The organism is Larkinella insperata (genome assembly GCF_026248825.1).
In the GTDB taxonomy this organism is placed as follows: Bacteria; Bacteroidota; Bacteroidia; order Cytophagales; family Spirosomataceae; genus Larkinella; species Larkinella insperata.
On the sequence record NZ_CP110973.1, the window covers coordinates 1787473 to 1845143 of the forward strand.

The 57671-nt window shown below is 53.4% G+C and carries 56 protein-coding genes (2 of these 56 only partly in view); 30 read left to right on the forward strand and 26 right to left on the reverse strand.

Features of this window, described 5'->3' with window-relative positions; all coding sequences use genetic code 11:
- On the forward strand, positions 1–415 hold the 3' portion of the coding sequence (locus OQ371_RS07250) for an NUDIX domain-containing protein (protein WP_265993125.1). Its footprint begins 23 nt before the window's first position; only the last 415 of its 438 coding nucleotides appear in the window; its start codon lies off the left edge, out of view; its stop codon occupies positions 413–415.
- A gap of 5 nt (positions 416–420) precedes the next feature.
- On the opposite strand, the gene OQ371_RS07255 is transcribed toward OQ371_RS07250, so the two are convergent.
- The 8 genes from OQ371_RS07255 to OQ371_RS07290 all read right to left on the reverse strand — a co-directional run bounded on the left by OQ371_RS07255 (position 421) and on the right by OQ371_RS07290 (position 8787).
- Complete coding sequence (locus OQ371_RS07255) at positions 421–1803, reverse strand: high affinity choline transporter 1 (protein WP_265994277.1); 1383 nt, start codon at positions 1801–1803, stop codon at positions 421–423.
- A 91-nt stretch (positions 1804–1894) separates the two neighbouring features.
- Entirely contained in the window at positions 1895–2758 is an 864-nt protein-coding gene (locus OQ371_RS07260) for an inositol oxygenase family protein (protein WP_265993126.1), read from the reverse strand.
- A 90-nt stretch (positions 2759–2848) separates the two neighbouring features.
- Positions 2849–3949 carry a serine hydrolase domain-containing protein gene (locus OQ371_RS07265; RefSeq protein WP_265993127.1) on the reverse strand — a complete coding sequence of 367 codons (1101 nt, stop codon included), beginning with the start codon at positions 3947–3949 and terminating at the stop codon, positions 2849–2851.
- 33 nt (positions 3950–3982) lie between these two features.
- On the reverse strand, positions 3983–4576 hold the full coding sequence (locus OQ371_RS07270; protein WP_265993128.1) for a 5-formyltetrahydrofolate cyclo-ligase: 594 nt from the start codon (positions 4574–4576) through the stop codon (positions 3983–3985).
- A 4-nt stretch (positions 4577–4580) separates the two neighbouring features.
- The gene (gene bshC, locus OQ371_RS07275) at positions 4581–6140 is read right to left on the reverse strand and encodes a bacillithiol biosynthesis cysteine-adding enzyme BshC (protein WP_265993129.1); all 1560 of its coding nucleotides are present in this window, start codon (positions 6138–6140) and stop codon (positions 4581–4583) included.
- Positions 6141–6269: 129 nt separating this feature from the next.
- The gene (locus OQ371_RS07280) at positions 6270–6596 is read right to left on the reverse strand and encodes a PadR family transcriptional regulator (protein WP_265993130.1); all 327 of its coding nucleotides are present in this window, start codon (positions 6594–6596) and stop codon (positions 6270–6272) included.
- Positions 6597–6748: 152 nt separating this feature from the next.
- Positions 6749–8098, reverse strand: coding sequence for a Gfo/Idh/MocA family protein (locus tag OQ371_RS07285; protein ID WP_265993131.1), 1350 nt, complete (start codon positions 8096–8098; stop codon positions 6749–6751).
- Positions 8099–8196: 98 nt separating this feature from the next.
- Positions 8197–8787 (reverse strand): hypothetical protein, encoded by a 591-nt coding sequence (locus OQ371_RS07290; protein WP_265993132.1) that lies wholly within the window; start codon positions 8785–8787, stop codon positions 8197–8199.
- Between the two features lie 172 nt (positions 8788–8959).
- On the opposite strand from OQ371_RS07290, the gene prfA reads away from it, so the two are divergent.
- Entirely contained in the window at positions 8960–10033 is a 1074-nt protein-coding gene (prfA, locus tag OQ371_RS07295) for a peptide chain release factor 1 (RefSeq protein ID WP_265993133.1), read from the forward strand.
- A gap of 50 nt (positions 10034–10083) precedes the next feature.
- Here the strand turns inward: prfA and uvrB are convergent, their stop codons facing one another.
- Positions 10084–12111 carry an excinuclease ABC subunit UvrB gene (gene uvrB, locus OQ371_RS07300; RefSeq protein WP_265993134.1) on the reverse strand — a complete coding sequence of 676 codons (2028 nt, stop codon included), beginning with the start codon at positions 12109–12111 and terminating at the stop codon, positions 10084–10086.
- A 157-nt stretch (positions 12112–12268) separates the two neighbouring features.
- On the opposite strand from uvrB, the gene OQ371_RS07305 reads away from it, so the two are divergent.
- A complete protein-coding gene (locus tag OQ371_RS07305) occupies positions 12269–12529 on the forward strand; it encodes a hypothetical protein (RefSeq protein WP_265993135.1) in 261 nt (86 codons plus the stop codon).
- Positions 12530–12582: 53 nt separating this feature from the next.
- On the opposite strand, the gene OQ371_RS07310 is transcribed toward OQ371_RS07305, so the two are convergent.
- A complete protein-coding gene (locus OQ371_RS07310; protein ID WP_265993136.1) occupies positions 12583–14046 on the reverse strand; it encodes a M61 family metallopeptidase in 1464 nt (487 codons plus the stop codon).
- A gap of 124 nt (positions 14047–14170) precedes the next feature.
- Here OQ371_RS07310 and rpmH point away from each other — a divergent pair, with 124 nt between their 5' ends.
- The 5 genes from rpmH to OQ371_RS07335 all read left to right on the forward strand — a co-directional run bounded on the left by rpmH (position 14171) and on the right by OQ371_RS07335 (position 17929).
- Positions 14171–14338: a 50S ribosomal protein L34 gene (gene rpmH / locus OQ371_RS07315; RefSeq protein ID WP_134024552.1), complete on the forward strand. Its 168-nt coding sequence runs from the start codon at positions 14171–14173 to the stop codon at positions 14336–14338.
- 83 nt (positions 14339–14421) lie between these two features.
- Positions 14422–14847 (forward strand): ribonuclease P protein component, encoded by a 426-nt coding sequence (gene rnpA, locus OQ371_RS07320; protein WP_265993137.1) that lies wholly within the window; start codon positions 14422–14424, stop codon positions 14845–14847.
- A gap of 87 nt (positions 14848–14934) precedes the next feature.
- The gene (locus OQ371_RS07325; protein WP_265993138.1) at positions 14935–16596 is read left to right on the forward strand and encodes a S41 family peptidase; all 1662 of its coding nucleotides are present in this window, start codon (positions 14935–14937) and stop codon (positions 16594–16596) included.
- Positions 16597–16671: 75 nt separating this feature from the next.
- Complete coding sequence (gene tsaB / locus OQ371_RS07330; protein ID WP_265993139.1) at positions 16672–17364, forward strand: tRNA (adenosine(37)-N6)-threonylcarbamoyltransferase complex dimerization subunit type 1 TsaB; 693 nt, start codon at positions 16672–16674, stop codon at positions 17362–17364.
- Positions 17365–17413: 49 nt separating this feature from the next.
- Positions 17414–17929, forward strand: a complete 516-nt coding sequence (locus OQ371_RS07335) for a DUF2480 family protein (RefSeq protein WP_265993140.1) — start codon at positions 17414–17416, stop codon at positions 17927–17929.
- Here the strand turns inward: OQ371_RS07335 and OQ371_RS07340 are convergent, their stop codons facing one another.
- The 5 genes from OQ371_RS07340 to OQ371_RS07360 form a co-directional block, all read right to left on the reverse strand.
- Complete coding sequence (locus tag OQ371_RS07340; protein ID WP_265993141.1) at positions 17930–18715, reverse strand: hypothetical protein; 786 nt, start codon at positions 18713–18715, stop codon at positions 17930–17932. It lies immediately after the preceding gene.
- A gap of 76 nt (positions 18716–18791) precedes the next feature.
- Positions 18792–19382, reverse strand: coding sequence for a ribonuclease HII (gene rnhB / locus OQ371_RS07345; protein WP_265993142.1), 591 nt, complete (start codon positions 19380–19382; stop codon positions 18792–18794).
- Positions 19383–19487: 105 nt separating this feature from the next.
- Positions 19488–20498 (reverse strand): vWA domain-containing protein, encoded by a 1011-nt coding sequence (locus OQ371_RS07350; protein WP_265993143.1) that lies wholly within the window; start codon positions 20496–20498, stop codon positions 19488–19490.
- Positions 20499–20504: 6 nt separating this feature from the next.
- Positions 20505–21497, reverse strand: coding sequence for a hypothetical protein (locus tag OQ371_RS07355; protein ID WP_265993144.1), 993 nt, complete (start codon positions 21495–21497; stop codon positions 20505–20507).
- Entirely contained in the window at positions 21494–22360 is an 867-nt protein-coding gene (locus tag OQ371_RS07360; RefSeq protein WP_265993145.1) for a DUF58 domain-containing protein, read from the reverse strand. Before OQ371_RS07360 ends, OQ371_RS07355 begins: the two co-directional genes overlap by 4 nt.
- Before the next feature lie 140 nt (positions 22361–22500).
- Between OQ371_RS07360 and OQ371_RS07365 the strand changes: the two genes are divergently transcribed.
- The 7 genes from OQ371_RS07365 to OQ371_RS07395 all read left to right on the forward strand — a co-directional run bounded on the left by OQ371_RS07365 (position 22501) and on the right by OQ371_RS07395 (position 31635).
- Positions 22501–22935 (forward strand): DUF4296 domain-containing protein, encoded by a 435-nt coding sequence (locus tag OQ371_RS07365; RefSeq protein ID WP_265993146.1) that lies wholly within the window; start codon positions 22501–22503, stop codon positions 22933–22935.
- Positions 22932–24257, forward strand: a complete 1326-nt coding sequence (hemG, locus tag OQ371_RS07370; protein ID WP_265993147.1) for a protoporphyrinogen oxidase — start codon at positions 22932–22934, stop codon at positions 24255–24257. The genes OQ371_RS07365 and hemG overlap by 4 nt, the downstream gene beginning before the upstream one ends.
- Positions 24258–24347: 90 nt before the next feature.
- Positions 24348–25151 carry a polyprenol monophosphomannose synthase gene (locus OQ371_RS07375; protein ID WP_265993148.1) on the forward strand — a complete coding sequence of 268 codons (804 nt, stop codon included), beginning with the start codon at positions 24348–24350 and terminating at the stop codon, positions 25149–25151.
- 421 nt (positions 25152–25572) lie between these two features.
- Positions 25573–25917 (forward strand): T9SS type A sorting domain-containing protein, encoded by a 345-nt coding sequence (locus tag OQ371_RS07380; RefSeq protein ID WP_265993149.1) that lies wholly within the window; start codon positions 25573–25575, stop codon positions 25915–25917.
- 78 nt (positions 25918–25995) lie between these two features.
- Positions 25996–30006, forward strand: coding sequence for a S8 family serine peptidase (locus tag OQ371_RS07385; protein ID WP_265993150.1), 4011 nt, complete (start codon positions 25996–25998; stop codon positions 30004–30006).
- A gap of 150 nt (positions 30007–30156) precedes the next feature.
- Positions 30157–30819 carry a DinB family protein gene (locus tag OQ371_RS07390; protein WP_265993151.1) on the forward strand — a complete coding sequence of 221 codons (663 nt, stop codon included), beginning with the start codon at positions 30157–30159 and terminating at the stop codon, positions 30817–30819.
- Positions 30820–31251: 432 nt separating this feature from the next.
- On the forward strand, positions 31252–31635 hold the full coding sequence (locus tag OQ371_RS07395; protein ID WP_265993152.1) for a hypothetical protein: 384 nt from the start codon (positions 31252–31254) through the stop codon (positions 31633–31635).
- A gap of 89 nt (positions 31636–31724) precedes the next feature.
- On the opposite strand, the gene OQ371_RS07400 is transcribed toward OQ371_RS07395, so the two are convergent.
- Positions 31725–32132 (reverse strand): VOC family protein, encoded by a 408-nt coding sequence (locus OQ371_RS07400; protein WP_265993153.1) that lies wholly within the window; start codon positions 32130–32132, stop codon positions 31725–31727.
- 202 nt (positions 32133–32334) lie between these two features.
- Between OQ371_RS07400 and OQ371_RS07405 the strand changes: the two genes are divergently transcribed.
- The gene (locus OQ371_RS07405) at positions 32335–32844 is read left to right on the forward strand and encodes a cupin domain-containing protein (RefSeq protein WP_265993154.1); all 510 of its coding nucleotides are present in this window, start codon (positions 32335–32337) and stop codon (positions 32842–32844) included.
- 6 nt (positions 32845–32850) lie between these two features.
- Here the strand turns inward: OQ371_RS07405 and OQ371_RS07410 are convergent, their stop codons facing one another.
- The 3 genes from OQ371_RS07410 to OQ371_RS07420 form a co-directional block, all read right to left on the reverse strand.
- A complete protein-coding gene (locus tag OQ371_RS07410; protein WP_265993155.1) occupies positions 32851–33903 on the reverse strand; it encodes a hypothetical protein in 1053 nt (350 codons plus the stop codon).
- Positions 33878–34450 (reverse strand): hypothetical protein, encoded by a 573-nt coding sequence (locus tag OQ371_RS07415; protein ID WP_265993156.1) that lies wholly within the window; start codon positions 34448–34450, stop codon positions 33878–33880. The genes OQ371_RS07410 and OQ371_RS07415 overlap by 26 nt, the downstream gene beginning before the upstream one ends.
- A gap of 122 nt (positions 34451–34572) precedes the next feature.
- Complete coding sequence (locus OQ371_RS07420) at positions 34573–35145, reverse strand: RNA polymerase sigma factor (protein ID WP_265993157.1); 573 nt, start codon at positions 35143–35145, stop codon at positions 34573–34575.
- Between the two features lie 212 nt (positions 35146–35357).
- Here OQ371_RS07420 and OQ371_RS07425 point away from each other — a divergent pair, with 212 nt between their 5' ends.
- From OQ371_RS07425 to OQ371_RS07435, 3 genes are read left to right on the forward strand one after another with little or no spacing between them, the layout of a single operon-like run.
- Complete coding sequence (locus OQ371_RS07425) at positions 35358–35900, forward strand: RNA polymerase sigma factor (RefSeq protein ID WP_265993158.1); 543 nt, start codon at positions 35358–35360, stop codon at positions 35898–35900.
- A complete protein-coding gene (locus tag OQ371_RS07430) occupies positions 35897–36616 on the forward strand; it encodes a hypothetical protein (protein WP_265993159.1) in 720 nt (239 codons plus the stop codon). The genes OQ371_RS07425 and OQ371_RS07430 overlap by 4 nt, the downstream gene beginning before the upstream one ends.
- Before the next feature lie 9 nt (positions 36617–36625).
- Positions 36626–37453, forward strand: coding sequence for a hypothetical protein (locus tag OQ371_RS07435; RefSeq protein WP_265993160.1), 828 nt, complete (start codon positions 36626–36628; stop codon positions 37451–37453).
- Between the two features lie 57 nt (positions 37454–37510).
- Here OQ371_RS07435 and rocD read toward each other — a convergent pair whose 3' ends face one another.
- Positions 37511–38758, reverse strand: coding sequence for an ornithine--oxo-acid transaminase (gene rocD / locus OQ371_RS07440; RefSeq protein WP_265993161.1), 1248 nt, complete (start codon positions 38756–38758; stop codon positions 37511–37513).
- Between the two features lie 109 nt (positions 38759–38867).
- On the opposite strand from rocD, the gene OQ371_RS07445 reads away from it, so the two are divergent.
- A complete protein-coding gene (locus OQ371_RS07445; protein ID WP_265993162.1) occupies positions 38868–39035 on the forward strand; it encodes a C1orf53 family protein in 168 nt (55 codons plus the stop codon).
- Between the two features lie 172 nt (positions 39036–39207).
- Positions 39208–39447: a 50S ribosomal protein L28 gene (gene rpmB / locus OQ371_RS07450; RefSeq protein WP_111629217.1), complete on the forward strand. Its 240-nt coding sequence runs from the start codon at positions 39208–39210 to the stop codon at positions 39445–39447.
- Positions 39448–39572: 125 nt separating this feature from the next.
- Here rpmB and OQ371_RS07455 read toward each other — a convergent pair whose 3' ends face one another.
- Complete coding sequence (locus tag OQ371_RS07455) at positions 39573–40832, reverse strand: aspartyl protease family protein (protein WP_265993163.1); 1260 nt, start codon at positions 40830–40832, stop codon at positions 39573–39575.
- Positions 40833–41068: 236 nt separating this feature from the next.
- Here OQ371_RS07455 and tpiA point away from each other — a divergent pair, with 236 nt between their 5' ends.
- On the forward strand, positions 41069–41833 hold the full coding sequence (gene tpiA, locus OQ371_RS07460; RefSeq protein WP_265993164.1) for a triose-phosphate isomerase: 765 nt from the start codon (positions 41069–41071) through the stop codon (positions 41831–41833).
- Between the two features lie 110 nt (positions 41834–41943).
- On the opposite strand, the gene OQ371_RS07465 is transcribed toward tpiA, so the two are convergent.
- Complete coding sequence (locus OQ371_RS07465) at positions 41944–43338, reverse strand: DUF5723 family protein (RefSeq protein ID WP_265993165.1); 1395 nt, start codon at positions 43336–43338, stop codon at positions 41944–41946.
- 8 nt (positions 43339–43346) lie between these two features.
- Positions 43347–45266: a RecQ family ATP-dependent DNA helicase gene (locus OQ371_RS07470; protein WP_265993166.1), complete on the reverse strand. Its 1920-nt coding sequence runs from the start codon at positions 45264–45266 to the stop codon at positions 43347–43349.
- A gap of 114 nt (positions 45267–45380) precedes the next feature.
- On the opposite strand from OQ371_RS07470, the gene msrB reads away from it, so the two are divergent.
- From msrB to OQ371_RS07485, 3 genes are all read left to right on the forward strand, one after another.
- Positions 45381–45776, forward strand: coding sequence for a peptide-methionine (R)-S-oxide reductase MsrB (msrB, locus tag OQ371_RS07475; RefSeq protein WP_265993167.1), 396 nt, complete (start codon positions 45381–45383; stop codon positions 45774–45776).
- 82 nt (positions 45777–45858) lie between these two features.
- Entirely contained in the window at positions 45859–47139 is a 1281-nt protein-coding gene (locus tag OQ371_RS07480; protein ID WP_265993168.1) for a D-alanyl-D-alanine carboxypeptidase/D-alanyl-D-alanine-endopeptidase, read from the forward strand.
- 118 nt (positions 47140–47257) lie between these two features.
- Complete coding sequence (locus OQ371_RS07485) at positions 47258–47704, forward strand: hypothetical protein (RefSeq protein ID WP_265993169.1); 447 nt, start codon at positions 47258–47260, stop codon at positions 47702–47704.
- A gap of 12 nt (positions 47705–47716) precedes the next feature.
- On the opposite strand, the gene OQ371_RS07490 is transcribed toward OQ371_RS07485, so the two are convergent.
- Together OQ371_RS07490 and OQ371_RS07495 are read right to left on the reverse strand one after the other, a co-directional pair.
- Entirely contained in the window at positions 47717–48181 is a 465-nt protein-coding gene (locus tag OQ371_RS07490; RefSeq protein WP_265993170.1) for a DinB family protein, read from the reverse strand.
- An 18-nt stretch (positions 48182–48199) separates the two neighbouring features.
- Entirely contained in the window at positions 48200–49528 is a 1329-nt protein-coding gene (locus OQ371_RS07495) for an APC family permease (protein ID WP_265993171.1), read from the reverse strand.
- 60 nt (positions 49529–49588) lie between these two features.
- Between OQ371_RS07495 and crcB the strand changes: the two genes are divergently transcribed.
- Both crcB and OQ371_RS07505 read left to right on the forward strand, forming a co-directional pair.
- Positions 49589–49966, forward strand: coding sequence for a fluoride efflux transporter CrcB (gene crcB / locus OQ371_RS07500; protein WP_265993172.1), 378 nt, complete (start codon positions 49589–49591; stop codon positions 49964–49966).
- 37 nt (positions 49967–50003) lie between these two features.
- Entirely contained in the window at positions 50004–51476 is a 1473-nt protein-coding gene (locus tag OQ371_RS07505) for a M14 family metallopeptidase (protein WP_265993173.1), read from the forward strand.
- A gap of 5 nt (positions 51477–51481) precedes the next feature.
- Here OQ371_RS07505 and OQ371_RS07510 read toward each other — a convergent pair whose 3' ends face one another.
- Positions 51482–52333 carry an alpha/beta hydrolase gene (locus OQ371_RS07510; protein WP_265993174.1) on the reverse strand — a complete coding sequence of 284 codons (852 nt, stop codon included), beginning with the start codon at positions 52331–52333 and terminating at the stop codon, positions 51482–51484.
- Positions 52334–52772: 439 nt separating this feature from the next.
- On the opposite strand from OQ371_RS07510, the gene OQ371_RS07515 reads away from it, so the two are divergent.
- The 3 genes from OQ371_RS07515 to OQ371_RS07525 all read left to right on the forward strand — a co-directional run.
- On the forward strand, positions 52773–55580 hold the full coding sequence (locus tag OQ371_RS07515; RefSeq protein ID WP_265993175.1) for a TonB-dependent receptor: 2808 nt from the start codon (positions 52773–52775) through the stop codon (positions 55578–55580).
- A 50-nt stretch (positions 55581–55630) separates the two neighbouring features.
- A complete protein-coding gene (locus tag OQ371_RS07520) occupies positions 55631–56983 on the forward strand; it encodes a beta-helix domain-containing protein (protein ID WP_265993176.1) in 1353 nt (450 codons plus the stop codon).
- Positions 56984–57354: 371 nt separating this feature from the next.
- Positions 57355–57671 carry the 5' portion of an RrF2 family transcriptional regulator gene (locus tag OQ371_RS07525; RefSeq protein WP_265993177.1) on the forward strand. Its footprint extends 163 nt past the window's final position, so only the first 317 of its 480 coding nucleotides appear in the window; it begins with the start codon at positions 57355–57357; the stop codon falls past the right edge of the window.

Sequence of the window (57671 nt, forward strand, 5' to 3'; positions counted from 1 at the left end):
ACTGATTGAAAATAACCATGTCCTGCTGATGCACTACCGCTACGGCGAGACGGATGTCTTTGGCCTGCCCGGCGGCAATCCCGACAAAGGCGAGACTCTGGACCAGACGGTGATGCGCGAGTTGCAGGAAGAATTGGGCGTGGAGGTGGAAGTTGGGCCGGTTGCGTTTTTTGGGGAAGTTATCATGCCCGAAACCAAAGAAGATGTGCTGCACGTCGTTTTTCTGGGCCAGCTCATTGGCGGCCTTCCGCGGCTCAACCCCGCCGAAACCAGCGCGCTGGCCGTAGTCTGGAAGCCCATCAGCGCCCTGGCGACCCTGAACCTGTACCCCAATGTAGGCCGACACATTCAGAGCTTGTTTACTTCGCAGAACAGCCCGGGGTATATCGGAAAAATCGATCAGGTCTTCTTCTAGCCAGCTTACAGTTTCGGGCCACTCCGGTTTGGAATCAGGGCCCCGAGGATCATCCCCGCCAGGCTGGTCAGCAAACCGTAAAGCATGGGAGAATAGGCCGTGTCTACCGCCAGACAGATAAACCAGACGGCAATACCGCCAAGCATCGACAGCAAACAGCCCAGCGTATTAGCCCGTTTCCAATACAGTCCGGCCGTCAGCGGCACAAACAGCGAAACCAGGCTAAACGCCGACGATTCGCCAACCAGATCAAAAATGTTGACATCGCGGGCCGCGGTCATCCAGACGCAGATAACGGTAATGACGGCCACCGCCAGCCGGATGGTGAGCAACAGCGTTTTGTCGCTAATGTCGGGCCGGAAAAACCGGAAGATGTTTTCGCCAAAAACCGTGGCCGGGGCCAGAATGGCGCCACTCGATACGCTTAAAATGGCCGACAGCAAGGCGCCGAAAAAAAGAATCTGCAACGGCATACTGCCCTGCTGCAGCACCAGGTTCGGAATCAGCATCTGATTGTCGGGACCCAGGTTAGGGTACAATTGCTTTCCCGCCAGCCCGATGAACAGAGGCAGCATGGCAATCGTAATGTACAGAAACGACGCTAGATACGACGCCCGCACGGTGGTCTGCTCGTTTTTGGCCGACATGACGCGCTGGAAAATATCCTGCTGCGGTATAGAACCCAGACCGATGGTTATCCAGGCGGCAATCCACTCCACCCCGCCTTTCAGGGTTGATGGGGGCAGAAAGTAAAAAAAGCCCGGCCTGGTTTTCTGAACGACACCCGCAATGCCCCCGGTCTGGTTGTAGAGGATCACCGCAATAATGATCAGCGCAATGATGATGATAACGTTATGGATAAAATCCGTAATGGACAGTGACCACATGCCGCCCATCATGGTGTAAATCATCACAATGGTGGCACTGGAGGCAATGCACCAGAAAATCGGCAGCCCCGTCACCAGATTCAGCACGATACCGATAGCGATGAACTGGGCGGCAATCCAGCTGAAGTACGACGGAATCATCAGGACCGCCGAAATAAACTCCGCCGGCCGCCCAAACCGCAGCCTGAAGTAATCCGAAAACGTCGTGATTCCCAGGCGGTACAGCGGCCGGGCGTAGAAAGCACCGACCAGAAAAAGACACAGCGCCGACCCAAACGGTTCTTCGATGATGCCCAGCATCCCCTCGTCTACAAAGATGGCCGGAGCGCCCATAATCGTTTCGGAGCCAAACCAGGTGGCAAACGTGGCCGATGCCGCCAGCACCAACGGCAACCGCCGACCCGCCAGCACAAAATCCTGACTACTACTTACTTTACGGGCGGCCCAGGCTCCGATGGCGAGGTTAGAAAGAAGGTACAGGGCAATAAAGGCAAGGAGCATCCGGCGAATCAGCTTGTATCCGTCCAAATCTAACATAAAAAGCCGATGTCGTAACACCGGCTTCTGTATCGTTAAACCCCGCGGGCGGTTTTTACAACCGAATGGTAGCGGGCAGGTATTTGGCAATCAGGTCTTCGTAATACGGTTTCAGCTCCGAAACAACCGGCGTTACCGGGCTTTTCGAATATAGATCGTACGGGTTGAATTTGTTCACCCACTTGAACATCTCGTGGTCATGCGCGTCCATCAGGTGATCGTAGGCATTCTCGCGGTGCTGCGCGTAGAACGAGTGGTACCGGATCATGTACAGCGCCGGTTCGGGCAGGTGATCCTTCGTAATGTGGTACAGATACTCGTCGTGGCCCCACGACATCGTCACGTTTTTCAAACCGCAATTGGGTTCGTAAATACCGTATTTGGTATTGAAATCCTTGTTGTTAGAATCTGGATTGGCGGCAAAAAACTCCGGGTATACAATCCGGTCGGAATGCGCGCAGCCCACCGGGAAGGTGTCACCCACTACAGCCCACTGCGGTTCACCGAACAGACACAGTACCTTGCCCATGTCGTGCAGAAAACCCGTCAGGACAAACCAGTCGGGGTGACCGTCGGCGCGGATGGCTTCGGCGGTTTGCAGCAGGTGTTGCAGTTGGTCCAGTTCAATATCCGGGTCGGAATCGTCGACCAGCGTATTGAGGAACTCCATGGCACCCCAAACCGGAATTTCTTTCTTGTCGAATTTCAGGAATTCCGCCCGCTTCTGCTGCACGAAATCGTAGGTCTGGTAGGTATGATTCAGCCGGTAAAACTCGCGCACCGTGTCACGGCCCGGATTTTCGTAATTGCGGTATTCTTCTTTCGCTTTATGTTCCGGTTCGGGATAGCGGACCAGCAGATCATCTTCCCATTGTTCCAGGCTGTTGAGGGGATTGCGTTCGGTTTCGGTGAATGCCATAGTAAGGTAGCTGTTAGTAAGCCAATTATAGGGTTGTAAAGATACGGATTCCCGTTAGGATTGCAAAAACCAGCTATTCGAAATAGCCAGTCAATTCGTCAGATTGTGCAACGCCCAGACATCGCCGGAAAGTTCGGCGGTGGACTTCAATACCGCCAGAACGTCGGCAAAGGGCCGGTGATTGTCAGCCAGGTTGGAGAACAGAACCACCAGCGTTTTCCGTTCCGGAATCCAGACCACGCAGTTGCTGAAACCGCACGTACTGCCCGAGTGAAATAACTCCTTGCCTCCGCCCTTTGTTTGGGTGAAGAACCACCCCAACCCGTAGAATGCGTCTGGTTGCCCCTCAAGGGGATGATGGACCCGCCCGAGTTGTTCCTGCAGATCAACCAGCTTGTTGGTAATCAAGGCATCGTTCCATTTTTTGTAATCCGCCAGGGACGTGTAAACGCAGCCGTCGCCCTTCGTACCGCTCGTCACGCTCTGGTCCGAGAACCGGATTTTACCGTCCTGGTCGCGGGCGTATCCCATCGCCCGGTCCGGAATGGGGCGGCCGGGTTCGTACAGCGTGGTCTGGTTCATGCCCAGCGGCTTGAAAATATTTTCGGTGATAAAGTCCAGATACGGCTTTTTCGCTACCTGCTCCACCACCTGGGTCAGCAGGCAGAACGCCGAATTGCTGTAGCGAAACCGGCGGCCCGGCTCAAAATACGTCGAGTCCTTCGGTTTCAGCAGCGCCAGCACCTCCGCGTCAAAAATCTGGTCTTTTCGGCCGGGCGGCAGCCCTGTTTCATAATCCAGAATACCGGAGGTGTGCGTCAGCAAATGCCGCAGTTTGACTTTCTGTCCAATCCGCGGATTGAAATCCGGAAAGAACGTGAGCAGGTTGTCATCGAAGGAAAGCTTTTTCTGCTTTTCCAGCAACAGAATACACAGGGCCGTAAATTGCTTGGACACCGACGCCATCCGAAAATTAGTCGTGGGCGTAATCGGCATTTTTGTTTCCCGGTTGGCCAGACCAACGCCCCGGTTGTAAACGGTTTTGCCATCGACCACCACCAGCAGCGCCCCACCGGGCTGATCGGCGGAAAAGTTGCGGTGCATCACCGCGTCAAGGGCGGCTGCGGTTTTCTGGGCCAGAACGGGTTGAACGGCGAGCCCCATGAGACACCCGAATGCAACGATTTTCATGCCGGAAATCTACAAAAAGATGCGGTAGAATTTTCAGGAAAACGTCCAGATCCGATCGGGCGTCAGGCAGCCATCCAGCGAAATATCGCCCCGGTATACGTCGTCAATCCGATCAACGGGACTGAACAGCGATAGTCCGATTTTCAGGCAGTCCGGGCGGCATTCGGACAAAAACCGGTCGTAGAAACCGCCCCCGTAACCCACACGGTTGCCGGTCTGGTCGAAGGCCAGCAACGGCACCAGAACCAGATCGAATGAGGAAGGATGGATAAGGGATGATGGATTGAGGGCAGGCTCAGGAATCCCGTAGCGGCTTTTTGTAAACTCGGTGGTGGGTGTGATGGGGTAATGCTCCAGCGTTCCGGCAGCTTGATCGGTCACGGGCGCGGCTACCTGAATTGGCGGAAAATCCTGCCAAAGCTTTCGAATGATCAGCCAGGTATCCACTTCCTGCTGACGCTCAATGGGCAGAAACGAGCTGATCACCGAAACCGCTCTTTGCCAGTGATTACCCTGCAAGACCGCGAAAAACAGGTCTGTAAGGGCTTCGCAACGGTTTTGCCAATCGGTCTTCAGCAATGCCCGGCGCTTCCGGCGGAACTCGTCCCGCAACTCGGCTTTGGTCATGCGTTTAGTCTTTCAACACCAGCATCTGGTAGTCCAGCGGGTCAAAAACCGTCAGTACTTTCTGGACAAACTGCGGGTCATTGAGCTGGAAATTGAGGTAATTTTCGGTGCGTTCCTGAACACCGCCGTTCGGAAACAACTTGTTTTTCAGGGTCATTAGCTGATTGAGGGTTGTTTCGTAGTTGCGTTCCTCGGTTCGCTTGAGCCGTTTCTCCAGGTGGTCAATGGTGTGCATCAACCGGGCCTGTTCGGCCAGTACGGCTCCTTCCAGCGATTTGTCCACCTTCACGGATTTGTTCAGGATTTCCGCAAAACACTGCTGCAGGCAGGCTTTCTGCTCGGAAAGATCCAGGGAGTTTTCGCTGATCCGCTCGATGTACGACCGGCGTAGCTTCACATCATCCCAGAACAATTCTTCGGGTAAAACGCCCAGCTTTTCCATTTTTTTGGCGCTGGCCGGGTTGACGTACAGGGCAAAATTGCGGGGCATCAGCAACGGGAACGGAATCTGAAAATGGTCAAAAATTCCTTTTAGTTGCAGCCAGTACGGCACTTCCGACGGTCCGCCGATATACGCCAGATTGGGCAGAATCACTTCCTGATAAACCGGCCGCAGCACCACGTTGGGGCTGAACCGTTCGGGGTGCTCATCGACCAGCGTTAGTATTTCCTCCTGCGAAAACCGCAGATCGGTATTTAAAACCTGATAAGAAACCGTTTCATCGTCCGCCGTTTCCCGCACAATCCGTTCGCGCAGTTGGTCGTTCAGGTAAAACAGATTGATTTCGCGGGGCGTAATCTGCGTTTTGTAGCCCAACGCTTCGAGTTGCCCGCTGGTTTCGGTCACCATTCCGCTGGTCGGCTGATGGAGCAGCTCGTCTTTGATGATCGGGGCAAAAAGCCGTTTCAGGTCCGCATCGTCAGCGTCCAGGCAAATCAGCCCTTCTTTCCCCAGCAGCTCGTTGACATACCAGCGCACAGCATCGGAAAGCGTATCGTGTTTCAGGTAAGCTTCTTCAAACAGAAACAGCTTCTCCGGCATCTGTTCGAAGATTTCTTTCAATTCTTTCGGGTTCATGCGCCCAACGGCCCCGCGCTGCTCCGTTTCCCAGGTGTAGCTTTTCCCAAACAGCGTAAAGTGATTGATCTCCGCGAAATCATGATCTTCAGAAGCCAGCCAGTAGATCGGCACAAACCGGTATTCGGGATACGTTTCGTTCAGCTTTTTGGCCAAGTTTACCGTCGTAATCCATTTGTAGATCACGTAGAGCGGCCCCGTAAAAATATTCAGTTGGTGGCCCGTGGTCACCGTAAAGGTGTTCGGCTGCGCCAGAACGGAAAAGTCCGGTTTGTCAGAAATGTTCTGGTACTGCCGTTCCAGCACCTCCACCAGCGTCCGGCGTTTTGCCTCATCGAATGACCGATTTTTAGCCTGCTCCGCAAACGCTTCCAGCGTCGGAAAGCGGTCGTAATAAGGTTGAAGAGCTTCTTTCTGAGAAATATAATCGAGGAATAGCGTCGAAAACTGGCCGGTAGCGGTTAGCGGAAGGTACTGACAGTCCATGAAAACAGGATTTTTGACTGTCAACACAGAATTTTCAGTCTAGGTTCGGACGAGTCGGCCGGATTACAGGAATGGCCGTAAACTTTTATGTGGCCCGCCCACATAAAGCGTTGCAAAAGCTCTTTAGAATCAAGCCAGGCCGGTTTTTGGAATTTGATTCCAGAGGTGATTTCGGGTGGTATGAATTTCTTCCAACGCCCGGGTTCCGCCCACGGTTACGGTAAAAAACCGCTTCCGCCGACCTCCGCGCTCAGCCGTGGCCCCACCCATTTTGGAGTTCAGGTACCCTTTTTCTTCGAGCCGTTGCAGCGTGGCATGAATCGCACTCAGGCTAACCGTCCGACCCGTTTGCTTTTCAATCGCTTCGAGGATGGCAACCCCGTAAGCTTGCCCGTTGAGCATGGCGACGGTCAGCAGCACGAGCTCTTCAAATTCACCGAGGTATGGACGATTCATATTTGTTTAGGCTTTGTAAAACAAATATAAACCGTTTCAGTCAGATCGAAGAACCGTTAACAAAATATAAAGCTTCCGCCAAATAACCCCACCGGAGTTAACTCTGGATCACCCCGGTGGGGTTGTGGGGTTCGTAGTGTGTATGGGTCCGATTACATCACCCAGCCCTGGCGGTATTCGCGCTTCAGGTATTGGTTCAGTTCGGGCGCGTTGGTGAACTGCATGTTTTTGGTGTCCCAGTTCAGTTTGGTTCCCTGTTTGTAGAGGGCCACAATGCCCAGCAGCATGGACTCGCAGAGCGGACCGGCGTATTCGAATGGCGAGACGGCTTTTCCGTTGCCTTTGCAGGCTTCGGCCCAGTTGCGTTCGTGGCTTATGCCCACGCGCGGAATCGTCTGGGCCGGGCGTTTGTAAGAATCCATTTTTTCCTTGGGCAGCAGCCGGGGTTTGGAGCCGTAGGTTTCGTGAAAAAGTTTTCCCTTGGTGCCGATATACAGCACGCCACCGCCTTTCGGGACGGGTTCGTCGCCAAATTCCAGCGGTTTGGGCGGCAGAATCCCCCCATCGTACCAGGTCATGACGAGCGGCTTTTTCTTGTCTTTGGTTTCAAACTCGTACGTAACCATCGACGCCATCGGGTAACTCTGCTTGTTAAACGGCGTCGAGGAAGCTTCCACACTAATCGGCGGGTTCAGCCCCAGCGCCCAATATGGGTGATCGACCAGGTGAGCGCCCATATCGCCCAGCGCCCCGGCGCCATAATCGACCCAGCCACGCCACTTGAACGGAGTATACGCCGAGTGGTAAGGCCGGTGCGGGGAAGGACCCAGAAATAGTTCCCAATCCAGCGTCGAAGGAACCTCTTCGGCTTCTTTCGGCACATCCATACCCTGCGGCCAGATAGGGCGGTTGGTCCAGACGTGTACTTCCTGCACTTTCCCAATGGCGCCGTCGGCAATCCACTCGTTGATGAGCCGGGCATCGTCGTTTGAGTGCCCCTGATTCCCCATCTGGGTGACTACTTTCGGATTTTCCTTCGCCAGCCGGGCCAGTTCGCGGGATTCCCAAACCGTAACCGTCAGCGGTTTTTGTACGTAAACGTGTTTCCCGAGCTTCATGGCGGCCGACGCAATCACGCCGTGCAGGTGGTCGGGTGTGGCAATCACCAGGCCATCAATGTCTTTTTGAGCCTCCAGCATCTTGCGGTAATCTTTGTACCGCTTGGCATTCGGGTACTTTTCAAAAACCGGCCCGGCGTATTTTTCGTCCACGTCGCAGAGGGCGACGATGTTTTCGGTTGGGGCCAGCGCGTTGAGGTTGCTTTTGCCCATTCCGCCGATGCCGACACCGGCCACGTTCAGTTTATCAGACGGGGCGATGTAGCCTTTACCGCCTAAAACATGCCGGGGCAGGATGGTCACTCCGGCCAGCGCCAGCGACGAGGCTTTGACAAACCTCCGGCGGCTAAGCGGCTGATCTGCTTTGTTTTCCAGGTTACTCATAGTAAAATACGACGTTAGTTAAGGGATGGAATCTGATTGCATCAAATGTACACAATCCATACTCTTATAGTACTGCAGCGTCGTATTTTCGTACTAGTTCAGCGGGCCAGCTCCTGGAGCTTCTTCGGGTTGATTCGCCGGATAATCTCGCGTTTCTCGAAAACCACCCGCCAGATCACAAAAGGCAGAGCGGCATCGTCCGTACAGGTTGTACAGATCGGATCGTTCGTTGCGACGGGCGAATTGTAGACAAAAAGGGTGTCGTTTACTTTCTGAATGTTATCCGTTTGCTCCATCTTATTCAGGGCGTTGTATCGGTAGGCCAGCAACAACTCCCGTTCCTTGGTATTCAGGGCCGGGTTGGCGGTATCTTTCGCGCTGAGCAGATCAATCGTAACGGCGTATTGTTTTTCCAGCTTCTCAACGGCCGGAATCCCCTCCAGCGTGCAGCGTGACTGATCCCCTACCTTTTTAGCCAGTTCAGCGGTCAGGGCTTTTCGGGAAGTCTGCACGAGGGCTTTCCCCCATTCGTCGACAGTGGCGGTCAGTTGGGCATCCGTAACGCGTTTGATCTTGCGGTCGTTCATTTCCAGGGCCAGCTCTTTCGAGCTCTGGTTCTGATCGAGGCCGCAGGAATACAAAAATGTTACTGGAAGAAGAAGTGCGAAAAGGGAAAAGATGCGGTTCATTGCGAGGAACTTAGTGAAGTAAATTCTTGTCATCTATCTGGATAACGTTGCGGTGCGTCGTTTCGTTGACAAATGTAAGACGGAACTGTTGACTGACCGAATTTTCGTAGATTTGTCTTAAAATACGAACGGACGCGATTGCTCATCGTTTGTCCTGAATCTATACCAAACCATGATTGACCAATTAGAAGCCATAAAGGAGCGGTTTGAGGAAGTTTCTCAGCAGATTATGATGCCCGAAATCGTTTCGGATCAGAAGAAATACACGAAGCTGAGCAAGGAATACAAAGACCTCGACAAAATCGTCAAGCAGTATCAGCACTACAAAAAGCTGTTGCAGGATATCGACGGCGCCAAGGAACTGCTGGCGACCGAACGCGACGAAGACCTGCGCGAACTGGCCAAAGCGGAACTCGACGAATTGCAGCCGCAACGGGAACCGATGGAAGACGTTTTGAAAGAAATGCTCATTCCGAAAGACCCCAACGACAGCAAAAACGTTATTCTTGAAGTCCGGGCCGGAACCGGGGGCGACGAAGCATCCATCTTTGCCGGCGATATGTTCCGGATGTACCAGCGTCTGTGCGACCGCATGGGCTGGCGGATGTCGCTGATGGACTACACGGAAGGCACATCGGGCGGTTACAAAGAAATTATTGTTCAGATCGAGGGCGAAGACGTCTATGGCAAGCTGAAATTCGAGTCCGGTGTTCACCGCGTGCAGCGCGTTCCGGCCACCGAATCGCAGGGCCGTATTCACACCTCAGCGGCCAGCGTGGCGGTCTTGCCCGAAGCCGAGGAAGTGGACGTTCAGATCAACATGAACGACATCCGGAAAGATACCTTCTGTTCGTCGGGCGCGGGTGGACAGTCGGTCAACACGACGTACTCGGCCGTTCGGCTGACGCACATCCCGACGGGCCTCGTTGTGCAGTGCCAGGATGAGCGCTCGCAGTTGAAAAACTTCGATAAAGCCCTGACGGTATTGCGGTCGCGGATCTACGAAATTGAGTTGCAGAAACACAACGACGAGATCAGCTCACAACGCAAATCGATGGTGGGCAGCGGTGACCGTTCCGACAAAATCCGGACGTACAATTACCCGCAGAGCCGCGTCACCGACCACCGCATCGGTCTGACGGTCTACAACCTGCCGTCGGTGATGGATGGTAACATTGATGATTTCATTGACCAGCTCCGCATTGCCGAAAACGCCGAACGCATGAAAGAAGCCGCCGTGGCTTAAAAACGATTCCCGGCCGAAAGCCGCACGGCTTTCGGCCGGGAGAAACCACCTTATACCTGAGCTGTTTTCAGACGATCGCGCAACTGAAACAGTTCGTCCCGCAATCGAGCCGCTTCAAGGAAATCCAGTTCCTTAGCGGCTTTTTCCATTTTGGCCTGCGTTTCCTTGATCACCTGCTCCAGGTCGTTTTTACCCATATACTGCACCACGGGGTCGGCCGCAATCTGGATTTCATCCGGTTCAATGTAAAACTGCTTGGCGGCCGGACGCGAATCCGCCACTTTGGTTTGCTCCAGAATGGCTTCCCGGGATTTCAGTACCGTTTTGGGCGTAATACCGTGTTCGAGGTTGTAGGCCATCTGGATTTCCCGCCGTCGGTTGGTTTCGCTAATGGCTTTTTCCATCGAACCCGTAATGCGGTCGGCATACATCAACACCTTGCCGTTGGCGTTCCGGGCGGCCCGGCCAATGGTCTGAATCAGCGAACGAATGTCACGCAGGAACCCTTCTTTGTCGGCGTCCATAATGGCTACAAGTGATACTTCCGGCAAATCAAGCCCCTCGCGCAGCAGGTTCACGCCCACCAATACGTCAAAAACGCCCAGCCGCAGTTCTCGCAGGATTTCGACGCGATCCAGTGTTTTTACTTCCGAGTGGATGTAGCGGCCTTTGATGCCCACCCGCTCCAGGTACTTGCTTAGTTCTTCGGCCATCCGCTTGGTCAGCGTCGTTACCAGAACTCGTTCGCCTTTTTTGACCCGGCTGTCGATTTCTTCGAGAAGATCGTCGATCTGGTTCAAACTCGGTCGCACCTGAATTTCGGGATCGAGCAGCCCCGTCGGACGAATCAACTGTTCGACCACGACGCCTTCGCTCCGGCGCAGTTCATAATCGGCGGGTGTGGCGCTGACGTAAACCGTCTGCGGGGTCAATTCCTCAAACTCCTGGAACGTAAGCGGCCGGTTGTCCAGCGCCGACGGCAACCGAAAACCGTAGTCTACCAGCGCTTCCTTGCGGGAGCGGTCACCGCCCCACATCGCCCGGATTTGCGGCATTGTCACGTGGCTTTCGTCCACCACCGTCAGGAAATCATCCGGAAAATAATCGAGCAGACAGAACGGCCGTTGCCCCGGCATCCGGCGGTCGAAATACCGCGAATAGTTCTCAATACCGGAGCAGTAGCCTAATTCGCGCATCATCTCGATGTCAAACTCGGTGCGTTCCTTAATCCGCTCGGCTTCCTGATGGCGAAACTCCGATTCAAAATACCGTATTTGAGCCACCATGTCGTTTTGAATTTCGCCAATGGCCATGTTCAGCGTATCGCGGCCAGTAACGAAAAGGTTGGCCGGGAAGATCGCAATCATCCGGTCGTCGGCAATCTTCTTGCCCGAAGCCGGGTCGATGCGCTGAATGGCTTCCACTTCATCACCGAAGAAAATAATCCGGTAGGCAAAGTCGGCGTAACCGGGAAAAATATCGACTGTATCGCCTTTGACGCGGAACGTACCCCGCGTAAACTCCACCTCCGTCCGGCTGTACAGGATCTCGACGAGTTTGAAAAGGAACTGGTTGCGGCTGATGGTTTCGCCCACGCCCAGCCGCACGATGCTTTTCTGGTATTCCGTGGGGTTTCCGGCACCGTAAATGCAGGACACCGACGCAATGACCACAATATCCCGCCGACCACTCATCAGGGCCGACACCGCAGCCAGCCGCAGTTTGTCGATCTCTTCGTTGATGGCCAAATCTTTTTCAATGTACGTATTGGTCGTCGCGATGAACGCTTCGGGCTGGTAGTAGTCGTAGTACGAAATAAAATAGTGAACGGCGTTTTCGGGAAAAAACTGCTTGAACTCGCCGTAGAGCTGGGCCGCCAGCGTTTTGTTGTGGCTCAGTACGAGGGTTGGGCGGTTGAGCTGGGCGATGACGTTGGCCACGGTGAAGGTTTTTCCACTTCCCGTAACCCCCAGTAGCACCTGCGCCGGCTCGCCTTCCTGAAGGCCATTGACCAGCTTTTCAATGGCTTGTGGCTGGTCGCCAGTCGGTTTAAATTCTGAAGTCAGCTTGAAATTCATAACAAGCTAAGATACGAAAAAATAAGAACGGAAACAAGATCGGTTTTAAAGATAACGACGCGCCGACCCATTTGTTAGCACCCGCCCCAATCCGTCGTTTTCCTGAACAACTTGTCTGCCTGTCAGTTATTTTACCAGTTACTCAACGTCATTGATTATGAAAAACAACCTGAAAAACGGAAGCCGGAGCCTGACCGCGGGGCTAGGAGTTCTGCTGACCGTATTTATTTTAAGCTGTAATTCCAAGACCGAAAATACCGGATCTACTTCGGACTCGGCCGCGGCCGCTACCGATACGAGCATTATGGGTATCCAGGGCGATACCACAACCAATACGCTCGAAGGCCCACAGGCGCGACCCAGTGACACCGCTGCGGGACAGACTCTCCCGGAAATGCGCGCCACCAAGAAAGAATAAGGAGTGCTTCATCAACGCTGACAACGCCGGATTGGCTGTCAATTTCGGTGTTGTCAGCGCTGATTAGTCAGCCAGCGAAAGCGGTCTTCAAGTCCTTCAGAACCGTCAATCTGCACGAGAAAAACCGCGGGTGCACTCCCTTGATCCGCAGCGTCGGACTCCAGGCTCAGGCCAACAAAAGCCAGGTATTCGTTCAGCAGCGATTCGAGCGGTTCGTTGCCGAAGATGCACCGATCAAAATACCAGTCGAGCGGTTCGCCAGCGACTTCTTCCGCAACAGCCCGGTAATCGTCGAGCGTGTAACCGATGAATGGCTTTCCGAACCGTTCCCACATTAGCCGCATCACATCGTCGAGCGATCGGGCGTGGTTCCGCTTCCGGCGGATGTGTAAATCCAGAATCAAGGCAACGGTCGCTCCTTTGTTGTAGACCGAAACTTTACGATTAGGCACCCCTTTGTCATACCCATCGAGCCACAAATCCCAGGAGGATTCGGTCAGTGACTGAAAAGCCCGGCCGTTGGCTTCGAAATGCCGCTTCAGCAACACCTGGAGTTCTTTCAGGTAAGCCGCATCGTCGAAAACATTCGACCGCCGGAGCATCACATCCCCGTAATAGGTGGTCACGCCCTCGGCCACAAAGCAGGTCGTGAAGTAATTCTCTTTTGTGAAATCGTAGGGTAGCAACTCCGCCGGGCGAATCCGGATCACGTTCCAGGCGTGGAACAGCTCGTGCGACGAAACCCCCAGCAAATCCGTGTATAAACCTTCGCCTTCGTCATTTGGCCCCAGCACCAGCATCGTTGAGTTGCGGTGTTCGACCCCGTGGTAGAAGGGAGTCGTCAGAATCAGGGTTAAAAAATGGTAGTCTTTTTCCGGAAACTCGCCAAAGAGTTGGACCTGCACTTCCGAAAACCGCTGAAAATCGCGTTTGATGCGCTCCCAGTCGGGTCTGATAGCACCGTTGATCCAGATATGGAAAGCCGTCTCTCCGACTTTGTACTCCGCATGTTGCAATTCCGGCGAAGCGATCAGCGGGCAGTCGACCAGTTCGTAAAAATCCGTTGCACTCAGGAGGTTGGGGGCGGTTGGTTTTAGTCCGCAGGCAATTTCCCAGGTATCCGGAATGACCAGTTCGAGTGTGCAGGGTTCGTGCAAACGGTCATCGGCGTACAAGCAAAGATTGACCGGATTGATGTACAGCAGCCGGTCGTCGGCAAAGCTCGTTCCGGCGTTAACGGTATTGCTATAATACGTGTAGCGGGCCACCAGTTCGGAAGCGCCTTCGGTCTGCACCCGCCAGCGGTCTTTGGTTATTTTTTCGAACGAGAGCGGATTACCGTTCTGGTCAAAGATTTCAAAACGTTGAATATTTTTGGCAAAATTCTGCAGTTCATAACGTCCGGGGCGCCAGGCGGGGAGTTGCAGCTCGACGGTCGGTGACGAAACACCCGTCAGGAAAAACTCAATCTCGATAGTCCGGGACGAAGGATTGCTGGAAGAAATACGATAGTGCATACCGGCGAATATAACCCCTTGTTGATGAAAACACTAAATATCGTCAGCAAAGTTGCTTCATTTCGAAACATTCCCTACCTTTGCAGACTCATTTGAAAAACAGGCATCCAAGATATACTAAGTCATGAAAAGAACGTTTCAACCTTCGAACCGTAAGCGCCGGAACAAGCACGGTTTCCGCGAGCGCATGGCATCTGCCAATGGCCGCCGAGTGCTGGCCGCCCGTCGCAAAAAAGGACGTCATCAACTGACGGTTTCGGACGAGAAAAAAGGCGACCGGTTTAAAATCTAACTCGTTTAAAGTTTAGGGTTTAAAGTTTAAGGTTCGATACAGTAACCGTAAACCTTAAACTTTGGACTTGAGCTTTAAGCGACATGAAGCAAACGTTCAAGAAATCCGAACGGCTTTGCAGTAAAAAAACCATCGGACAATTGTTTCAGAAAGGTAGTGCGACCACGCGGACGTTCTACCTTTTTCCATTTCGGCTCCTCTACATGAACGACCCCAACCGGAGCCTTCCAGCCGGGGATGATCCAACTGGGGGCCCTCCAGCCCGGGTTGATCTCCTGCCCGCCATTCTGATTTCGGTTTCCAGCCGGAATTTCAAAAAAGCCGTTGACCGCAACCTCATCCGCCGGCGCGTTCGCGAAGCCTATCGCAAAAATAAGGCGCTGCTGTTCGGCACGACCGAGAAACCAAAGCAGCCCCCGTCTTATATTGTTTTTTTATATACCGCCCGCGAGAAAATTTCGTTTGAAGAAATAGAAAAAAGTATGAAATTAGCTTTAGCGCGGATATAGACAAAAGAGGTGAGATCGTAGACAAAAGATGAACTACGGTTTGCGGGGTCTTTTTTCTCTTGTCTTGCGTCTTTAATCTATAGAATTATGTTTACGCGCAAACGTCTGACCGTCGCCCTGGGCGCGACCCTCCTGGCAGGAAGCCTTGGTTTTTACTCGTTCCGCAACGACGACCGGTTCTTTGAAATCGCGCGTAACCTGGATATTTACGCAACGCTGTTCAAGGAATTGAATCTGTATTACGTGGACGAGCTAAACCCGAACCGCATGGTGAAGTCCAGCATCGACGCCATGCTGAAATCGCTGGACCCGTATACTAACTTTTTCGCCGAAGACGAAATTGAGGATTACATGACGATGACCACCGGGCGCTACAACGGCATTGGTGCGTTAATTGGTTCGCGGCAGGGACGCAGCATCGTCATGATGATTTACGAGGGCACACCGGCCGAGAAATCCGGCCTGCGGATTGGCGACGAAATCGTCAAAATCGACGGAGTCGATATCAAAACCCGGCGCGAATCAGATTCCGACAAGCTGCTGCGCGGGCAGACGAATACGGCGGTGAAGTTGACGGTGAAACGGTTTGGAAACAATTCACCCATTGATCTGAACGTGACGCGCGACGTGGTAAAAATGACCAATGTGCCTTATTACGGCATGATCACCGGCGACGTAGGCTACATCGATCTGAAAGATTTTACCGGAACGGCTTCGCGCGAGGTGCGAAACGCCTTTACGGAACTGAAGGGCAAAGGCATGAAAAAGCTGGTGCTGGACGTACGCGAAAACCCGGGCGGCTTGCTGAACATGGCCATCGACATTGCCAACATCTGGCTGCCGCGCGATTCGGAGATTGTAACCACCAAAGGTAAAGTAACCGAATGGAACAAAACGTATACGGCTTTGAACCCGCCCCTCGACCTGGAAATTCCGATTGTGGTGCTGACCAACAGCCGGAGTGCCTCAGCCGCCGAGATCGTTTCCGGGGTTATTCAGGATTATGACCGGGGTGTTCTGGTGGGGCAGCTCACCTACGGCAAGGGACTGGTGCAGACGACCCGGGAGCTATCCTACAACACGAAACTGAAAATTACGACGGCTAAATATTACATTCCGAGTGGCCGTTGCATCCAGGCCATCGACTACAGCCACCGCAACCCCGACGGCAGCGTGGGCAAAATTCCCGATTCGCTGAAAACTGCGTTTAAAACCAAAGCCGGGCGCCCGGTTTACGACGGCGGTGGCGTAACCCCCGACGTTCCGGTAGAAGCCGTGGCACCCGCGCCGATTGCGCTTAGCCTGACAAACAAAGGGTTTGTTTTCGATTATGCCGTCAAGTACCACCACGATCATCCGACGATTAAGCCCGCCCGGGAATTTCACCTGACCGACGCGGAATATCAGGAATTTGTAAACTGGCTGAAGGATAAAGAATACGACTATACCACACAGGTTGAGAAGGATCTGGGTACGCTGGAAGCTTCGGCAAAGAAAGAAAAATCTTTTAACCAGATTCAGGATCAGCTTAAGGCTCTGCGGACGAAGCTTTCGCACAGCAAAGATGTTGATCTGGCAACGTTCAAAGGGGAGCTAAAAACCCTGCTCGAACAGGAAATTGTGGCTCATTATTACCTCCAGAAAGGCATGAAAGAAGCTTCGTTCTCGACCGATCCGGAAATTAAAGCCGCCCTCGACCTGTTCAGCGACATGAACCGGTATCAGTCTATTTTAAAAGGAAAACAGTAGCTTTATAGTGATGCGTTATGAATGATGAATTAGTATGTTACTCTTTTCATCATCCATGACGCATCATTCATTTCCATGTCCCTCATTCTCTCCATTGATACCTCCACAACCGTTTGTTCAGTAGCCTTGCACCGCGGTGGGGCGCTGGCGGCCTGTTACGAACTTTTTACGGAAAAATCCTCGTCGGGGATGCTGACGACGCTCATTCAGCATACCGTGCAGCACAGCGGTCATCAGCTGTCGGAGCTGGATGCCGTTGCCGTTGCGAAAGGACCGGGTTCGTATACCGGGTTACGGATTGGCGTTTCCACGGCCAAAGGGTTGTGCTTTGCGCTCGATAAACCCCTGCTGGCGATCGATACGCTTAAAGCGATGGTTTGGCAGATAAACGGTTTTTACCCGGGCTCTTACGCCCTCTGCCCCATGCTCGACGCCCGGCGAATGGAAGTCTATTGCGCCGTTTACGATCCCGAAGGCCGGGTGATTCAGCCGACGTCGGCGCAAATCATCGATGAATACGCGTTTGCCGATCGGCTGGCTCAACAGCCCGTCGTGTTTTTTGGGAACGGAGCTGCCAAGTGCCGGACCGTTTTATCCCACCAGCCCAACGCTGTTTTCCCGGCACAAATTGTTCATCCGTCGGCCAAAACCGTGGGGCAACTGGCGGCTCTTGCCTACGAACAGGCGCAGTTTGAAGATGTCGCCAACTTCGAACCGTACTATCTAAAGGATTTTGTGGGAACCAAGCCGAAGAAATTGGTTGTTTAGCAAGCATACTTACGGGTAAAATCCGTGTTTACATTTGGGCTTTGGTATTATGGAAACGGAAGAGATTGTTAATCGAGTGACCAAAAGTGGTCTGGTAACGCTGGATCTGGAAGATTACTACCACACCGGCGAACGGGTTGTCTACGATCTGAAAGACAATCTGTTCATGGGCATGATTTTAAAGGAAAAAGACTTCCGCGACTTCCTGAAAGCCCACGACTGGAGCCAGTACGACGGCAAGAATGTGGCCGTCACCTGCTCGGAGGACGCCATCATACCGACCTGGGCCTACATGCTACTGACCATTTACCTGGAACCGCACGCCCATACCGTTGTTTTTGGTTCGCTCCAGGATTTGGAAGAAAAACTCTATTTCGACGCCATCAACCGGATCAATATCGAAGACTTCCGCGACAGCCGCGTGGTTGTCAAAGGGTGTAGCAAAGTGGCGGTACCGACGGCGGCTTACGTCGAAATTACCCGGCGGCTGCGGCCCGTTGCCCAAAGCATCATGTTCGGCGAACCCTGCAGTACCGTGCCCCTGTACAAGCGCCCCAAACAGTAATTACCTGTTGTAGATAAATTCTTCTTTCCGACCATCGGGGTAAATCATCCGGACCGGATAACCGTCGGATCGGTATTCGTAACGGAAACGCGTCTCTTCCTGAACGCCCGTGGTTTGGTCAACTGCCTTCATCCCAACAATATTATTGGAGCTCATAAACCAGCTAATTTCGGCATCAACCCGAATCGGTTTGTAAGGGTTTGGGGCAGTATCGTATTCATACGTTGTCATATCCCCCGTAGCCTGAATTAGGTTGCCCCGGTTGTCGTAGGTAAAGTCCGCCGATGAAATAAACTTGTTATTTGCGTCGTACCTGTCTTGCCGAGTGATTCGTTTTTGAGCATCATATGCGAATCGGCTGGAAGACCGAAAATCGAACTTTTCGTTGTTAATCGTATAATATTTACGCTCCCGGATGGTCGTATCGGCATTGTAAACGGTTTCGCTGTAGGAATATAATTTCAGCGGCAGGTCCGAAACATAGGTGGATGACCAGGGAGGATTGGTGTAATGTTGCTCAACCCGGAGTGTATTGGCAGCAACCCAGCGAAAAACCAGTTTACTGTACAGCTTACCATCGGACCTGTTGCTCACAATTTCCTGAATGCGGTTATGCTGATCATACACATAGTGCGTGGATTCAACGGCCGTGGGTTTGGCTGGACTCCCGTAATAATCGTGTCGGATCAGGCGAATGGATTGGCCACGCGCCAGAACGGCATCATCATTCCGGCGGTCGCAGGCCGTAACCGCCACCAGCAGCAATAGAAATAAGACAGCTCTCATAAAAGTCTGAAGGCAAGGAATATAAGAACAAGATACCGGTATCTGGTAAAGCGTTGTAATCCCTCACAAAAAATCTTTACACTAACCGAAAACTCCGCCGGTGCCACCGGCACGGCCCAAACTCCTGAATGGCCCGGCGGTGAAACGGCGTTGGATACCCGACGTTCTGCGCCCAGCCGTAGTGCGGAAATTCCAGCGATAGCTTTTCCATGAGTTCATCCCGGTACGTTTTGGCCAGCACCGACGCGGCCGCAATGGACAGAAATTTGGTATCACCTTTAACAATGCAGGTGTGCGGAATCAGGGGGTAATTCACAAACCGGTTGCCATCCACCAGCAAATGCTCCGGTTTAATACCGTCTGCCTGGTTCATGATGGCGTCCAGCGCCCGGTGCATCGCCAGAAAACTAGCCTTCAGAATGTTAATCTGATCGATTTCTTCATTCGATACTTCCGCCACGGCCCAGGCCAGGGCGTCGCGCTGCAATTCCGCCCGCAACCTTTCGCGCTGAACCCGACTCAGTTGTTTCGAGTCGGTCAGCACCGGATGAACGTAATCTTTGGGCAAAATTACCGCAGCCGCCACCACCGGACCGGCCAGGCAACCCCGCCCCACTTCGTCCAGCCCCGCTTCAATGGCATTCGTATTGTAACAGGATAAAAGCATAATTTGATGCAGATCACAGAAGTCAGACAAAAGAAAGAGAAACATGGTCTTTTGCTTCTTGTCTGTTTGTCTCTAGTTGTTTGTCAATCCTCTTTATTCTTTGTTCTAATCTTCCAGAATATTTCCGAAAATGGTGTTTTTCAGCAGGAGGGTCAGCAGCAGAAAGACGATGGCCCAGTACAGATAAACGCGGTAAAAATCTTTGACATCCTTGTACACAACGGTTTTAACGGGCGCTTTTTCAAGCCGGTCAATTTCGTTGAAAACAGCCTGCAAACGCGTGGCATCCCCCGCCCGAAAAAAACTGCCGCTGCCGATGTTGGCGATGGTTGTCAGAATGCCCTCGTCCACGGTTACAGTCGACATAGCACTAACTACACTTGGGCGGGGTGGTCTACCGATGGCGACGGTATAAATCCGGATGTTGAACGCCTTGGCCAGCCGTGCCACCGTCACCGGGTCGAGGTTGCCCGCCGTGTTGTCGCCGTCGCTCAGCAATATCGTCACCTTGCTTTTGACTTTCGATTCGCGCATCCGGTTGATGCACACCGCCAGGGCACTCCCGATGGCCGTGCCGGACGTTTTGATCATGCTGTCGTCCAGGTCGTTCAGGTAGCTGTTGAGCAGGTCGTGGTCGGTCGTCAGGGGGCAGAGCGAGTAAGCTTCTCCGGCAAAGATGACCAAACCAATCCGGTCGTTCTGACGGCTTTTGACGAAGGCGCGGGCCACGCGTTTGGCGGCTTCCAGCCGGTTGGGTTTCAGGTCGGTTTCCGCCATCGACGACGAAATGTCGATGGCCAGCATCAGGTCGATGCCTTCGGCTACGCGTTCGGGCTGCTCCCGGATTAGCTGGGGCCGGGCCAATGCCATGAAAATAAGCGCAAGGGCGATGAAAAAACTAAGTGGTAACAAATACCGTAAACTACTGACCAGCGTTGGCTGAAGCTCGGCCCGGTTCAGGGCCACACTCAGCCGCTGTTTCGCGCGCCCCGACAACAACGTCCGCAGCCCGAAAAGCACCAGAATACCGGGTATGGCGTACAGATAGATCGGGTGCGCCCAGGTAAACTGGCGTAGCTGTGAAATTGTAAACCACTGGTACGAAAACCATTCCATGTTGTGTCAATCAAAAGTAGCTTCCTGGTGCGCTTCCACCAGATGAACGCTGTTTCGGCGGTAGGCACTGTCGGCCACCTCATTCAAAATGCGAAGCGACTGCTGGGTGTGATCGGAATAAACGCCACCGTAAATCACCCCGTCGATTTCTTTCAGAGCGTCTGCCAGCCGGTTATCCTGCACGAGTTCCGCAATTTCGCGGGTCGTCAGCGAGGTGAACGGCTTGTCCTCAATCCGTTCCATGTATTTCCTCCAGAGCACTACGGCCCGACCAGCGTCCTGGGGGGCGGTTTCCGGTCGAATGTTGCGCGTCAGGCGGTCAAACGAACGCTGAAAATTCACGTATTGCCGGTAGAGCTGATAACGCCGAATGCGGGTCCGAATCTTGCCGCCAAAGAACAAAAAAAGCAGACCTACCAAGGCGCAGAGGCCCATCAGAATAACCATCAGCAACGGATAATTCATCTGCTGTTTGAGTACCACCACCTTCGTTTGGGTGGCAAGCTGTAATGTATCGGGACGCTGGGTTTGAATGCGTTCGAGCAGCCGGACAGTATCCACGTTGGAACGAACCAGGGTGCAATCGGCGGAGGTACGGAGCAGCCAGACGGGTACCTGCAGCGTCTGTGTGGGTCTGGTTTCGAAGGAAATCAGGGTATAAACGGCACTGTCCAGACTGCCTTTCTCGCCGGTGGTTGTTGAAAAAATCGAAATATCCCGCACCAGAAACGGCGCAAAATGCCGGGCGGTATCCGGGAACAGCACATCCACATTCGACCGGTGGCGAATGCTCAGGGAATACTGAAACGGTTTTCCGATTTCAATGGTGTCGGTCAGAAACACGCCCGCTGGAGCCTGAGCCCGTGAGAACGTCAGGCACGAGCAAAAAATAGCAACGAACAACACCCTACGAATGGCGAGCTGGGCAAGAGGGCCGAAGAAAGAAAATCGTCCGGTCGGATGGTCAATGTAGTGCAATGCTTCTAACGTCAGCTTCATCGGGTTTTTCGGACGCGGAACAGTTCGATCAGTTGCGGCACGTAATCCGCCTGCGAATCAAGAGCGACGTAATCAGCGTTGTACTGTTTACAAAACCGTTCCAGTTGCTGCTGGCTTTGCCGGAATGTCTGCCGGATCCCGTTCCGAAAACTGGGCGAGGAGGTATTAACCCAAACGGTCCGGCGGCTTTCCGTGTCGTAAACCGGAATGATGCCCAGTCGCGGCAGGCTGGTTTCCCGCTGATCGTACATGTGAATCACCACCAGATCGTGCTTCCGGGCGAGGGCCTTCAGGTTGTGCTCGTACCCCGAATCAATGAAATCCGATACCAGAAAAACCACGCTTCGGCGTTTGAGCACGTTGAGCGTAAACAGCAGCGCATCGGCCAGATTGGTACGAATTGATTCCGGCTTGAGCTTGAACAAATTGACAATCAACTGATAACCGTGCTTCATGCTGTTCGACGGCTTCAGGTATTTTTCTTTCTGGTCCGAAAAACAATACATCCCCACGTGGCTTGCTTCCTTGATGGCCGACAACGCCAGCACCCCGCACACTTCCCGGGTCGTGTCCAGTTTCGAGCGGGCTGCGGTTCCAATTTCCTGCGATGCACTGACGTCGACAAGAAAGAACACCGTCTGGTCTTTTTCTTCCCGGAAAATCTTGACGAAGGTTCCGTGGCCCTTCGACGAAACGTTCCAGTCGATTGCCCGCACGTCGTCGCCGTACTGATACGTCCGCAAGTCACTGAACTCCAGACCGGAGCCTTTGAAGATCGACCGAAAGTTACCGCGCATCTGAGAGTTTACGGCTTTCCGAATCCTGATTTCGAATTGATATAGTCTTGCCAGAAACTCGTGCATCGTTGTTATAAGGGCGAAACGTTGCTAAAAATTTTGTTAAAAACCCGTTTGCAAAGAATCGCAGCGTTTCACCGCGTGTTATTAAGGTCAGGATTCCCGACATTTGTATTCCAATGCCAGCTTTGACAAAAATAACGAAAATGAACGCGCAACAGTGCTTCCCGTTTCGACAATGGGGATTGTTTGTGCTCATCACGCTGCTGACCGCCTGTCAGAACCAGCCGGTGGAAGCGCCCAAGAATCTGATTCCGGAAGATAAAATGGCCCGGATTCTGACCGAGATTCACCTGGCCGAAGCGCGGGTTACAAAGCTGAATCGCCTGTCGCAGGATAGTAATACGCTGATTTACAAACGCCTTGAAAAACAGATTTTTCAAAAATTTCAAGTTGATACCGCTGCTTACTCAAGGAGTTATTCTTACTATGCCTCCAATCCGGAACAGTTTGCGACGATTTACAAGCAGGTTACGGAAGAATTGGAACAACGGAAGAAACCAGCAGACAGCAGCAGTACCAGCAGCAACAGCGGACGGAAAAACCGGCTCCCGGTCCGGCTTAAAAATCTGAAGAAATGATTGCAATCATTGGAGCGGGCATATCGGGTCTGACGCTGGCCCACGAACTCCAGAAAAACCACGTTCCCTACCGGTTGTTCGACCGCAGCAGCGAACCGGGCGGTGTTATGCACTCCCGGCGGGAAGGAGATTACCTAATCGAAATCGGACCAAATACCCTACTCGGCGATGCAGACCTGCTCAATTGGTTCGACCAACTGGGCTTGACCCCGGAGATTTATTTTGCCAAATCCGTTAGCAAGGCCCGGTTTATTTACCGCAACGGTGCCTACCAGCAGCTTCCGTCGGGCCCGTTGTCGTTACTATTTGGTCGGTTTTTCAGTTGGGAAGCCAAAAAAGCCATCTGGCGGGAGCGCTCCAATCGCACGGTTTCGCCCCCCGGTGAAACGCTGGGCGACTTTATTCGCCGACGGTTTTCGTCCGAACTGGCGGAATACGCCCTGGCTCCGTTTGTGGCCGGTACCTACGCCGGAGACCCCGATCGGTTGCTGGTATCCGAGACGTTTCCGGTGCTGCTGGAATACGAAAGAAACTACGGCTCGGTTCTGAAGGGGTTTATGAAAAATGCGGGTTCGGCGGGTCGCCGGCAGGCTTTTACCTTCCGCGACGGGCTGCAAACCCTGCCCAGAAAGCTGGCGGCCCAACTGGATGCCCTCAACCTGAATGATTCGGTAACGCGGCTGACCCAAACCGACAACGGCTGGCAACTGGAAGCGCAAAGCGGTTTGTATGCAGCGGATACCGTGGTGCTGGCCTGTGAGGCCGGGGCCGCTGCAAACCTGCTCGAACCGATCCGGCCCGAAATAGCAACGCTGCTCCGACAAATCGACTATCCGCCCATGACGGCGGTTCACTCGGTGTATAAACGCGCCGAAGTGCAACACCCGCTCAACGGTTTTGGTGGGTTGAACCCGCGCGTGGAAGGTCGGTTTGCCGCCGGTCACATCTGGAACAGTTCGCTGTTTGAAGGCCGCTGTCCGGCGGATGAGGTGCTGTTTACCAGCTTTGTGGGGGGGCGTCAGAACGCGGATCACGTTCAGCATCCGGATGCGGTCATTCGCCAGCGGGTTCATCAGGAATTGGTTCAGGCATTTGGCATTCAGGCCAGCGCCCCCCAACGGCAGTGGCTCAGCCGTTGGGAACGCGCCATTCCGCAGTACGACGCCCGGATTGTACCGGTTCGGGAGCAGGCCCCTAGCCTTGAACCGGATGGTTTGTATGTGTGTGCCAACTGGTACCGTGGTCTGAGTCTGCCCGATTGTATCCGGAAAGCCAGAACGCTGGGTAACCAGTTGTCCAGGTTAAAAATCGCTGAGAATTAATGGGTTTTAACAAATTTTAAGACCAGAATTGTATTAAAACGACTTTTTTTTGGTTATTTAAATAACGTTAGACCTTAACCCGGTTGTGCTTTGAAAGAATGCTTAGTGGTCATTCCGACCTATAATGAAATCGAAAACATCGAAGCAATCATTCGAAAGGTGCTGAGTTTGCCTGTGCCCTTCGACGTACTGATTGTCGACGATGGTTCACCCGATGGCACGGCCCGACGGGTGATGGAATTGCAGCGTGAGTACGGCGCCAGTGAACTACCCCTACGGCTCCACCTTCTGGAGCGCAAAGGCAAACTAGGGCTGGGGACGGCTTATCTGACCGGTTTCCGGTGGGCGCTGGAGCACGGTTTCCACTACGTCTGCGAAATGGATGCCGACTTTTCCCACAATCCCGATGATCTGGTGCGGCTCTACCATGCCTGCGCCGACGGTGGCAACGACGTAGCCATCGGTTCCCGGTATATCACCGGCGTCAACGTTGTCAACTGGCCGATGGGCCGCGTGTTGATGTCGTATTTTGCCGGTATTTACGTGCGGTATATCACCAGTATGCCGGTCATGGACCCCACGGCGGGCTTTATCTGCTACAGCCGGGATGTGCTGGAAACAATTCTGCAAAATAATATTCGGTTTGTCGGCTACGCCTTTCAGATCGAGATGAAGTTTCTGGCCTGGAAATACGGTTATCGCATCACTGAGGTACCGATTATTTTTACCGACCGAACGAAAGGCGTTTCTAAAATGTCGAGTGGGATCTTCAAAGAAGCCGTTTTTGGTGTACTTCAAATGAAAATTGGTAGTTTTTTTCGGCATTATATCCCTCCAAAGAAACAACCCCCGAAACGTGTGCCAGCGCAGGCTGAAGCTACGGAAGCGGTGTAGGATCTCCTACACCGTTTTTTTTATCTCTTTTTGTACTTTTTTCCTTTCGAACTTGCTTCATCAAAGCTAAAAGGAGTCGTCCCAATAAGCATAAAATCTTTCTAGTGGATCAGCAAAAGGATTCAGCCTTCAAAAACATCCTCTTTTTCGTTAACGAAAAATTGTATTATAAAAAGAATCTTCACGTCTTTAACGTTTGTCCCATTATTTGAGTAAACGGTTTTACCATGTTCATATCTTACCATTAGCACAGTTAAACCAAATAATATTTTGTCATAATTAATACAATTACTTATTTATACATAAATCAAAATTGCACTGAAATTCAGCTACTTAATTTCATGCAACTAAGTGCCATCTTTTAATAGTTACTTTGTCGTATTGATTCCAACAAAGATTTTCACTAAAGACAAATAAAAAGATGAACACCACGCTGAAAGCTTCGTTAATTGCCCTTGGAATGGGCTTTATTTTGATTTGTGTCATTGACGCTATTACTCCCCAGTCACTTCTTGGTTCATTGCTGGGTCAATCAGCGCCCAAGGCGAACGTGACGGTTGTTGTAAACCGCATAGACGATGAGCCGGTCACGGTTCGGTTGTCGAATTCAAACGGAGAAGTCATTGCCAGCCAGCAGCTGATTGATGGAAACACCATTTACTTTGGCTTGAAAGATGCCACCAACGGTACGTACCGCGTTGAAGTGTCCAATAGCACCACGAAAAAAGTAAAAGACGTAATCCTGTCAGCCCAAAAGGCGGCCTAATACTAAACGGACAGAAAATCCGTTTAGCTTAATGCTAAGTCCAACAGTTTTAGTTACTTGTTGGACTTAGCATTTTTTATGGCTGCACGTGTACAATTCTTTTGGATTTGCTTACTGCTGGGAACGGCCTTCGGGGTCAGTGCCCAGAAACCGCTTTATAACTCGCTGCAAAAAGCTGCCCTCAGTCGCCTAAGCCAGGATTTGCAGCAGCAAAATCGTCCCTCCTATCGCCGGGCCGTCGATATTGCCCAGAAACGAGCGATTCCGCTCCGACGGGAACGCTCCGACGGCACGGTCCTAATCTTGAAAAGTACAGATGAACGTGGCAATCTGCTCTTCAACGCAACCGGCAGTGCAACGCGGGCCGGTACTACAACCCGGACCTCATCCCTGTACGCCGGGGGTGTTCTGGGCCTGAATTTATCAGGAAACAGTTCTTCGGTTCGCGATAAACTGGGTGTCTGGGACGGAGGGCGGCCGCGTTTGAGCCACGTTGAACTGGCCGGTCGGGTTACGCAGATTGACAACGTAACGGCCATTTCCAACCACCCGACGCACGTTGCCGGCATCCTGGTGGGGGCGGGCGTCAACGAAAGAGCGCGGGGAATGGCCTACGGCGCCAATCTAAAAGCGTATGACTTCGACAACGATGATGCCGAAGTCGCTGCGGCTGCGCCCAACCTGCTGGTTTCCAATCACTCTTACAACATCCAGGCGGGTTGGATCTTTAATCCGGATCGGGATAGTGAGTCCAAATGGGAATGGTGGGGCGATACCACCATCAGCATTACCGAAGATTATAAGTTCGGGATTTACAACGCGGGTGCCCGCGATTGGGACCGCATCGCCGTGGCGGCTCCCTATTACCTGCACGTCAAATCGGCGGGCAACACGCACGGACAGAACGGCCCCGGAGCGGGGGTTGCCTACTGGCTGGGGGCCAGCAATACCCTGAGCCGGACAGCCCGCGACGATCAGAGCAGCTACGATCAGATTTCGACCGATAGCAACGCCAAGAATATCTTGTCGGTCGGAGCCGTCAGCAGCATACCGCTCGAATACACGCAACCCTCGGACGCACGGCTGGCGAGCTTCAGTTCCTGGGGGCCCACCGACGATGGCCGCATCAAACCGGATTTGGTCGGCGTCGGTGTCAGCGTCTTATCGTCGGGTTCAGCCGGTGACAACGCCTATGCAACCCTTTCGGGCACGTCAATGGCGGCTCCCAATGTAACTGGCTCCCTGCTGCTGTTGCAGGAATATTACGCCCAGCTACACAACGGGCAGTTCATGCGGTCGTCGACCCTGAGAGGTCTGGCGCTGCACACAACGGACGAAGCCGGTGATGCTCCCGGTCCCGATTACCGCTTCGGCTGGGGTTTACTAAATACCGAAAAGGCCGCCCGCGTGATTGGCAACATGGACAAGAACCATCAGCTGGAGGAACGCGCGCTAAACCAGGGCGAAAAGCAAACCGTGCAGTTCGTGGCCTCGGGCCGGGGCCCGCTGGTCGTCACCATCTGCTGGACCGATCCGGAAGGCACGGCTTTATCCGCCACAACCGCAAACCTTAACAACCGCACTCCGCGCCTGGTGAATGATCTGGACATCCGGCTAGCCAACGGTACTGCATCCTGGCAACCCTGGGTGCTCGACCCCAACCACCCCGCCAACCCGGCTACCACGGGCGACAACATTCGGGACAACGTTGAACAGATTCTGGTGGCCGACGCCATTCCCGGAAAAACGTATACGCTGACCATTTCCCATAAAAAAACGCTCAAAAACGGGAAGCAGGATTTTGCCCTGATCATCAGCGGAGTGGGCGGAACCCCGTATTGTACATCGGCGGCCACCTCGGCGGGTTCGGCCAACATCGACCGGGTTCAGTTTGGAGGTATTGACCAGGCCGGTCAAAGCGGCTGTCAAACCTACACCGATTTCACCAACGCGGTCACGGCGGTGTCGGTGAACCAGACTGTGCCGTTGCGGATCACGATTGGTAGCTGTAACGGGAACCGCCCGACCATCACGAAAGCTTTCATCGACTGGAACCTTGATGGTGATTTTGACGACGCCAACGAACTGGTTGCCACGTCGGGCGCGCTGACGACCCCGGCAACATTCTCCGCCAACGTAACCGTACCCGGCGGCCTGATCAGCGGTCAGACCACCCGGCTCCGGATTGTAACCGTCGAAACGAAAGATGCGGGAACGGTATTGGCTTGCGGGACGTATGCGCAGGGAGAAACCCAGGATTATCGGGTCAGCTTTGAAAGGCCGCACAACGACGTGGGCATCAGTGCACTGGTAACGCCCCAGAACGATTTTTGCAGCCAGTCGCAGCTCGAGGTGGCCGTAACAATCCGCAATTACGGTTCGGACGAACAGCGGCATGTTCCCGTTACTGTGCTGGTCATCGCGCCTTCCGGAACAACAGTCGCCAGTCTGCGGGACACGCTCCATGCTCCACTCGGTCCCTTTAAGGAAGCGCAGTTGCTGCTCCAGGGACCGGCCGATTTGAAGGCCGCAACGTCCTACCGATTCGTGATTCAAACCCAACTCGCAACCGATCAGAACACGGCCAATAACGAATTAATCAGCATCCTGACGACGGCCGTAGCTCCCGCCGATCAGGGGAATTTTTCGGTTTCAACCTGCGACAACAACACGGTTTCCCTGCGCAATACGGGCAGCGGCACGGCGTTCTGGTACGATTCGCCAACGGGCGGAAAACTGATTGGCGCCGGAAACCAGACGACGGCGTTCGGCCGACCGGCTAACGGTATTTATTACGCAGCCCTGAACCAGTTTACTGGTATTGTCGGGCCAACCAGCAAACGCGCTTTTGGGGGTGGCACCTACTCGGGCAATTTTGGCCCTCAGCCTTTGATTTCGACGCGGGTGCCCCTGGTGCTGGAAAGCGCCCGGCTTTACATCGGCAGTGCCGGCCGGGTTATTTTTACCGTTCAGAAACTGGATGGTTCGACCGTTTCGAGCGTTGCCCTTGACGTAACACCCACCCGTGACCCTACTACGCCCGTTGGAACGCCCCCGTCCGGGCAGCAGTCCGACGATCCGAATGATCCGGGAGCCGAATACCTTTTAAATTTATCAATTCCCGAACCGGGTACTTACAAGATCGCCATCGATTACGAAGATGGCGCCACTATTTTCCGGAGCAACGTTGGTGTAACGGGTTTTCCGTTTGAGATTCCCGGCGTTGTTAGCCTGACAGGATCGCTGTATAACGCCGACACGCTGACCGATGCCTACTATTATTTGTACGATTTGCGGGTCATTGCTACGGACTGTCCGGTAGCGGAGCGAGTGGCAGTTACCGCCAGGACGGGCACCGAAGCCGCAGCCATGATCACACCCGACAGTCCGACGACCATTTGCCGGGGTAGTTCGCTCGTCTTGCGCGCGTCGGAAATGACCGGCTATACCTACCAATGGTTTCGGGATGGAAAGGCGGTTCCGGAGGCAACTTCCTCCACGTTGACGGTCTCTGCTCCTGGGTCATATAGCGTCCGGGTGGCGGGTGAGTGTCCACCCGTAACATCTGCGGCAGTCGTTGTCACCGTCAAAGAACCGCAGGCACCGACCATTTCCCGCGACGGTAATACGCTCTATTCCAGCGTAGCCACGGGCAATCAGTGGCTCCTGAACGGTAGTCCGATTGCCGGTGCCACACAACAATCATTTACCGCCCGGCAATCGGGGCGTTATTCCGTGCGGGCCAGCGCCAACGGGTGTGGTGAACTGGTGTCGGCAGAAATCCGGCTGGATGTCATTACGGCAATCAATACGTCCGTTGCTCCGACTCCAAGCTTTCGGATTTCACCGAATCCGGCTTCTCACGAAATCACCATCGAATTTATCCCGGTTTCGGCCACTGGCCGGTCATACCGCAGTATTCTGGTGGATGCGCGCGGCCGGGTGTTGCGCGCAACGGTATTAAACCAGACGGCAACCGACTATTCCGGCGTGCTGGATGTTTCGACCTTACCGGCCGGGCTATTTTTTGTCCTGATCCAGGACGAGCAGGGACGAACTGTTCGGCGTGGTAAAGTAATCAAACCGTAAGGCTGCTCCTGACTGATACGGTAAATAAAAAGTCAGTGAACAGGCTTACCAAATCCCCGGCAATTGAATACCTTCGTTCATCGCAGGCCGGAGCTCTAAAGCCCTGATCAGTAGCGCCATTCGTTTTTCACCATCTCTACAGCTACACGTATGAACGAGCGTTTTTCACGTCGTAACTTCCTGAACGACGGGCTTGCGGCCGCCGTTGGCCTAACGTTACCGGGGCTGTCTCCCCAATCGGCTTCGGCTCGCGCTTCTGCGCCGGAAGAGAGTTTACTCGTTATCGGCCCCCTGAAGGGGTATACCCCGCAAATTGGGACCCTGGTCTCAATGCTGAATTACAACCGGGATACCATTATTCGTTCCGTTAAAAATCTGACGATGGCCCAACTCGACTTTCTCTTCGACGCCAACGCCAACACCATCGGAGGGTTGCTGCTGCACCTGGCTGCCGTGGATAAATTCTACCAGATCAACACCTTTGAAGGGCGGCAGGATTTTAACGAAGAAGAAAAGAAAGAGTGGGGAGCCGCCATGGAACTGGGCGATGCCGGGCGGAAAGAAATCAAAGGCCAGGAGGTTGCTTATTACCTGGATAAACTGGCGGCTGTACGGGAAAAGACCCTGGCGGAGCTGAAGAAGAAAGATGATAAATGGTTGCTGGCCGTTGATCCGGTCTGGAGCAAGCAAATGAAGGAATCCATTAATACCTACTGGAAGTGGTTTCATGTCTGTGAGCACGAATCCAACCACCGCGGTCAAATTACCTGGCTGAAAAGCCGTTTACCAGGCGCCAAGCCCGCAAAAGACTAAACTTCTAGCGGGCGGTAAAACGCCTTGCTCCGTTTCGATGCCATAAAAAAATTTGGCGGTTCTACTTCACGCCCTTCCTTCCAAACCGTACTTTCCGCCAGTGCTGGAAGTCGGCAAAAGGGCAAAGCCATTCCAGCCACAGGGTAATTTGTCCATTCTGCCCTCCTATGTTACTATAAGCGTCACTTTATTTAATTTAAAGTAAAATGCTGAGTAACGAATTCTGTTTGCGAGGCTGACTAGGCTTTTGGCCACCCAAAAAATGCCTCTGGAAGCATCTAGTAACTTTTCTGTGATTTTTTTTAACTATTTCATCTTTTTAATCGGCATAATTTTTGTTTTTGTTGGTGTGATAAAGTATTTTTCAAACTGGTTGTGAGGTAGTTATACCAGAAGCCATTTATCAGACAGCCTTCTAAACCCTATACCAACGTGTACGAAGACATCGCCCAATGCCTCATGGATCATGCCCAGCGGCTTTCATCCAGTAATTCCACCGAAAAGCAGTCGTACTCCCGTCGTCATTTTGACTGGATTGCCCTGACTGCCCGTGCTTTTTTTGGCAAACATCCCGGTTTATTGACCGACGAGGGGCTCGAAATCCTGGCCCTCGGTGAAGCTTCCAGGAAAATTGAGCTATTTGGGCATATCAAAGAGTTTTACCCCTTGATTGAGGCACTGGAAGGGTATTGCGATTTTCTTCAGGCCAAGCCGAAAAGAGAACCTTTGTTTGGATTTATGCGCGGCTTAATTAGATGGAAGAGCCCTCAGATAGCACCAAACATATCATACAAACCTGCACCGGTTAACAACTAGAAAAATTTGATTGCAAGTGCATCTGGTATGTAATACGAATGCCCACTCGGTATGGTACCGAGTGGGCATTCGTATTATAAAAATCGGGATTACCCCTGATTAACGGCGCTGGGGTTCATGTACACGACTTCCCACAGGTGACCGTCCAGATCCTGAAAACCGTGTCCGTACATAAAGCCCTGGTCCTGCTTCTCGTTCGGGGTGGTTCCACCGGCCGCTACGGCTTTGCTGACCAGTGCATCGACCGCTTCGCGGCTGTCGGCTGAAAGGCAAACAATGACTTCGGTCGTTTTGGTGGCATCCGCAACTTCTTTTTTGGTAAACGTCCTGAAAAATGGCTCTACCAGCAGCATCACGTAAATGGTGTCACTGATCACCATGCAGGTAGCATTCTCGTCCGTGAATTGCGGATTAAACGTGTAACCAAGTTGGGTAAAAAACTCGATGGATTTGTTCAGGTCTTTAACGGGCAGATTTACAAAAATTTGCGTTGCCATACGTATTTGTGTTTAGTTTACCTGACAAAGGTAAGTAGCCCTCCAGACAAGCAGCGGGGGCGAATCCGCCAATTTCAGGGGTGTTTGCGACAATCTGGCAACCCGGCCTCAGACACACAAAATCGGGGAGAAAACGGTAACTTGCGGCCAAACACGAACTTTGAACCGGGCCCGAAAGCCCGCCCGACCAACCTGTCTACTTATGGAGTTTTCTGCCCAGTACTGGATCGACGCGTACCGAATGGAGGCCCATCCCGAGGGCGGTTTTTTCGTTGAAACCTACCGGGCTACCGAAAAAATACCGCATCAGGCGCTCCCCAGTCGATTTTCCGGTGACCGCAACTTCAGCACCGGCATTTATTTTCTACTGGAAAGCCACCACTTCTCCGCCCTGCACCGCATTCAGGCCGACGAAGTATGGCATTTTTACGCCGGCGGTCCGCTGAACGTCTACGTGATTCATCCGACGGGCAATCTGGAAGTTATTCGACTGGGCAACAACCCGGAGCGGGGCGAGGTGTTTCAGGCGGTGGTGCCGGCCGGTTGCTGGTTTGGTTCAAAACCGGCCGACGGAACCGCTTACTCGCTGGTGGGGTGCACGGTGGCACCGGGATTTGATTTTGCAGATTTTGAACTGGCCGGGCGGGCGGATTTACTAAATCAGTATCCGCAACACCGTGACGTTATCGAATTGCTCACCCCCGGCCGCTGAACGGTTTTACTGAAACTTCACATCCCCAAATTTCGAGATGACCCGTACTTTGGTGGCTGTTCCTTTGCCCACTTTCCCGCTGTATTGCTTGGTCAGTTTCGGCCCCCGGTGGTCGTCTTCGTCGGGCTGGGCACTCATCATGATCCGCCCGTCGGATGGGTATTTAAAACCGCCGTAGCTAACCGTTACATCAAAGTTGTAGTCGTTGGCATTGGCCATCGGTAAAACTACGGACGAATAGTTGGCCTGAATATCAATGTTATCCACCGACTTGTTTAGCTGGTCAATCCTGAAACCGCCCGAAAAATCCAGTTTTACGTTGCATGACTGCTTCACGGTTCCAATTTTGGCGCCCGAATACCCGATTTTGCCATCCAGCCGACTCACTTCTCCAATCCAGAGTCCGCCAAACTGGTTATTCAGGCTGATGTTATTGGCTTTCTCCAACTGCAGCTTGGCGTACTGAATGTTGAGCTTGCCGTTTTCCATGGCCTGAATGTCGGCTTTCCCAAACCGTACATCCACATCCACGTGACTGCCGTTTAGTTCGGTCGTCGAGAAATTACCGTACTGCTGGTTGATGGTCAACGGTGCGCTGAACGTCGGGATGTTGGTGTTCCCGAAGGAGTTCTTCACCACCAGCGCGTTTGTTTTCGGCATCGAAACCTGATAGTCAATCTGTACCCCGTTTCGCTCACCGTCCTTGTTGCGGTTCATCGTCCAGGAGCCGCCCGAGCCGTTTTTATCAATCGATGTTTTCAGGCTAATCTGGTCGCCGTTGCGTCGCTCGACAATTTCAACCGCATCCAGAAACCGCTGTACCCGATCCTCGGAGCTGGCGTTTGCTTTGATGATTATTTCAACCCGGATTTCGTCCCGGTTCCATAAATTAATGTTGACGTTGCCAAACTGGTTTTCAATCATCAATTGATCTTTGGCGGTTACGTCGTACACTTTCACGATCGTTTTCCGTCGCTCGCTCAGGTTATCAGCCCGCGCAAAGCCGACCAACAAAAGGCTGGCAAACAGAAAACTAAACAGGATTTTTATTGGGTTCATGGTTTTGTTGCTTAATGCGTTGGATAATCATCAACTGCTGGTTGAGCAAGTCGATCTGGGTGCGCAGGTTTTCGACCATCGCCTGAATCATGATTTCCTGATTGGGCGTTTTGGGTAACTCCTGCTTTAATTTTTGGTACGTTTTTTCCAGCCGGTCCAGATCAGCCGCAAACTGCTGGTACAAAGCTGGGTCACTTTCCAAAACGGTTTTGAGTTCCGTCCGTTTGTCTTCAATCAGACGGGTGTATTGGGTTACGGTGCGGGCGTACGTAGGACTTAATGCTACTATTTCCGGTTGTTCGGTAACGCCGTACCGGGTATTGAAATACCAGAAGCTGCCCAAACCGATCACCAGTGCGATGGACGCGGCCATCTGCCAGACCATACGGCGTCCCATCCAGGACGGGGCGGTCAACCCCATCCACAGCGGACGTTCTTTGTGTCCGAGCTCTTTCTCCAAATCTTTCCACAAGTCCGCCCGCGGCTCAAATACATCGAAATCTTCCCGGTTATCCCGGACAAATCGTTCTAATCTGTCTTTCATCATAATTCATTGAGTGAATGGCCGAATGAGTGAATGACCGGGCTGCCGGTGCGGTGAATAGCTCCGCAAAGAATTAAAAACCAGCAACACTCTTCTGTCATTCTCACCTTCCATCATTCTTAAACCTATTTCAACAACTCCAAAAGCCGTTTTTTTGCCCGCATGTACTGGGTTCGGGAGGTGGTTTCGCTGATGTTCAGTACGGCCCCGATTTCCTCATGATCGTAACCTTCAAACAAATACAGCGACAGCACCACGCGGTACCCTTCCGGCAGTTCCTGCATGGCCCGGCGTACCCGGTCCACTTCCAGTTGAACACCTTCTTCGTCGAACGGTTCGGTATCAGCCACATCCAAACCGTCGTCTTCGCCCAGCCGCTGGCCGTCCAGATCAATCCACTGCAAACCGGCACGGCTTTTTCGGCTCCTCAGGTGATTGATCGACCGGTTAATTACAATCTGTTTGAGCCATGCACCAAACGTCGATTGATTCCGGAACGAATGAAGATTATTGAACGCGTCTAAAAAGGCTTCCTGCAACACATCCTCAGCCTCACCTACGTGATTGAGGATGCGTAAACAGACGTTAAACATGGCTTTCGAATAGTGCTTGTACAGTTCGTACTGCGCACGTCTTTCGCCCTGTTTACACCTTTCTACGAGTTCGACATGTCGGTCTATATACAACTTTGTTTCCAAGCAGACTGAGGAACGGATGCGGCTGATTTTCTTTCTAATGACACCACGCGTTGTACCAACGTTGCACCGGAGATTTATTTTTTTTCAGTAGGCTGTACTAAAACGGGTAATACGCCGTTTCGAAAAGCTTCATATGATGTAAATTTTTTCCCGGGCTGGGCAACCCGACTGACCCATTCCGCATTCTACGCCCAGACAACCACCCGAAGCCCGTGACGCTTGAAGCCATTTTCTACGCCTGCCAGCAGGAAAACCGCCAGGGTCAGAAGGCTTTATACGATCGGTACGCATCGCGTATGTACCGGCTGTGCGTGCGGTATCTGCGCGACACCGCCGAAGCTGAAGACGTGATGATGGAAGCGTTCATGCATGTTTTCGAGGGTATCGGAAAGCTGTCGTATCAGGGCGAGCGGCCATTCGAAGCCTGGCTGAAGCGGATTTTCATCAACCAGTCGCTGATGCACCTTCGGCAGCGCAAAGTGTTCTGGATGACGCTTGACCACGAATCGGCGGACCTCAGCAATCCGCTTCAGGCCGATGATGAGCTGTCGGCGCAACAACTGCTGCAGTTGCTGTTTGAGTTGCCCGACGGTTACCGGACGGTTTTTAACCTCTACGCCGTTGAAGGGTATTCGCACCAGGAAATTGGCGCGCTGCTGGGCATCAGCGAAAGTACGTCGAAGTCGCAGTTGCACAAAGCCCGGAGGGCCTTGCAGGAATTGGTAAAAAAAAGTGAAAACGGGGCAAAATCATGAGCGAAAACGAACTGGATGATCGCTACCGGGAGGGGTTGGACCGGCTCTCCGACGACGACCTGCCGTGGGATAAAACACCGACCTGGGAACAGCTTGATCAGGCGCTGAACCAGCGAAATCGTCGCCGGACGCGGGGCCTCTGGTGGCGAATTGCCGCCGGACTCACCTTGGCTATCGGTCTGGGCTGGCTGGCCTTTCGGGGTATGAATCAGCCGGAAACGCGGATTCAGACGGCAACGGTCCGGAGAACCCAGGCACCGGCATCCACGGCTCCCAAGACCGCGGAAGAGAACAGGGGGCAAACCGATCCGGAAAAAACCTCCAAACCGTCAATTGCCCGGGCTGCAAAACCGTTCAGAGGATTATCGGCACCCGGCAAACCACCCCGCACTTTACCAGAACCCACCGTTACCAACGAGGCAGAACCCTTGCTGGTGACCGAAACAGCCGCCATTACCCCGGAATTGCTCTCGGCAACCGAAGTAAAGTCCCGTACTGTCTCGGCGGCTCAACCGGCTCCGATTCGGCGGGCTATTGAATCCATCCGTCCGGTGAAAACCGATCCTGAGCCGACCGAAGAACTCATCATGCCACCTAAAAAGCGGTTTCAATTGCCCATTGCCCTGGCTCCGCACCTAACCCGACCAACGGCTACGGCTTCCCTTCCGACTAATTCACGCGAAAAAGCCCCTGTTCAACTTCAAATTTCTCTATAACGCATTCTCATGAAGACGAAACTTTTCCTCCTGGCACTGGTCTGCGGCCTTTGCACACGCCTTTACGCCCAAACACCAGCAACCCGGCCCGACACCGTTCTGATCCGGGAGTTTAAAGAACTAAAAGCCGGTCCTAAGATATACGCCATCGGCCCCCGTCTGAGCAGCCTGACCGACGCCGAAAAGCAGAAGCTATTTGGGTACGTTCGGGAGACCAACCTTCGGGAGAACTATTCGGGAGGGCGCAACCCGCTGGCCTACAATTGGGAGCGTGGTTTGCAGGGCAACCAGGTTTTTTTTCGGGTCAACAACCTCGACTCCCTGCGCCGAATCAATTTTACATACCCCCTGCCGTTGACGGAATTTGTGTCTACCAAACGGACGTATAAAGTTGCCGCTCAACTGGCCTGTGAGTTCGGGGCTGGGCTGGTCCGGAACACGTTCGCTCCGACGCTGGACGCCAGCATCCGGTTTGGCTTCCGCAACGAAAGAAACGACAACGTTGAACGGCGGCTCTGGCTGGGCTATACTCCGTATTATTTCTTCGAACGCACGGACAAAGGCTTCGCCATGAACGCAAACGGTTTTGCCTACGTAGCGTTCGGCGAAAATGTGCGGGAGCGGATCGGCGGGCGTCAGGAAGCAACGTCCTTCGGACCCAGCAATTTCAAGGTGGGGGTTGGTTATCTGGTCCACCGGAAGGGGGATATTTTTACCGGAACCACCATGAAGCTGCTTATTTCCAGTGTGATACACGAGCGCATGACCGTCCAGCCGGAAATTATTTTTACGAACAATTTCAAGCAGATTTTCCCGGGCCTGACCGTTCGGTTCTAACGCAAAAAACCGGCTCTTGCAAGAGCCGGTTTTTTGCGCTTCAAGAAGACAGTATGTTTAGATTTCCAGAATTACCTTTTCAATCATGTCGCAGGCTTCGTGCATTTGTTCTTCGGTAATGATCAGCGGAGGAGCAAACCGGATTTTGTCGCCGTGGGTCGGTTTGCACAGCAAGCCCAGGTCTTTGAGTCGCAGGCAAATTTCCCAGGCCGTTTTTTCGCCGTAAGCCGGACGTTCACCCACAACAATGGCGTTCAGCAATCCTTTTCCGCGCACCAGCTTGACCATATCGGTTTTCTGAATCAGGGCGTTCATGCGCTGGCGAAAAAGTTGGCCCATCGCTTCGGCATTGTCGGCCAGTTTCTCGTCTTCCACTACGCGCAGGGCGGCCATCGTAACGGCACACGCCAGCGGGTTGCCGCCGTAGGTAGAGCCGTGTTCGCCCGGTCGGATGGTGAGCATCACTTCGTCGTTGGCCAGCACCGCAGAAACCGGCATAACGCCACCAGAAAGTGCTTTTCCGAGAACGAGCAAGTCCGGTTTCACGTCTTCATGGTCGCAGGCCAGTCGTTTGCCGGTCCGCCCGATTCCGGTCTGTACCTCGTCGGCAATGAAGAGCACGTTGTATTTCGTACACAATTCCCGCACGCCTTTCAAGTAGCCTTCGTCGGGCACCACAACGCCCGCTTCGCCCTGAATCGGTTCGACCATAAAACCGGCGATGTTTGGTTCTTTCCGGAAAATCGCTTCCAGGGCGTTCAGGTCGTTGTAAGGAATGAGCAGATAACCCGGCAGCAGCGGGCCGTAGTCGTTGGTACTTTCCGGATCGGTGGAAGACGAAATAGCCGCCAGGGTCCGGCCCCAGAAATTACCGGTGGCATACACGGTTTTGGCCTGGTTCTGCGGAATGCCTTTTACCTTGTAAGCCCATTTGCGGGTTAGTTTCAGGGCGGTTTCTCCCCCTTCTGCACCCGAGTTCATCATCAGCGCTTTATCGTAGCCGAAATACTCACAGAGGTATTTTTCGCACTGCCCCAGCAAATCGGTATGAAAAGCGCGCGAGGTCAGCGTCAGGCGCTGGGCCTGCTCGATGAGCGCACTGATGATACGCGGGTGGCAATGCCCCTGACTAACAGCGCTATAAGCCGACAGAAAATCGAAATATTTTTTTCCTTCTACATCCCACAGGAAGATGCCTTCTCCGCGGTTGAGCACCACCGGTACCGGTTTATAGTTATGCGCGCCATATTGCCATTCCAGATCAATAGCCTGCTGAGTCGCCGTGACCGTTGGTAGAGTTTCCATCGTCGTAAGGGAAGTAAGTGGGTAAAATGCGGACTGCTGCGTAATTTTCGGGCTGAGCCTGCACGGAATTAAATTCAAAAATACAATTCCTTGCTCAGTCAGACAAACTATGCTGAATCCCAATTCTCCAAAGCCCCGGGTCGATGGCCTGGCCGATGAAGATTATTACTTTAATGAACAGGGCTACCTGGTCTTCACGGCCGCCTACCACCTGAAGCGTGGTTACTGTTGCAAAAACGGCTGTAAGCATTGCCCCTGGAAAAAATTGAAGCCTTGAAAAGGTGTGCGTAAAAAGGGGGCAACCTGAGCGGTTGTGCGTTAAAAAGCGCTGTTTTATCGGATGCGGCCGCTAACTCTTCACGCTTAACTCTTAATTTTTAACCCCTTAGACTTGGATATTTGACAAAAAGTTGGCAGTTTTGCAGGCTCATTCAGAAAAAGGTATTGTCATGGCACGAGTTTGTCAAATTACAGGAAAACGGACGCGGGTTGGTAATAACGTATCACACGCTAACAATAGAACAAAGCGCAAGTTTTTCCCCAACCTGCAGAAGAAACGTTTCTTCCTGGAGTCGCAGGGTGCATGGGTTACACTGAAGGTTGCTACTTCGGCCATGCGGACGATTAACAAAAAAGGTTTGGAAGCTGTCCTGAAAGACGCTCACCAAAAAGGTACGCTGTCGGTTTAACCAATCAACGGTATCCGAAAATTTATGGGCGCGGACTCGGTCCGTCGCCTTTTTGTTGTATAACGCGAAACGTAGCCAACCACTATTGTTGTTGTTGGCTACGTTTCGCGTTTTTAATTACGACGCTAAATCATGCGTTTCAGGGCAAACTGCGCGAAAACAATCGCGCCGTTGCGCCGGACCAGGATGTTGATTTCTTTGCCTTCCCCCTTCTGCAGCATCTTGTAAATGTCGCTCACATTGAGATCTCCGGCGGGCGTATTGTTGATGTACAGAACTTCGTCCCCATCCTTCAAACCCGATCGGTCGGCGGGCGAGTTCTCGATTACTTTCTCGATGTAGTAATTCCGGTAATTGTTGCCCCGGGCCTTTAGCTCAAGGCCGCTCATGTCATGCTCAAACGACTGCTTCAGGATCCGTTTCACCGGTTTCAGCACCATGTATTTATCGTGGTAATTAAACGTCACCTTAAACCGGCGTAAAATTTCACAACCCAGATTACCGTTTCGCTCGGCGGGATGTTCGGCTAGCTTGAAGCCAAAAGAGGTACTGTCGGGGAACGATGCGACGACGTTCGCCATTTCGAAACTTCCCAGCCGAATTTTCTCGATCCGCCCCAGGCTACCGTTGATAACCCCGCTCAGCCCCCGGCCTAGCTGCGCCCGGATTACTTTATCGGGCAGCCGGATGTCATCCCCGTTGCTGCGGTTAATCAGCAGAGCGTGGCCCGCGCCGGTGTCGATCACCACCCGAATGGGCAGCGTTTTTCCACCTTCGAGTAAGGCCATCACATCCGTGTACGGTTTTGTATCCTGAATCGCAATTGGGTAGCGCGAACCGTGTGACCGGCGATACCGGTAGTTTTTGGGATTATTCAGCACCAGTTCACGGCGCTGGAAGTCGATAGTCACCACGAAATTGCTGAAAACATCGTAGCCAAAAATCCCGTGAACGGGAACACCCACGTATTCCGAAAGGTGCAGAATATCATCGTCGAGCACGACAATGTTCTGGTGGGTAGCTTGCATCTGCCCCATTCGCAGTTGGTTGTCGATTGCGACGGAAGCCATCAGTTGCCCGCCTTCGCCCGCGCCGGAAAGCTTTACTTTTCGGGTAAAACGCAGCGGTTGCCGCCGAACGGCCGCCGGATCCGTGATAATTACCGAGCTGACGCCGGTATCCAGAATAAAATGCAGCGTATCCGAATTGTTGATTCGAACCGGGACGATAATCAGATTGGAGTGGAGCTGGAATGGAATTCGGGCCTGTTTGCGGTTATTAGCGATAAAATAACCGTATTTATCCGCGTTATTCTGCTCGTCATCGCCTGCCCGGGCTCCTTGCCAGCAAAGCAGCATTCCGAAGAATATGACCAACGGTTTCATTGTACATGTGCCTTATAAGTACGTAGGAAAGTTACAAATATTTTGTCTAATAACACAATTTCCTGAGAAACGTTGCCTGCCAATCCGGATACTTTTTCTCCGGATGAGAAATGCTGTTGAAAAACCGCTAATTTCGCCCCGCGAGTGGTTGAACAAGAAAGTGCAGAGGAAGGTTTTGCGGTTCAATCCATTTGTATTCTATTCGTAATCAGGGTTTAAACATAAATAGCTTACTAATGCGGAAAAAGATTGTTGCCGGAAACTGGAAAATGAACAAGACGCTCGACGAAGCTGTCGCACTGGTGTCGGAAGTGGTCAATATGATCAAGGACGAAGTAACAAGTGATGTACAGGTGGTCTTGTGTCCGCCAGCCCTGTATCTGACGACGCTCAAGCCGTATCTGGAAGGGCAGTCGCGGATCGCGCTGGGTGCCCAGAACTGCCACGAAAAGGCTTCCGGAGCGTATACCGGCGAAATTTCAGCTCCGATGCTGAAGTCCATTAACGTATCCCACGTCATTCTGGGGCACAGCGAACGGCGGCAGTATTTTGGCGAAACCAACGCCCAGCTGGCCGCAAAAGTAGACAGCGCCCTAGCCAGCGGTCTGACGCCCATTTTTTGCTGCGGTGAGTCGCTAGAACAACGCGAGAGCGAAGTTCACCTGGATTTTGTCCGGACGCAGCTTACCGAAAGCTTGTTTCACCTGTCACCGGAGCAGTTTGCCAATATCGTTATCGCTTACGAACCCATCTGGGCCATCGGTACAGGCTTGACGGCCACCTCGGCGCAGGCCCAAGAAATGCACGAGATTTTGCGTCAGCACATTGCCAGCCACTATGGACAGGAAGTAGCTGACAACACGTCAATTCTGTACGGCGGCAGCGCTAACGAGAAAAATGCGGAAGAACTCTTCGCCCAACCGGACGTCGACGGCGGTCTCATCGGCGGTGCATCCCTGAAATCCCGGGAATTCACGATCGTGGTGAAAGCGAACAAATAGAGTTAAAAATTAAAAGTTAAAAATTAAAAGTTAAAAATTAAAAGTGGAATGGCGCATTCTTTTGGCTGACGCTCACCTATTTTTAATTCTTAACTTTTAATTTTTAATTATCATTTCCTCCATTTCCAGACAGAGAAGCCCAGCCAGACAATGGAGCTGCGGTTGTCCCCCTTCTTGCTGAAAAGCCGTCCCATGTCGCTGAAACCGAGGGTAAGTGGTCCCAGGCGGCTCGACATCCCGACGGCCACCCGATTGGAACCGATTATGGAGATGGGTAGGCCAAATTCCACATCTTCGTCTTCAAACCGGGGAGTGAAGATCAGCATGTTTGGCATCCGTACCGAAGCGCCGGAGGTCAGGTTGTTCATCAGCAACCCGTTGATGTAAAAACCCCGGGCCAGCCGCATGTCGGCTTCCAGGTGAATCATCCGGGGGAGCGCCACCCGGCCCGGTTCGTAAGCCTGCGGGCTGCCGCTGGATTCTGCCGTTAGGAAATCCGTGGGGGCGTTACCGAATTTCTCCAGGTCTTCCTGTCCTTCGAATGTCAGTCGACCGCTGCCCGCGACGGTTTGCCCCGCCGGGTAGCTGATGCTTCCGCCGTTCATCAAAGCCGCCGAAAGCCGCAGCCAGTAGGCCGGACGCGGGTCTTTCATGGGCGTTTCGGAGTTGTAACCCCGCCCGGTTGTGCGTTTGCCGATCTCGTAAGTCGCTCCGAAATCATACCCCCAGCCGCTGCCGTACGCGCTGGAAAATACTGACCCCAGACTGAAGTCTTTGCGGGACGTGGTTTGGCCCAGGCTGTAGTTCAGGTTTGTAATGTCCAGGGTTTTATCAATTTCGCCGTTATTCTGGATGATGGCGTAGTTGCCCCGGGCGTTCAGGTAGCTCAACTGCGCTCCCACAATCCGGCGCACCGTGGCCCCAATTTTCAGCCGGTGCCATTTCCCGTCGAAAACCTGCAACCCGTACGTCAGGCCAATTTCGCCGTAGCTGTTGTGGGCTAAGCCAAAATCAAAGTCGCCCGAAGAAGGCTGTAGATTGCGGTAAAAAAGGCGGTTGCGGTACGCTTCGGTTAGGTTTTCCGGTAAAGCCGACCCGTAGAGGTAACTCCGCATCCGCGTGTGCAGCGCCAGCGTCTGGTTGCCATCCACGTTGAACAGCAGAGACGGCCCCAGGATCTCGGAATACGAGGTTGTTCTGGGCGCATCGGTTATCGAGCCAAGCGTCCGGAGGGGCATACTCAATGACGTACTGTAGGGAAGCTGGATGGTTTGGAACAGCCCCCTTGCTATGTACTTGGTGTATAAAGAATTGACGGAAGAAGTACCGTTGACGGCAACGAGTTGAAATTTGTACCGCGACCCGGCGATTGAGGAAGGATTCTGGAGCATTCGGTAAATGCCGCCGTAATTGCTACTCACCAAACCCGGCTGATACTGCGCCGAAGCCGTAGAGCCCGCTCCTACCAAAGCCGCCAGGAGTAGACGGGAAACAGAGTTTTTCATAAAAGCACTTATCGTTGATTCATTGTATTCATGGCATGCAGATTACCGGCGGCATCAATGCGAAGCTGCTCGTCGGCCAGCATAGACCGGATGACCTCGGCCAGCCGGTCGGTGTTCAGGTTGAGCTGATCGGCCAGTTGCCGGGGCGCCAAACCGTGTCCGCCCGCGGCATCAAGCTGCTGAACAATGCGCTGGCGGAGCCGGTCGGCATCCACCGAAGCCTGATGCTGGCTTAAGCAGTGGTCGCAAATACCGCAGGCATCGCCGGGTTCTTCCCCAAAATACGCCTGGATCATTCGCGTCCGGCACTGCACCGGGTTCTGCACGTAATCCACCATCGCCCGCACTTTCGCCAGATTCCGCTGCTTGCTGCGCTCCAGCTCCATCACGTTGATGGGCAGGTTGCGGGCGTCGAAACGGGGGGTCAGAAACGTCAATTGTGGTTTATCTTTTTGTTTTTCGTAAATCAGAATCGACCGCTCGGCCAGTTGTTCCAGCAGGGCGACGATTTCGTTCTCGGGCATCCGGGCGGCTTTCGCCATCGCACTTTCCGAAATGCTGATGAAGTTGGTAAACAACTCCCCGCCGTACATCCGCAGCAGCAGCTTCAGCATCAGATCATAATGTGGATTCATGACCTGAAACTCGTACAACGCCCGATTATCCACGGCCATGATGACCTTCGACGGACTGAAGTAGCCTTCGCTCAACTCAATGAACCCTTCCAGTTGCAATTGTTTCAAGGCGTAGTGCGTATCCGTTACCGGCAGTTGAAACGCCTGGCAAAAAGCCGTCAGGTCAAAGTCGAAATCAACAAACTCTCCCCCGCCCACCGCAATATTGGCGTAATTCGCCAGCGCCTGGTAGACGCGTTTGAGCATGTCGACCGGCGGATACTGCAAAATAATCCGCTGCTCGATGTCGCCCAGGTCTTTCTGGTTGTAGAGCAACACCGCATACGCCTTCTTCTCGTCGCGACCGGCCCGCCCGGCTTCCTGGTAATAGGCTTCCAGACTATCGGGCACATCGAGGTGAACGACGGTCCGCACATCCGGCTTATCGATGCCCATCCCGAAGGCGTTGGTGGCGACAATCACCCGAATCCGGTTATGAATCCAGGCATCCTGTTTGTCCGACCGCTGCTTGGCCGTCAGACCAGCGTGGTAGTAATCGGCGCGAATCCCCTGGTGATGCAGCCACTCAGCGATTTCCTGCGTTTGCCGCCGGCTCCGCACGTACACGATGGCCGAACCCGGCACGCCCTGCAACACTTTCAGCAAGCGGGCTTCCTTGTTCTCCTCGTAAAACGCGGAATACGACAAATTCTTGCGGGCAAACGTCTGCCGGAAAACCTGCGGCTCCGGCATTTCCAGCTTTTCGACAATGTCGCGCTGCACCTCGGGCGTGGCCGAAGCCGTCAGGGCCACCAGCGGAACGTTGGGCAGAAGTTTCCGAAACTCAGCGATTTGCAGGTAGGGTGGTCGGAAATCATAGCCCCAGGCCGAGATGCAGTGGGCTTCGTCGATGGCCAGCAAACCCACTTTCATTTGCTTGACCCGTTCGATCAGAATTTCCGTTTTGAGTCGTTCGGGCGATACGTAGAGGAAGCGAACGTTGCCGTAAATGCAGTTGTCAAGCGCCCGGTCGATTTCCCGCCAGTGCATACCGGAATAAATCGCAACGGCCGAAATGCCCCGTCGACGCAATTGCTCGACCTGGTCTTTCATAAGGGCAATCAGGGGCGTAACAACAAGGCAAACCCCACCGAGGGCCAGGGCCGGGAGCTGGAAGCACAGCGATTTGCCTCCCCCGGTGGGCAGCAACACGAGCGTATCCTGGCGGGTGAGTACGGAACTGATGATGTCCACCTGCAACGGCCGGAACGACTCGTATCCCCAGAATTGTTTCAGAATTTGGTGGATGGTCATAACCGACTGTAAAGATAAATCAATCCAAAAATAGTTTATGCTAGTAAGTAAACTTTCGCCGAATGATTGAAGCGGTTATCGGCAATCCATTTTCTCACAACTAATTCAGCAAACATGATCACAAAAGTCATAAAGACCGACGAAGAATGGCGGCAGCAACTGACGCCGGAACAATACCACGTAACGCGCCAGAAAGGCACCGAGCGGCCTTTCACGGGTGAATACTGCGAAAGCCACGACCCCGGCGTTTACCAGTGCGTCTGCTGCGGCACCGACCTGTTCGAATCCAAGCAGAAGTTTGAATCCGGCACCGGCTGGCCCAGTTTTACCGAACCGATTGATCAGGAACTGGTCCACCTCGAAAACGACTACAGCTACGGCATGTCGCGGGTTGAAGTGCTGTGTGCGGTTTGTGATGCCCACCTCGGTCACGTTTTCAACGATGGTCCTCCACCGACGGGTATGCGGTACTGCCTGAACTCGGTGGCGCTGAAGCTGAAGCGGGCGTAAAGGCTGAATCAAAAACCGCTCACGTCGGCTGATGTGAGCGGTTTTTGTGTTTTTGGTAACCATAAAAACCGTATTTTGGCGTATGCGATTCACCCTCTACGCCTTTTGTTTTTTGCTGCTCCTGACCAGTTGCGCAACCTACCGCCCTCTTCAGCGCCAACTCCGCCAGAACCCCCAACTGACCGATCACTTCACCGGCTTCGCCCTGTACGACTGGGAAAAGCAGAAAATGGTTGTGCAACACAACGCCGATCGGTATTTTACACCCGCTTCCAACACCAAGCTGTTCAGTTTTTACGCCGGACTGGTCACGCTCGGCGATTCGATTCCGGCGTTGCGGTACGTAACCCGCGCCGATTCGGTCATTTTCTGGGGAACCGGCAACCCCTTGCTGCTGAATCCGAATCTGCCCGACACAACGGTTTTGCCCTTTTTGCGCAACCGGCCCGAACGGCTCTTCTTTTCACCGACCAACTACAGCGGCCCCCGGTTCGGCCCCGGCTGGGCGTGGGATGACTACAACGATGATTACTCCGCTGAACTGGCTCCCTTACCGCTGTACGGCAATTTTGTTCGTTTCAGTTCACCCGACCGGGTGGCGCGTCTGGTGGTCGAGCCCCGGTTTTTTCAGGACAGCGTAACGGCCGTTTCGCTCCGACGGTATTCGCGCAACGTTCAGCGCAGCGAAATCGACAACCGGTTTGACCGGCCCGAGGTGGTTCGACCGTTCAGGCAGGACGTGCCCTTCCGCTGGTCACCGCAACTGGCCGCCCGTTTGCTGACCGACACACTCCACCGCGAGGTTGCGGTCGCCCCTATCCGGTTTGATCGCTCGGCCCAAACGCTCTACAGCCAGCCCGCCGATTCGCTTTACAAGCGGATGTTACAGGTCAGCGACAACACACTGGCCGAACACCTGATGCTGCTGTGCTCGTCGGTGCAGGATACGCTCAATGTTTCGGTTGGCATCCAGACCGTTCTGCAGAAACACTTGGCGGATTTACCGGATCAACCCATTTGGGTCGACGGTTCGGGCCTGTCGCGGTACAACCTGTTCACCCCGCGCTCAATTGTCGCTCTGCTGCAAAAAATCTATCAAACCGTCCCGCAACAGCGGCTTTTCAACCTGCTGGCGGTCGGCGGCTCCACCGGAACCATCCAACGCGTCTACCAAACCGACCGGCCGTTTGTGTTCGCCAAATCCGGTTCAATGACGGGTGTTTACAACTTAAGCGGTTACCTGATCACCAGAAAAGGCAAGCTCCTGTTGTTCAGCATGATGAATAATAACTTTGCCGGATCGGTGGCAGACATGCGCAGCCGAACGGCGGCTTTCCTGACCGATATTTACCGGCGGTATTGAATCCAGTTGCTCAAAAACTGCCTTTTCGTTCAAAAAATAGAGTTTTATGGATTGCTAACCGGCCGGCGAAACGCTACTTTTGTTGACATACTTTTACCCACCGTACCCTAAAGTACCCATGCAGGAGGATTTGAGTCTGGATCAATTGCGCCAGAAAATTTTACGCGTATCGGGCGCCGAACTGATCAAACTCCAGTCATTTCTGGAAAGTGAAATCCAGCGACGCAAACAAATTCTCGTTGAAATTCCGGACATGACGCTGGACCAGATACCGTTACGGGTACAAACGCGCACAACCTTCTACTCGGTGGTTCGGCGCCGGAAAGTCTGCAACCTGGCCGAAGTGGGGCAACTCACCCTGAGCGAAACGCTGGCCCTGCTGAAACCGGCGGACATGCAGAGCCTGAAGAGCCTGAACCAACGGTCGTACAACGAACTGATCATGGAGCTGGGCAAGCTGAACATTCCCCACGATTACATTGCACTCTGGGACCTGAAAATGATGGACGCCAAATCCAGAACCGCTACGCACAGCATCGGTTCCTCGGAATCGGTCAATAACTAACGACGAGTTGGTCTACTCGGAGGTCGCGGTGGGTTGGCGATCCAGTAGCCGTCGGTGGTAGTTGATTTGGCCCAGATGGTACGCCAGATGCGTCGTCAGGTGGGTCAGCAGGAATTCCGTCGTTGTTTTCTCGTCAAACACCAGCATCGGATAGTCCTCCCGAAGCTGTTCTTCACTCACTTTGTCCAGCGAACGCAGCACCACTTCCAGCGTTTCGTCAACTTTCCGAAGCAGTTCACTACGGGGAACATCCCGAAGCGAAAACTCGAGGTCGCGGTGCCGCACGTAGCCGCTATTTCCCAAAACCGCGCCAATGTAGGTATTCAGGTTACCCACCAGGTGTAGGCAGAGGTTTCCGGCCGGATTCGGGATTTCCTGGTCAACAACCCACAATTTTGTTTCGTCCTGATAAAGTTCGATTTCGCGTCGTAAGCGCCCGAGATCCCGGGCAAACAGGGATTTTAGTGTTTGTATCATGGAAACAGAACGGTGATTTTACCGATTCAGCCGCCTGACCAGCAGAAACAGGGGGTAGCTCAGGACAATAAACCCAACGGCATAGGCGCTGCTGGATGGATCGCTGTAGATGACCCCGGCTAGGAAAGCCAGGGAAATGATCATCATCAGCCAGGTCGCCACCGGATACCCCCACGCCAGAAAGGGGCGCGGCAGCTCCGGCGCCGTTTTCCGCAAACGGATCAGGGAAGCAAAGGCAGCCGCGTAGCAAAGAACAAAAAAGAAGGATGCAATATCCGACAACTTGCTGTAAGTGCCGGTCAGGATCATCAGGATGGACATACCGGCGGTCAGAAACATGGCGGGACCGGGCGTCCCCCCGGCATTGACGCGGGTGAAATACCGGGAAAACAACCCGTCGCGGCTGATGGCAAACAACACCCGCGGGTTGAACATGATCTGGGCGTTGATAATGCCCATAATCGAAATCATCAGCAGCAGGGTTACCACTTTGGCGCTGGCCGGACCGAACAGCACCTGGATGGCGTCGGCTGCGGGAAGCTTGGATTGAGCTAACCGGTCGATGGGCAGAACGTGGAACAGGGCCAGATTGACCAGCAGATAAATCCCGACGATCAGTAAAACCCCGATCATCATCGAGCGCGGCAGGTTTTTGTTGGGATTGACGTCTTCTTCTGTGAAATAAGCCGCCGTGTGCCACCCGTCGTAGGTGTAAAAAACCGACTGCAAAGCCGCCAGAACCGCAACAAACAGCGAACCTTCGATGGGCAGCGTGTTCTCCGATGAAAACTGCAACGGCTCGTCCGGTGTGTAAAAAAAGCAGACGGCTACAAACGCCAGCAGCCCAACGGCTTTGATAAAACTCATGACTTCCTGCGCCCGACTGGCCAGCCGAACGCCAAACCAGTGGAAAACCGTAAAAGCCACCAGAATACCAATCGCCGTCAGTTTAATATACTCCGACCAGTCCGGCTGTAAAAGGGCAATGTATTCCCCCATCACGGCCGCTCCGAACGCCATCGCGGAGATGCTGCCGAGCCAGCTGCTGATGCCGATGACAAAACCGACGTAATCGCCAAACGCCCGGCGGGCAAACACGTACCACGCCCCCGCCTTGGGAATCATCGTGCCCAGTTCAATAACTTGCAGTGACCCCACCAACGCATAAATGCCCACCAGCGCCCACACAAGCAAGGCGAGCGAGGGTTGCCCCAATTCCTGGGCGATGGTCCCCGGTCGGCGGAGAATGCCGGTGCCGATGGTACCGCCGATGGTAACGGCAACTCCGAAGCCCACGCCCAACAGACGCAGGAGTTGGGAAGAACGGTTGGTTTCATTGGGTGTCATGCTACAATAATAGGCTTTTTCGTCAAAAACCGGCTATTTTTACAACCTGACTGGGCAGAAATGATGACAAACCCGTTTTGGCTGGTATTTTTTGGCGGTGGTTTGGGCAGTGTTGCCCGCTACAGCGTTAATCGATACATCCAGCCGCTGCTGAAAACAGCCTATCCGGCCTCCACGCTGATTGTAAACGTCGTAGCCAGTCTGATTCTGGGGTTTCTGGTCGGGTGGCTTACGGCGCGGGTTGCCGGGCGCGAAACATACCGGCTGCTGATTGGCGTTGGTTTCTGTGGTGGCTTCAGTACCTTTTCCACCTTTAGCACCGACACGTTGCTGCTGATGCAAACCGGGCGCTGGCTGGCCGCAGCGTCCAATGTGGTGCTGAACGTCGTCCTGTGTCTGCTGGCTTCGCTGGCGGGCTTGTACCTGGGGCGGCTCTGACGGAAATACGTGATTTTACTGGAAACCGCTTACCGGAATGTTGAAAACTACTACGGCCTTTTCGATCTTTGCGTTTAATTTATTGCTGATGACCACTGCCTACAGCCAGGATTTAGCTTTCTCCAAGCAACTTTTCGATACCTACGATGCCTATCGCGACAGCGCCCTGACGCACCGTCGTTTTAAGCAAGCTGACATTCTTCCCCTGATTGATCAATTAAAATCCGATAGCCGGTTTGAAGTCACAAAAGTGGGTGAGTCCGTCGAAAAGCGGCCGATCCAGCTCATCAAGGTCGGCAACGGACCGCGCAAGGTGCTGCTGTGGTCGCAGATGCACGGCGACGAACCGTCGGCCACGATGGCGCTTTTCGACATTTTCAACCTGCTCCGCACCGACGGTCCGTTTGAAGATTTCAAGAAGCAGTTGCTGGCCGAAACGACGCTCTATTTCGTGCCCATGCTGAACCCCGACGGGGCCGAACGCTATCAGCGCCGGAATGCCCTGGACATTGACCTCAACCGCGATGCGCTCCGGCTGCAATCGCCGGAATCCGTTCTGCTGAAGGGCCTCCAACAATCGCTGAAACCGGATTTTGGCTTCAACCTTCACGACCAGAATACGCGCTACAGCGCCGGTCCTACGCCCAAACAGGCCACCATTTCGTTTCTGGCCACGGCCTACGACGAAGCCCGGAACATCAACCCCGTACGGGAGCGGTCCATGCAGTTGATCGTGGGCATGAACCGGGTGTTGCAGCAATTTATTCCGGGCGGGGTCGGGCGGTTTTCCGACGAGTTCGAACCCCGGGCGTTCGGCGATAACATTCAGAAGTGGGGCACCACGCTGATTCTGATCGAGTCGGGCGGTTACCCGAACGACCCCGAAAAGCAATTCATCCGGAAGCTGAATTACGTAGCCATCCTATCGGGTCTGCAGGCTATTGCGACGGATTCGTACCAGGCCGAATCGCGGTCGGAATACATCACCATTCCGGAAAACGAACGGTATTTGTTTGATGTACTAATCCGGAATGCGCAGATCATGCGCGGGGGCAAACCCGTTACGGTCGATCTGGGCATCAACCGCTACGAAGTAAACGTCGGCAACGCAGCCACGTTTGGTTACCGCAGCACCATCGACGATCTGGGTGATTTATCGACGTTTTTTGGCATCGAGGAAATCGATGCGACGGGGCTGACGCTGGTTCCCGGCAAAATCCACCCGCAACCCCTCCGCTCCCTGACGGATTTAAAAAAATACAAGTTGGATTCACTGATTCAACAGGGCGTAACGACGTTCCGGCTGGCAACTCCCTCTCGGGCCACAACGCACCTCTCACCGGTGCATCTGCTCCAGCCCACGACCACCCCCGTCCGACCCGTGCAAACCGGCCGCATTCCGACCTTTGTGCTGCGCCGGGGCAACCAGTTACGGTATGTCTTTGTCAATGGCTTCTGGCTGGATGTCAGCACCGGAGACAATAAACTGGCGACGGGCGTAATTGAATAAGTAACTCACTTATCCGCAACCGGATACAAAAGCCGAAACGCGTTGAATACCGCCTGGTGGGTGATGGTCGCGTGGTCTTCCTGCGGCAGGTAGTCGAAATAAACCGTCAGGTTTTTGTTTCGGGCGGCTTTTAACTTATCAGCCAGCAGGTTAGCGTCAACTTCCATGACGTGCGGTATGCTGCCGGGCGCCAGTCCCTCTTTGCCCACGCCAATGTAGACGGCGGTCGGCTGCGTAAAGCCAGCCTGCAACACGGCGGGGGCCTGCTTCAGAAGCGAGCCGTTGTCCCACCAGAGACTGGGACTAATGATGATGTAGTGGGTAAACAGCGACGGTTTTTTGAATAGAATTTCGGTTGCCAGCAGCCCGCCCAGCGATTGCCCGATCAGGGTTCTGAATGCGGTTGTTTTGTAGTTGCGTTCCACGAACGGCTGCAACTCGGTTTCGATGAAGGCCATGAAACTGGCGGATTTCCCGGTCGTCGGGAAGCGTTTTTTGTCTTCCTCACTGGTGGTCGGGTGGGTAAAATCGCGCTTTCGGTCCGTGTTGGCAATACCGATCACGATGGATTTGGGCACGCGGTTGATCCACGCGAAGTTGTTGAACTGCACCAGCCCCACAACGTGAATAAAATCCTCGTCCGCCGAACCATCCAACAAGTAAATCACCGGGTAGCGAGCGGTATCGTTGCGGTTGTATCCTTCAGGCAGGTAAACATTTAAAGTCCGTTTCTCCCCCAGCGCCTTCGACTCCATTTCTTCGATCACTCCCAACACAAACGGCTTACCGTTGCTCGGCTGGCAAAACGCCCGCGTCGTGATCAGAATAAGAAAAAAAGCCGCAGGAAGGGTTCGCATTGTTGCCGACGTTTCGTTGAATCCCCAAGTTTAGCAAAAATTAAAGCGCTCCGTTCAGTTCTCCAAATGGAGCGCGCTTTCCAGTATCCTGCGCCTGTGCTTAAGGGAGAATAGCGTCTTGTAAATTAAGCTTTTACGAGAGTCCCGGCGTTTCCGGGCCAATTTGTTTCTTTTATCAGCCACCCATCCAGTCCAACTTCTGCTGGCACAAGACCCGGTTGAAAACACGAAAAGCGGCATCCTGATAAAATTATATTTTTCCGGTAGCCCTTGCACTTTACTGGAAGAAACGAAAGCGCTTATCCAACCAAATTTTCTTCTTCTCAACTCGCTGGTAGTGACGGCCCAAACTCCCGAAAACACAACCCTCTCGTAATCTTGCCGTAACACTGAGGTAACATTGCCAATCTAATTTTGGACCGTTAAATAACGACACCACATGAAACTTTTTTTAACGGGAATCAATCTTCTACTTTTCAGTCTGGCGGCTTTCGCCCAGACCGGGTCCATCAAAGGAACCGTCAAAGACGCCAAAAATAGCGAAGTCATTATTGGCGCTACCATCCAACTTGTCGGCTCAAACCCGGTCATCGGCTCGGTTACCGACGTTGAAGGCAACTTCGAAATTACCAAAGTTCCCGCCGGGGTTCACCAACTGCAGATCAGCTACGTTTCCTACGCCACCAAAACCATCGAAAACGTACGGGTTGAAGCCGACAAAACAACCCTGATCAACTCGGCGCTGGAAGAAGATAACAAAACCCTGGCGGAGGTGATCGTGAAAGGCCAACGCGGCACGAACACCGAAATGGCCGTCATCACCGAAATCAAGCAGATTGAGCAGGTTGCCGTCGGAATTTCGGCGCAGCAAATCTCGCGCAGCCAGGACCGCGATGCCTCGCAGGTGATCCGCCGGGTGCCGGGGGTTTCGATTCAGGACGACCGCTTTGTCATCGTCCGCGGGTTGAACGAACGCTACAATACCGTGATGCTGAACGACGTCATCACTCCCTCGACGGAGGTAGACATCAAGTCGTTCTCGTTTGACCTCATTCCGAGCTCGGCCATCGACCGGATGCTGATCTTCAAATCGGGAGCAGCCGAATTGCCGGGCGATTTCGGGGGCGGTATCATCAAAATTTACACGAAAACCATCCCGGACGCCAACAGCTTCTACGCTGGTATCTCCACTTCCTACCGCGCCAACACCACCTTCCGGAATCTGAATACGTACCAGGGCGGCAAAACCGACTGGCTCGGTTTCGACGACGGCACCCGCCGGTTACCGTCCAACTTCCCTTCGCAGCGCCGGATCAACGCCTTCGGTGCCTCATCGGAGCCGGTAATCAACCGTTTCAAAGCGCTTTCGCCGTATTTCACGCTGCAAAACAAAATGATGTCGCCGGATTTACGGGCGCAACTGGGTTTCAGCAAACGGTTTTACATCGGCAGTAAAGAGCTGACCAACTTCACGAACATCAACTACACCACTACACACACATTCTCGAACGTTGAGCAATACCGGTATTTTGCGGCCGACCCGACCACCGGAAAGAGCGAGATTCAATACGCATACAACGACCAGTTCCTGTCGGAAAATACGCGGCTGGGCGTTCTGACCAACTGGGCATTCATTCTGAACCCGCGCACGAAATTCGAATTCCGGAACCTCTTCAACCAGTTGGGCACGAAAGAAACGACGATTCGCGGGGGGTATAACGACAACAACCTGGAGCTGAACAACTACGCGTTCCGCTACGAGCAGAAAAGCATTTACACGGGCCAGTTGAGCGGTACCCACGAACTGAGCGGACAAAGCCGTCTGCGCTGGACGGGCGGTTACGGGTTTACCAACCGCCAGGAGCCGGATTACCGCCGGTTTACGTCGAGCCGTCCGCAGGGCAGCAACGAGCCGTTCCGCATCGACGTGCCGCAGCAGCCCAGCCCCACGTTCCAGAATGCCGCCCGTTTCTACTCGAACCTGACGGAATACGTCAGCACGGGCCGGGTTGATTACGAATACAAAAAAGCCGCATCCGCCGAAACGGAAGACAAACAGATTCTGAAGCTGCGGGCGGGTCTTTACACGGAGTACAAAGACCGGGCGTTCCGGGCACGGTATTTCGGGATTGTAAACCCCAACAACGTCAGCGCCGAGATTCTGTCGCTGCCGCCCACGCAGTTTTTCCAGAACTCGAACCTGTCATCGACGGGCCTGTACTACAACGAAGGCACAAACACCCAGGATCGGTATGACGCCCAGAACACGCTGGTTTCGGGTTACGTAGGTGCCTACATTCCGCTCTCGCCCCGCTTCAACGCAACACTTGGTTTCCGGGGCGAATACAACCGCCAGCAACTGCAAAGCGTCGTCAACGGCGTGCAACGCATCCGGGTCGACAATCCGCTGTTCAGCCCGCTTCCGTCGGTCAATGCCTCGTATAACCTGACGGATAAGTCGCTGTTCCGGCTGGCCTACAGCATGTCGGTCAACCGGCCCGAGTTCCGCGAGCTGGCGCAGTTTTCCTACTATGACTTCAACTTCGACGTGTCGCGGGTCGGGAATCCGAACCTGAAAACCGCTACGATTCACAACGCCGATGCCCGCTACGAATTCTACCCGTCGGAAGGCCAGCTGATCTCACTGGCGGCTTTCTACAAATACTTTATCAACCCGATCGAAGCCAAAATCAACTACTCGGGTAGCGGGGTCTCCTACACGGTCGATAACGCCAACAATGCCTACAGCATGGGTCTGGAACTGGAAGCGCGCAAGTCGCTGAGTGGGCTGAGTGGTTCCGGTTTCCTGGATAACGTGACGGTCTTACTGAATGCTGCGCTGATCAAAAGCTCAGTGATCAACTCATTCGTCGGCCAGGAAAACAACCGCTCGCTGCAAGGCCAGTCGCCGTACCTGATCAACGCCGGGATTTACTACGCCGATCCGAAACAAGGCTGGCAGGTTAACCTGCTCTACAACGTCATTGGCCGCCGGATTTTTGCGGTGGGTGACCGTTCGGTACAACCCACGATCTACGAAATGCCGCGGAACGCCATCGACATTACGGTTACCAAGCAGATTGGCGACCACTTCGAAATCCGGGCCGGTATTCAGGATTTGCTGAACCAGCCGTTCCGCCTGATTCAGGACTCCAACCTGGATAAAAAGATTACGGCTACCGACGATGTGTACCAGCGGTTCCGCCGGGGTTCTTACTCAACGGCCGGCTTGATTTACAAGTTCTAAGCCATTAAAGACCAATATTTCAATCAATTAACAACCAATTTGACACGAGTATGAAAAAGTTAACAACCTGGATGCTGGCGCTGCTGATGAGCGTGGTCACCCTGGGCATGATGGTTTCCTGTAACAATGGTGACAGCGATGACGATGATCTGGGACCAGAACCCGTTCCGGGCCAATTAACCGAAGTAAGTGGTAACATTACACAGAATACAACCTGGACAGCCAGCAACCAGTACCTGTTAAAAGGTTTTGTATACGTACAGCCAGGAGTTACCCTGACTATCCAGCCGGGCACCGTCATCAAAGGTGATCAGGCTTCGCGGGGCTCGCTGTTCATCCTGCCGGGCGCTAAAATCCTGGCCGATGGTACGAAAGAAAAACCCATCGTTTTTACGTCCAACAAACCGGTAGGTCAACGCCGGGCGGGCGACTGGGGTGGTCTGGTCATTCTGGGTAAAGCACCGGCCAACAAGAAAGACTTTAAAATTGAAGGGGAAGAAGTTTCGGTTGTACCGGGCGGTGCCACGGGCGATGCCGCCGACAACTCGGGCGTTATTCGCTACGTTCGCATCGAGTTTGCGGGCATTGCTTTTCAGACGGACAAAGAAATCAACGCCCTGACACTGGCGGGTGTTGGTACCGGTACGGTGATCGATTACGTACAGGTTTCGTACTCTGGTGACGATGCGTATGAGTGGTTTGGCGGTACGGTGAATGCAAAACACCTGGTGGCTTACCGGACGCTGGACGATGATTTCGATACCGATTACGGTTACAGCGGAAACGTTCAATACGGTTTGATCCTGCGCGACCCGGCCGTTGCCGATCAGTGTACCTGCTCCGACTCGAACGGGTTCGAATCGGATAACGACGGAACGGGTTCACAGGATGCCCCCCAAACGTCGGCTAAATTCGCGAATGTCAGCCTGTTTATTGCTCCGGGTACCGTAAACAGCAAATACCGCTCGGCCTTCCGGATTCGCCGGAACTCGGCCATCAGCGTTTTCAATTCAGTGGTAGTGGGTGCTTATCCCAAGGGCGGTCTGGAGCTGGAAGGTGCGGATGCTCAAAACAACTTTGTCAACGGAAAAAGCGATTACCGCGGTTTGACCATTGTCAATTCGAAGTCAATTGTAACCGGAGACTCCGTACGATTGAAGGCTGCGGAACGCAAAAACACATTTGGTGCCGTGGAAGCTAACCTCAAACTGGCCGCTAACTTCAACGCACTAACGGGCAAGCCGGGTATGCTGCCCCAAACGGGCTCACCGTTGCTGAACGGTGGCATTACGCTGCCGGCTGGCCTGGAAGCTAACACGGTTATCGGGGCGTTCGGTACAACGGACTGGACCGAAACCTGGACCAACTTCGATCCGCAGAATACGGACTACACGTTGAAATAATCTTAATTCTTTATATTTGGTGTCGCACGAAAAGGCCGGGGCTTTGCTCCGGCTTTTTTCTTATTTTAGGGCCCGGTTCAGAGGACATAGAGTAGACTACAAAACCTATCTGAAAACTTGTCTAATGGCTGGAAAATGTTTAACTTGCCTGATGGATAGCGACTTGAACCATATCCGCATGCGGTTCGTTGTCTGATTATCCCGACCGTTTAGGCTGTTCGTCTGTCTGTTGTCTGCGTTATAACCCGAAGTTGAAATGCATTGGTGAGCAGCATACGGGTTATTCCGCCGGTTTGTGCACTATTTTAGCTTAGACACGGTTTGCATACATACGCCCGGACGACACCGAGAAAACTATAGCCGTAGCACCCATGATTTCAAAGAAAGCCAAGTATGCCATTAAAGCGTTGAAAGTCCTTACCGAAGAATTTGGCAAAGGGCCCATCTTAATATCCTACATTTCGGCGAAAGAAAATATTCCTAAAAAGTTTCTGGAAGCCATCCTGCTGGAGCTGCGCAACCACGGCATTCTGCAAAGCCAGAAGGGAAAAGGGGGCGGTTATCTGCTGCGCGTCGATCCGGAGCGCGTGAATCTGGCCCAGGTACTGCGGGTTATCGACGGCCCGATTGCCCCGACGCCCTGCGTTTCACATAATTTTTACGTCCGCTGCGACGACTGCAACGACGA

Bases quoted from the DNA above. Each gene is read 5' to 3' on its own strand.
- OQ371_RS07265 (WP_265993127.1), bottom strand. From the start codon at position 3,949: ATGAAAATCGTTGCATTCGGGTGTCTCATGGGGCTCGCCGTTCAACCC.
- OQ371_RS07435 (WP_265993160.1), top strand. From the start codon at position 36,626: ATGAAGACGAAACTTTTCCTCCTGGCACTGGTCTGCGGCCTTTGCACA.
- OQ371_RS07400 (WP_265993153.1), bottom strand. From the start codon at position 32,132: ATGGCAACGCAAATTTTTGTAAATCTGCCCGTTAAAGACCTGAACAAA.
- OQ371_RS07335 (WP_265993140.1), top strand. From the start codon at position 17,414: ATGGAAACGGAAGAGATTGTTAATCGAGTGACCAAAAGTGGTCTGGTA.
- rnpA (WP_265993137.1), top strand. From the start codon at position 14,422: ATGAAGCAAACGTTCAAGAAATCCGAACGGCTTTGCAGTAAAAAAACC.
- OQ371_RS07260 (WP_265993126.1), bottom strand. From the start codon at position 2,758: ATGGCATTCACCGAAACCGAACGCAATCCCCTCAACAGCCTGGAACAA.
- OQ371_RS07280 (WP_265993130.1), bottom strand. From the start codon at position 6,596: ATGAATCGTCCATACCTCGGTGAATTTGAAGAGCTCGTGCTGCTGACC.
- OQ371_RS07255 (WP_265994277.1), bottom strand. From the start codon at position 1,803: ATGCTCCTTGCCTTTATTGCCCTGTACCTTCTTTCTAACCTCGCCATC.
- OQ371_RS07410 (WP_265993155.1), bottom strand. From the start codon at position 33,903: ATGAACCCAATAAAAATCCTGTTTAGTTTTCTGTTTGCCAGCCTTTTG.
- OQ371_RS07285 (WP_265993131.1), bottom strand. From the start codon at position 8,098: ATGAGTAACCTGGAAAACAAAGCAGATCAGCCGCTTAGCCGCCGGAGG.
- OQ371_RS07515 (WP_265993175.1), top strand. From the start codon at position 52,773: ATGAAACTTTTTTTAACGGGAATCAATCTTCTACTTTTCAGTCTGGCG.
- OQ371_RS07495 (WP_265993171.1), bottom strand. From the start codon at position 49,528: ATGACACCCAATGAAACCAACCGTTCTTCCCAACTCCTGCGTCTGTTG.
- prfA (WP_265993133.1), top strand. From the start codon at position 8,960: ATGATTGACCAATTAGAAGCCATAAAGGAGCGGTTTGAGGAAGTTTCT.
- OQ371_RS07510 (WP_265993174.1), bottom strand. From the start codon at position 52,333: ATGCGAACCCTTCCTGCGGCTTTTTTTCTTATTCTGATCACGACGCGG.
- OQ371_RS07445 (WP_265993162.1), top strand. From the start codon at position 38,868: ATGCTGAATCCCAATTCTCCAAAGCCCCGGGTCGATGGCCTGGCCGAT.
- rocD (WP_265993161.1), bottom strand. From the start codon at position 38,758: ATGGAAACTCTACCAACGGTCACGGCGACTCAGCAGGCTATTGATCTG.
- OQ371_RS07350 (WP_265993143.1), bottom strand. From the start codon at position 20,498: ATGGAATGGTTTTCGTACCAGTGGTTTACAATTTCACAGCTACGCCAG.
- rpmH (WP_134024552.1), top strand. From the start codon at position 14,171: ATGAAAAGAACGTTTCAACCTTCGAACCGTAAGCGCCGGAACAAGCAC.
- OQ371_RS07355 (WP_265993144.1), bottom strand. From the start codon at position 21,497: ATGAAGCTGACGTTAGAAGCATTGCACTACATTGACCATCCGACCGGA.
- OQ371_RS07520 (WP_265993176.1), top strand. From the start codon at position 55,631: ATGAAAAAGTTAACAACCTGGATGCTGGCGCTGCTGATGAGCGTGGTC.
- OQ371_RS07360 (WP_265993145.1), bottom strand. From the start codon at position 22,360: ATGCACGAGTTTCTGGCAAGACTATATCAATTCGAAATCAGGATTCGG.
- OQ371_RS07270 (WP_265993128.1), bottom strand. From the start codon at position 4,576: ATGACCAAAGCCGAGTTGCGGGACGAGTTCCGCCGGAAGCGCCGGGCA.
- OQ371_RS07490 (WP_265993170.1), bottom strand. From the start codon at position 48,181: ATGATACAAACACTAAAATCCCTGTTTGCCCGGGATCTCGGGCGCTTA.
- OQ371_RS07390 (WP_265993151.1), top strand. From the start codon at position 30,157: ATGAACGAGCGTTTTTCACGTCGTAACTTCCTGAACGACGGGCTTGCG.
- crcB (WP_265993172.1), top strand. From the start codon at position 49,589: ATGATGACAAACCCGTTTTGGCTGGTATTTTTTGGCGGTGGTTTGGGC.
- OQ371_RS07430 (WP_265993159.1), top strand. From the start codon at position 35,897: ATGAGCGAAAACGAACTGGATGATCGCTACCGGGAGGGGTTGGACCGG.
- OQ371_RS07310 (WP_265993136.1), bottom strand. From the start codon at position 14,046: ATGCACTATCGTATTTCTTCCAGCAATCCTTCGTCCCGGACTATCGAG.
- OQ371_RS07380 (WP_265993149.1), top strand. From the start codon at position 25,573: ATGAACACCACGCTGAAAGCTTCGTTAATTGCCCTTGGAATGGGCTTT.
- hemG (WP_265993147.1), top strand. From the start codon at position 22,932: ATGATTGCAATCATTGGAGCGGGCATATCGGGTCTGACGCTGGCCCAC.
- OQ371_RS07385 (WP_265993150.1), top strand. From the start codon at position 25,996: ATGGCTGCACGTGTACAATTCTTTTGGATTTGCTTACTGCTGGGAACG.
- uvrB (WP_265993134.1), bottom strand. From the start codon at position 12,111: ATGAATTTCAAGCTGACTTCAGAATTTAAACCGACTGGCGACCAGCCA.
- OQ371_RS07325 (WP_265993138.1), top strand. From the start codon at position 14,935: ATGTTTACGCGCAAACGTCTGACCGTCGCCCTGGGCGCGACCCTCCTG.
- tsaB (WP_265993139.1), top strand. From the start codon at position 16,672: ATGTCCCTCATTCTCTCCATTGATACCTCCACAACCGTTTGTTCAGTA.
- msrB (WP_265993167.1), top strand. From the start codon at position 45,381: ATGATCACAAAAGTCATAAAGACCGACGAAGAATGGCGGCAGCAACTG.
- rnhB (WP_265993142.1), bottom strand. From the start codon at position 19,382: ATGCTTTTATCCTGTTACAATACGAATGCCATTGAAGCGGGGCTGGAC.
- OQ371_RS07365 (WP_265993146.1), top strand. From the start codon at position 22,501: ATGAACGCGCAACAGTGCTTCCCGTTTCGACAATGGGGATTGTTTGTG.
- OQ371_RS07415 (WP_265993156.1), bottom strand. From the start codon at position 34,450: ATGATGAAAGACAGATTAGAACGATTTGTCCGGGATAACCGGGAAGAT.
- rpmB (WP_111629217.1), top strand. From the start codon at position 39,208: ATGGCACGAGTTTGTCAAATTACAGGAAAACGGACGCGGGTTGGTAAT.
- OQ371_RS07505 (WP_265993173.1), top strand. From the start codon at position 50,004: ATGTTGAAAACTACTACGGCCTTTTCGATCTTTGCGTTTAATTTATTG.
- OQ371_RS07470 (WP_265993166.1), bottom strand. From the start codon at position 45,266: ATGACCATCCACCAAATTCTGAAACAATTCTGGGGATACGAGTCGTTC.
- OQ371_RS07405 (WP_265993154.1), top strand. From the start codon at position 32,335: ATGGAGTTTTCTGCCCAGTACTGGATCGACGCGTACCGAATGGAGGCC.
- OQ371_RS07305 (WP_265993135.1), top strand. From the start codon at position 12,269: ATGAAAAACAACCTGAAAAACGGAAGCCGGAGCCTGACCGCGGGGCTA.
- OQ371_RS07455 (WP_265993163.1), bottom strand. From the start codon at position 40,832: ATGAAACCGTTGGTCATATTCTTCGGAATGCTGCTTTGCTGGCAAGGA.
- OQ371_RS07465 (WP_265993165.1), bottom strand. From the start codon at position 43,338: ATGAAAAACTCTGTTTCCCGTCTACTCCTGGCGGCTTTGGTAGGAGCG.
- OQ371_RS07340 (WP_265993141.1), bottom strand. From the start codon at position 18,715: ATGAGAGCTGTCTTATTTCTATTGCTGCTGGTGGCGGTTACGGCCTGC.
- OQ371_RS07290 (WP_265993132.1), bottom strand. From the start codon at position 8,787: ATGAACCGCATCTTTTCCCTTTTCGCACTTCTTCTTCCAGTAACATTT.
- tpiA (WP_265993164.1), top strand. From the start codon at position 41,069: ATGCGGAAAAAGATTGTTGCCGGAAACTGGAAAATGAACAAGACGCTC.
- OQ371_RS07480 (WP_265993168.1), top strand. From the start codon at position 45,859: ATGCGATTCACCCTCTACGCCTTTTGTTTTTTGCTGCTCCTGACCAGT.
- bshC (WP_265993129.1), bottom strand. From the start codon at position 6,140: ATGGACTGTCAGTACCTTCCGCTAACCGCTACCGGCCAGTTTTCGACG.
- OQ371_RS07485 (WP_265993169.1), top strand. From the start codon at position 47,258: ATGCAGGAGGATTTGAGTCTGGATCAATTGCGCCAGAAAATTTTACGC.